Genomic DNA, 57,671 nt, shown 5'->3' with positions numbered 1-57,671 from the left:
CGTCTTGTCGTCGTTATCACCAATTACGAACGCGGGGACAATCCAGGAAGTACGATCATCACGGTGTGAGAGGAGTTCTATGACACCCTCAGACGGTGCCCCCAGAGCTACTATGACAACATCCGCGTATGATCACTCTTCGAGAGTGCGAGGGGGTGGACAACGTGACCGGCGATGACACCACCAAAACATTCTAAAACCTTGACTGAGCGACTATTAATCTACACAAGATGGTAAGCAAGCGAGAAACTCTTCTGGGGATATTCTATTATCTCGCCGGTTTAGCTGTTACTCTTGCCAGCCCGGAATTGGAAGCTCCTCAGCGGTTCGTAGTATTCAGTCTGTTTGCATTGATTGTCTTTATTATTGAGTCAGGAAGGCGGGTTCTGAAGAGGAGAAAAGAAGATGCAATCTCACGGGAACCACAAGTTGAAGTATTGCTCGATGGATTGATAGAAAAATACCGAGAGCGATCAGATTGCCACCTTCGCGCAAACGTCATGGTGCCGTTCGAGAATCGTCCAATTCAATCACAGTTTCTTAAACGACGATCCTACACGACGCTTGAATTCAAAGATCATACTGGTGGATATTCTGAACATGAACTAGAATTATCATACGAGTCTGGCCAGGGTTCATGCGGCCTCGCTTGGAAACGGTGCCGACCAGTAATATATGGAGAAGGTCAGAGAGAAGCGGCAGAGAAAGCGATGACTGATACCCAATTAAAGAAGGCTGGTCACGTAGAATCAGTCCTGAGCGTCCCAATCTACGAAAACGAGAGACGACCAGAGAACCTTGTCTGTGTGGTGAATGTCGACAGTGAAGATTGCCTGTCCGAAACTTGTTTTACAGAGGACGGTATAATGTCGTATACAGAGCGTCACGCGGATGTCATAGCGGCTACAGTGGAGGAGGACTATCATGCCTGAACAAAAAGCCCGATCCGACGACAAGGGGTACGATACGCTTGAATATGCGAACGAGCAGGGTGGTCAGGTTGGTTCGCTGACGTCCGATGAGCTGTACGAGGTTCTGGATACGGTTCAGTCCAGAGAGATGGCTGAACAAATCCAGCGGAGCTACAGTAAACGACAAGAGTAGCTGCTTTTTGTAGATCGTTTGTAGCCGTTTCCTATAGTCTGGTATTTCCAGACACCGAGGACGACGCTAGCCAGCTGTAGTCCTTGGCGGACTCGCTCAAAATCCAAGCTGCTTCGGAGAAGGAACTAAAAGACATCAACGCGTACCTCCTTGCCGACCATAACCTGTCGATCAAGGAACCAGCTGACATCGACGGGGATACGTAGTTGTTCGACGTAGGAGCGAATCTCTACGATGTACTCGGTGAAGCGATCCTCTTGGAGTCCCCCAGCTGCATGCGCTTGTCTACTTTGTTCGGCAGGTTTTGGACATCGACGAAGATGCCCTCGAGTGGAGGCTGAACGTGGACACCAATCGCGGTCGACTGTTTTCGGTCAAGAGTCTTCTAGGGAAAGACAATGGGCATCAGACTGTGTCGTTGAGGCCAAGGACGATTGGTGCGATAAGTTGCTGGTACGATACTACTGTGAAATTAAGACTAACAGCGCGTCATTCGAGTAGTCACAGGTCAAAGCGGTGGAGTGCTAGAAAGAAATGAACGTACCCTGAGTATTCAGAACATCATCGCGAATCTCCCCAACCAGTACTCGCACCGGATTTGCGAGATTGAACCGCCGGCCTAAGCAAGGCGATTTCGATTACTCTTCCTGTCGTGCATTTGCGTCCGCACCGAAGCTCTGGCGGGGCTGGTATCCGTACTCTTGGAGCAGCCCGTGGAGTGCCTGTCCGACCTCGTGACGCACATCGGTCTCCCGGATCGCCGCCGCACGCTCGGTTTCATCGGTAGCGAGTCCAGCGCGTTCCTCCGCGTCGCTCTCCATTTGTACCTCGTTACCCTCTTCGATCTGTAACTGTGCGAACGCGTCTATCGCATCTGCGAAGTCCTCGTATCCGCGGAATTCCTCGACTGCATCTTCGGCCGCTTCTTCGGCCTCGGCTATGTGCTCCGCAACGTCGTAATCACGTGACATAGGAACGACGAGGAACAGCAAGCACATTAATTTGGTTGGTGTACCGTCGTCTGGTCACTTTATCAGCGTCGTTTGAATGCACGTACGTGTTTACCCCGAAGTCTCGACGGCCGGCACAGCGTGAGCCCGTGAGATCATCTCATTGGTGCTGACGACTCGGCAAAGCTCTTCNGTACGTGTTTACCCCGAAGTCTCGACGGCCGGCACAGCGTGAGCCCGTGAGATCATCTCATTGGTGCTGACGACTCGGCAAAGCTCTTCGTAGGGATTGCGTCCCTGCTGGCGCCACGTCGCCAGCAGGGACAAGATCGTCTCGTGAACGAACATACCTCGATCGTTACGGAGTGTTCCGATGATTTTCCGGAGAACGACTGGTTCACGAAGTGCGTTCTCAGCTGCATTGTTCGTCGGAGCGACCGCTGGCTCACCGACGAAGGNTTCCGATGATTTTCCGGAGAACGACTGGTTCACGAAGTGCGTTCTCAGCTGCATTGTTCGTCGGAGCGACCGCTGGCTCACCGACGAAGGTGAGCCAGTGGTCGATTCCGCCTTCGATCTTCCCGAGAAGTGTTGCCACTGATTCGTCGTCAACTGACCGCTCAACAAGCGATCTAAGCCCGTTCTGGCATGAACGGTGCATCTGTGCTCTCTCACGAGTACTCGGGTCGGTCTCCAGCCACGCCTGGAGACCGACGTACATCTGCTTGAGAGAGCGGTACACGGGCTCTGCGACATCGTAGTCAGCAGCGACATCTTCGGCTTCACGAAGAATGTGAGCCCAGCACCGCTGGAGGTTGCTGCTGAAGGCTGGATACGCCGCCCACCCGTCGCAGACGACCGTTCCCGCGAAGTCCTCGCCGAGGACTTCCGCGGGAACATCGTGCCCACGACTCTCTCTGACTGCGTAGAGCGTGTGCTTGTCCGTCCGGAACGTCCAAATCCACGCCTGTTCGCCGTCGCGTTTGACGCCGGTTTCGTCAACATGGACGACGTCAGCGTCTTGGATCTGCTGACGAATCTGTTCGTATTCATAGCGACCGGCGCGCGCAGCGCGCTCGGTCGCGTGCCACGCGGACGCGCCCGAGAGTTCCAGTCCATGGAGTTGTTCGAAGCGGTCGGCGATCTTTCGGTAAGGAAGGCGGTGATCGTATCGGGAGAGGGCTGCCTGTGCGATGACATTCACCCCGAACTGCCCCTCATCGGGGCAGTCGGGGTGTGAAGCGACTGCCTGCGTGCCACAGGAGTCGCAGTCATAGTGATGGCGGTTATACTGGGTAGTCTCTGGCGGCTGTGGGTCAGGGAGTTCTTCGACGAGTCGGGGGCTCACGCCCTCCGACTCGTCAAACTCGTCGCCACACTCTGGACAGCAGTCGCAGGTGACCTCGATTTCCCGGTCTGGATCAGGAGCAACTCGCCACTCAGGATCGTGTCCAGGTTTCCGGCCAGGAGTTCCACCGTCCGTCCGAGGCTCCTCGTCGTCGTCCTCGCCAGACGAGGACGACGACTTTCCACTGTTGGATTGGTCTTTACTCGGTGGTGTATGCGGTCCTTCGTACCACCGGAGCTTGGCTCTGAGGCGTTGATTCTCCTTGCGGAGTTCTTCGACTTCTTCCTTCAGATTAGCAAACTGTTTGAGAAGCTCTTCTTTGGAAGACTCCGACGTCATGAACAGGCGAGACGGGATGGTCTCCAGTTCGGAGACCATCCCTCAAAGATGCATTCGTTCGCCCGTTGCATCGATCTACTGCACCAGTTGTGCGACTCCTATGAGTGCCTGCCGAAATCACTCTGGGGCTAAACACGTACNCATTCGTTCGCCCGTTGCATCGATCTACTGCACCAGTTGTGCGACTCCTATGAGTGCCTGCCGAAATCACTCTGGGGCTAAACACGTACGAATGCACTATTGGTTACAGCTGTAGGGAAGACCTGATCACAACATCATTCCATCCACTATCAACGAATCGGTGTAGGGCAGTATGGCTCTCTCTAGGCAGGAAGGGCGGTCAGAGCTGGGATATTCACCTCATAGCTATCGGGGACACACTACTCCACAGTATTTCCACTAAGGAAATACTAAGTGATGTGTTGTACTGTGGAGTGAGAAGAATAACGACGAGGACTATAACCGGCGAAGGAATCTCCATCGTGCGCGAAGTCTCCGAGGAACGGCACTCAAAGTCATTGAGGTCGCGATGAGTGACGAAACAAATGACGACGCTCTCACCGTCATCGTGACCCTGAATGGCGAGGACATGGAGTTCGGTCGAGAGGTGTCCGAAACGGCCAGCGTTGAGGCGATGGACGTCGCCGTTCATGGCGGTTCACGCACGATTGCCGGGAAGGAAGACGAAAGCGCCGGTGCAAGACCAACTTCCCACCGTCCCCAACTACCGTCTACCTTCGTTGGAGACCTTCCCCAGGTCTCCGCGTTTTTGTACAACTTTCTAAATTGGTGATGTAATTCAAGAGTTGTGCTGACACCATAGCGCGAGTCAGCTATCTTTGAGTCATCATCGTCGAGCGAGTTAGTGAGAAGACAGAGATTATCCATATCTGTCCCTGCAGATCATCATCAGATACACAGTACAACACAAAACACATTATACACGGTATAGAAAGTACTAAGGTGTAGTGTGTTGTTGTGTGGGGGATAGAGGATGACGACGACACTCGAAATCACCGGTGAGGGACTCTCGGTAGAATGGCAGATATCTGAGAGTACATGCGTGAAAATTATGGAGACTGCCCTGGAGAATACAGTAAATGGCGATAGACCCGATGTGACGGTGAACCTTTGCGGAGAGGGGATGGAATTCACCCGCGACCTCACCGAATCAGCGGCCGTCAAGATACTGGACATCGCCGTTCACGATGGTTCTCAAACCACGACAGATTCGATGTCTAAGGAAGGACTGCCGGAGGACTTCTTCAAGAGACTCTCGAAGAAACAACGAATCATGATCGAGATTCTGCTCGAAACAGATGGGGAATGGATACGCGGAACTGACATCCGACAAAAGATGCGAGAGGAACACGGACTTGACGTAGGACATGGCGGTCGCGCAACCGCTGGCGTCATCGCCGGACTGACTCGGAAGTACACCGAGGAGTTACGGCGTGACGTCATCCCCGGTAGATGGGCAGACGAAACTCAACAACACGCGGAGTTCCGTATCGGCGAGAAGTATGAAGACGAGATTCGGGCGGGGTTCGAAGAATGACCCAGGATACCTTGCCAGCGGACTTCTACGAGCACTTGTCGCCGAAAAAGAATGCCATGTTCAAGGTACTACTCGATGGTAAAGGCGAATGGATTCGGGGTGTCGATATTCGACAGCGGATGAGGGATGATCACGGACTCTCAGTTCCCGACCCCCCCGGTGCAATAGCGATTCATCTAAGCCACTACACGCAGTGGTACTCCGAAGAATTCAGACGCGATCTAATCCCCGGTCGGTGGGAAGATAACAGTCGAGTTCACGCCGAGTTCCGGCTTGGAGAGAAGTATGAGGACGAACTTCGGGACTGGTTCGACAAATAAGCGAATCTACTGAACGGTTAGTTCACCAGCTTTAGTGAGAAACAAACGAACTCGTCGTGCTAAATTCATCCTCTATAGTCTGCTAAGATTACAGACGGCACATTCGATCCAGTCGCTACAACCTCTGAGGTGGGTGATTTTCCATAAACCAGCTGAAAATTGTCCTGCCTTATCCTTCAGCCTTAACTAAACACGACTAGCCAGCACCGTTCAAGACACTTAACGGGGAGCCGTATCTAGAAACACATCCTGTTGATGAACTCGGGAAGGGCGGCGAAGACCATCCGGACAAGGTAGTTACAATATGTCCGACATGTCACAAGCGTATCCCCTACGGAGAGGGCGACGACGAAGTGAACGAGATGCTTCAAGATTGGCTCAACAGCGGACTGGCAGATGTCGAGACTAAAGCTATCGGTGGGTCGCTCTTCGACTCCACAATCTCAGACAATGCCTGTCCACAGGATCCGCGGTAGTGTTGAACCGCCTTGACTTGGCACCCTCAATTCGGGCAGTAGAGCATACTGTAAACTATGGGTTATAGTCTGTTAAGCGGGCCCGTCCAGATTACTCAACGCGAAGGAACGACAAGATACACTCTTGTGGCAGCAATCCACCATGGTAGTATCTACGTGACCCGTACCCTTGCTTGCTAAAGTGCTGTCGAGGATCGGATAACAGCCGGAGATTGGTATCAAGGTAGTTTGCACCGGGGGTATTCGCCTCGACAAGTATCCCCTCACCCTTTCCTTGAACGGAATCGCCGGCAACGTGTCGATACTTCCCCTCTACTTCGCCGTCATCGGAGTCAAGTGCTTCCATCGTTGGTTTCTGGGGGAAGAGGACAAAGCCGTGATCGGTGACGACGTACACTCGGTCCCAGTTATGTTTCTCCAGCTTCCGCTCGATGAGATCATGGAGATCGTTGATATAACCGCGGAAATGGGCTTCAATTTCACTGATCTCTACCTCTCCTACGTCGTCGAGCTCCTTGTCGTAGTAGGCGATTTGACTATGTCCCCATCCAGAGGTTAGGTCGTCTGGAACATCCCATCCTCGTTCTTCCAGAGCTTGTACCCGATGTGGCTTGATACCCAATGACTGGCCACCTCGGTCCACGCTGAGCGTTTCGCCCTCCATGCCGATGCGGAACCGGAACGCATCCCCCGGTGTGAGCGCAGCCATCCCGAACTTGNCACCTCGGTCCACGCTGAGCGTTTCGCCCTCCATGCCGATGCGGAACCGGAACGCATCCCCCGGTGTGAGCGCAGCCATCCCGAACTTGGTCTTGGAGGGAAGCACCGAAAGCCGTGTCTCACGCCGAACCTCGTGGTCAGGTTCTAATCGATCGGCAAGCTGCTGCGCGAGATCAAACCTGAGTGCGTCTATGAGAAGGATAGCGACGTTATCGGCTTCGTTGAACTCATCCTGCCGTTCGCTCCACCACCGATAGGCCGGGTCCAGATCCGCCAAAGGCTGTTCGACCTGCATTGTGTTCCGGACCTGGTCGCCTAGCGTCTCGAGGTAGTCACGGTAGCGTTCGTGAGTGAGTTCTTGGCGTTGGTTCGCAAGCCAGTCCACTGCGGGGTGCGACCGGGGGAGATTGGTCTCTGGGTTGCTAGTGAGCTCAAGTTGCAAGACTTGATCGTCGATGCGCCAGCTTCCCTCTTCGATATCCGCGTATCCCTCGAATGGACCGATATCGGCTAGGCCTTGCTCCCACTCAGTAAGGTACTGCTGGAGTTGGGAGAGGTGAGCGGCTTGTTCCCAGAGTGAAAACCAGGCACACTCCTCAGAGTACAGTTGCACCGTTTCCTGTCGGCGCTCTGCCTCCTCGATGCAGCGCTGGAGATCACCTTCTTCAAACCATTCGACCCACGCCTCCCACAGCGCTGCATCCAGTGCGCTATCCACCGGACACTCTGGGTACTCCCAGGGGGACTCGAGGGGGTCGATGACATCAGACCAGTACGACTCACCTAGATAGATCCCCGCTACTTCAGGGGATCCGCGGGTGCGTAGCAAGCCCCGGAGAGGATTGAACGTACCTGGACCGTCCTCAGAGAGATTCATCTCCGAGGGGAATCGATCGGCATCAACCCCGGTCGCCNCCAGCCAGCGTGCAACCGCCCACCGCCGAACAGTATTTGTGATGTCCTCTGGTTCGTCATCCTCATCGACCGGGATGCCGTTCTTTTGGAGTTGTCCGATGACCTTCGAGATCGTCTTCCCATCACGATCAATGTCTGGCCATCCGCGACGAAGTAGGTGATCGAGCAGTTGCCCTTCTCCCTTCGTGATGATTTCCTCACGGAGATCGTCCAATCGAGGGACTCCCAACCCAGAGAACCGATCCAGAATGATCTCTGCTGCCTGTTCCCGTTGAGCAGGTTCGTGCCGTTCCGCGTCGAATATCTCCCATGGATCAACATCGTAGAGGTCGGCAGTCAGTGCCTCGATACTGCTAATCACCTCTCCCCCAGTCTCTTTGATATCGCGGAACCAGTCTCGATCGTCCTTGCCTTCGCCAATGTACCAAACCTGCGGCGTTTTCCCTTGATGTTCCTCCTCGACCGCTCCTTGTCGGAGGTTGAGCGGGAAACGATCAGCAGCCCGGAACTCTACACCCGCCTCCTCCGCAGCCTCAGCGATTACTTCCTTGAGGTAGCCGCCATCATCCCACCAGATGACCCGCACGGGTCCAGAATATCTTTCGGGGAACGCGCTATCGATTCGTTCGGCAGCAAGTTCGGTCAATGTAGTCGTTGGTTGTTGTTTCATCGGTCATCCTCCGTATCGATGACGACAATAGTCCCTTCTTCGTGGGATGTAACGGATTGCCAGAGCTGATCGAGTTGATCCTCGCTATCGATCTCGTCAGGGTCATCGCTGTCGAGTAACGACCTACCCTGAGTCAGTAACCGCTCTGCACGGTCCTTGTCGGGGATGGCTGTCCCCTTCAGCGCTCGTCCCAGTTGTTGGGTTGCAAATGAGTTTGGGTAGGAACTCTCAAGATCGGAATGAACCGTGCGAATCTGTTTGTAGAGAGATTTTCCCTCGACCTCTGTCTCAAGTAATATCTGAGCATCATATAGGGTCTCAGCCTCTTGGTGGACATCAGCGTCAGCCAGCTCGGCTTCGGGGAGTGGATCTTCGTGCTCCTCGGCCTTTTCCATAAGGGTGCGGAGCGCGCCGAACGTAACCTTCTCGAACTGGTCAGCAACGTTGTCGATAGCTGCCTCAGTATTGGGGTTGGAAAGCACCTCCGTTATCTCGGATCGAAGGGAATTGAGGTCGTCCGTGGTCGCTTCAGTCTCATCAAGCAGTCGGTAAAGACGTTGAAGTCGGTCGNCCTCCGTTATCTCGGATCGAAGGGAATTGAGGTCGTCCGTGGTCGCTTCAGTCTCATCAAGCAGTCGGTAAAGACGTTGAAGTCGGTCGACGCGAAGGTTTGCGGCGGCCTCTATCTGCGACTCGATTAGATCAGCATCGGGGACCTTGTTCCCGGTCGCGTACGTGCGCATCTGCTTGACCTCCGTTGCGGTCGGGTACAGCTCATTCACCGTATCGAAGGTCTCTTTGTACTGTTCCCAGAGCGCGTCACCGTCCTCTCCAGTGAACAATGGTTCGACTTTCGCGTAGAGTTCAGCCTGGTCGACTATCGTAGGGTTGCTCAATAGGTTCGCATCGAGTTCCCTACCAGCCAAGGCGGGCTCGAGCGCTGTCTCTAGATTATCGAGGGTGACTCCCGTTCCGAAAACCATGTTCGTCCGGGTGACCACTTTGCGAAGCTTCGATCCATTTTCCGAGGCCCATGAGGCGATCTCAGGACAGAGTACGGCCGCATCATCGGTCTCCGACTCTTCGCCAAGGAGTTCCGCATACACATCTTCTAGTCCCTCCGCAGGTGGTTGAGGATCGAATCCGATGACCGAATCAGCAAGGTAGCCTCTCCTCGTGATGTGGCTCGCGATCGTTGATTCATCTGAAAGTCGCTCACCATCTGAACGAATCTCGATTCTTCCATCTGCGACCAGTACAAACAACAGGGCGTGGAGAGCATTCTCCGGGGAGCCGAGGAATTCCCCTCGTCGCCCTCCGATTGTCTCAAGAATACGTTCGCCGCTAACTCGGTCCTCATCCTCGAAGATTTGGAGGAACTCCGTTACCCACCCGTTATCGATGGTCCGCGGGACTGTGTTGACACCCAATTCCTCGGCATCAGCATCAGTGAGTGGCCACGGTCCGTCTCCCTCGAAGAATTCGACGAGGTCCTCAAGGTCCCCTTGCTGAATCTGGGTCTCGATGCTCTTCCGGTTCGAGAATTTATTGTCAACTTGGCCAGCAACGGCGTCATCGAACGACTCGAGGTAGGTCCCATAACTCTCTGTCCGGTTCGGAAGATACACGTGCGCATTCTCGAGTCGATCTGCTATCTCGTCTTGGATCGCTTCAACCTCGGTTTGGCGCTCAAGTCTGAGTTCGGGCCGAGGATCGGCCATCGATCGCATCACTTCTCTCATCCCAATGAATTGCTTGATCTGTCGGCGGATTCCCTCCGGGAGATCGACCACTACCAAGACATCTTCCACACCTTGCGGTCCCCCGTGTATTTTTTGCCACTCCTCTCGGTCGCTGGCGATAGCGTCCCCTCCTCCTGCGAGGAGGCGCACTACAATCGCGTCATACCGTTCAGTCGGCGAACTCGAGAGGGAGGTGTCGATAGTATATCGGACGGTATAGGGAACATCGCTGTACTCTTCGAAGTCCCGAGTGTCCGTTATATCATCGTTGGTCAGTCGGTCACTACCGGCCTCCTGGATATACTGACGGACATTTGTACGAAATTGTGGATGTGGTCCCTCAGCTGCCTCCTCCTGGACCTGTTGCCAGAAGTGGATGTCTTCCTCAGAGAGAATCGTGTATTCTGTGGGTGATGTCTCGACATCTTCACGGATCAGGTTCCGCTTGGCCAAGGCCTTAAGTTGACTTTCGACGGTCGTAGCTAGGGGTTTGAGCTCGATATCTACCTCATCGGCGAGCAAACGAGCGAGTGTTGCTGCCGTCCGCGGTACTTCATCGACCTGGCTGAGGAGGAAGAGGGCCTTCGTCGTTCGAACGGCTAGTTCATCATCAAGCGTTTCAACGCGCTCAGCGGTGTCTGCAACACGTTGGACGAGGTCGTGGGCCCATTCCGGAATGAGTGCAGTATCTGCTTGCAAGACATCGTAGAGGACGTCCCAAGACACGATCTTCCCAGGCTGGCGATCTGCCCACCCATGAGTGTCGAATAGTGACCGGACCCGAATGAGCAGGGCACGCCCTTGGATGTATTCGCGCTCGGACTCCCGATCCCCCTCGATAAGTCCCTGCATTGCGGCTCGGAGGAACCAAAGATCTCTATCGCGGAACGGATACGTTTCGATAGGGTCGCCATGATCAATGATATCGGCGTCGTCCTTGAGTGGTGGTTCGAGGGAAGGGGCTCCCTCAAGGAGGGTCGACTCGATGTAATCACTACCGGCTGTCGATTTCTGGAGCCACCGTTTTCTGACGATCGTCTCCGTGTCGGCTCCCTCCAACTCAACTTCGTTCGCATACCACTCATCTTCGTCTACATCACCGACGAAATCCTGCTGCATGTCCCGCATTGGCCACTGTCCCGTTGCGAGGATAGGGGAGCCCAGACCCTCAAAAAGCGCTTCGATAGTATCCACCACCTCGTCGTAGCGACGTGGCTGGTCACCGACGTAAATCGCGATCTCGTCTAAACCGATGAGGAACTCGTAGACTTCACCGCCGCTATTGAGGTGGTCGCGAGTACGGGAGAGTCGGTCCACGAGTTCATCAGGGGAGAATGTCTCCGTCTCTACCGCCGCTTTCGCTCGTTCGATTTCCGCTGCTACATTTGATGACGATTCGAATCCAGCCGCCGCAGCCCCGTCTAACTCGGGAATCACCGCTCTGAGCCACGCACGCAATGATGCCGGTCGATCAATGGCTTCGTCAAATGTCAGCCCCTCGTATTCTGTCTGTTGAACTTGATTCCATAGGTCGTGAACAATGTCAAGCCGCCAGCTGAACTCGAGGAGCCAAGGACGGTCAGTGGGGTAGTTTCGTCGACGACCGAGTTCCTCATACAGGAGAAGTGGAAGGTTTGCTCTTTGCCGATCCCGGTCAAGGAGATTCATCAGCAGGGGCTGCAGATGGTCAATATACGATTCATTGAGTGCCTCACGGAACGCTCTAAACCCGGTTGTTTCATTAGCGAGCTTATACGCAGCATCTTCGAGTCCTTCGATCTCACCGGTTGCGACACCGATGAGCTTCAGCAGGTGTGACTTACCGGACCCGAACGTTGCATGCACGTACCGGAAGCGTTTCTGACCACCGCGATCCGTGACGATCTCTGTGGTTTCCTCGAGGACGTTTTTGGCACTTGGAGTCTCGTAGAACTCCTCGATGTCGCGCTCAATCTGATCGACCTGGTCGACTTTCTGTATCGGTTCCAGCGGTCGAGTGGGATGCCTGTCTTCTGGGAAGAGATCAACAATGGTGTCGAACTCAGACATCGGTCAACACCCCCTCAACGATTTTGTCATCGATACGATGCGCTGGGTAATAGTGACGTGCATCTTCCATAAAGAAGCAAAGTCGACCCCCCTCGACAGATCCTGGGAAGGGAACACCTACAGTAGCATTTACGTTCCGGCGGTCGAGCTCGTCGAGGAGCTCCGACGCCCTAGTGAAGGGATAGAGCCCGCCGAGTCCGAGCAGGACCAGCACAGATGTCTGGTCATTCGCAACGCCACCATCTCCGAGATGTGTCTTGATAAGTTCTGAAACCAACTCTGACGCCAGGTTCCGCTGGAGTGTCCGCTCAACCGAATCGGAAGACACGCTCTCTAACGGGCCGAGATCAGTGCTCGTCCGGAAGGCAGTCGTTTCCGGGAGCAATCCATCGAGACGAACGCTTGTTACAGTGACTGGAGTGCCTCGTGGATCAGTTACGTCTTCCCACTCGGCAAGGATCCCGACATCGCCTGGCGTGGTCCATTCTTCGAGTCTGGTGACCACCTGTTTCTCGATAGGTGGGTCGACGGACACCATTACGAATGGGTTCCGAATCCCACGTCGTTCTCCTCGTGCAAAGTCGATCAATTCCTGCGTGAATCGTGCCAATGGATTCCCTTGCTGTGCACTCATCGAAGGATCCCCCCGCCGTCAACCTCATCGATGTCAAGTGTCTCGTCGGTCGTATCGAGCTGCTCAAGTTGTGCCTTGAGAGCCTCAGCGTCCCCATGAAGCACGCCGATACCCGTAACATCTGTCGGTCCAGTATCGTCGACTACTTCATTGAGTATTTTCCATGTTTCCCAATGTGTCTCGACTGTCGTTTCTGTTGGTTCCGACCAGTCGATATTCTCGAGTCGACCTAGGGTTTCTATTAATCTCCCCTCATCGCCAGCACCGGGTTCTTGATCAGTGAGAGAGTCAACTGCAGTCCCGATATGGGCCAGTGTCGAACGAAAACTTCTGAGCGGATCCAAGTACTGGAGCCGGAAGTTATCATGAACCCGCCGGTCGGGGAGTTCCATCGGCTCTATTAGCCACGGGNGAAAACTTCTGAGCGGATCCAAGTACTGGAGCCGGAAGTTATCATGAACCCGCCGGTCGGGGAGTTCCATCGGCTCTATTAGCCACGGGTGATCTTCGAGGGCCGACTGGAGCTTTGCCAATTCGGTCTCCTCCTGCTGAGTGCTCCATGCAGACGATAACGACTCGATGGCCTCCCCGCGGGCATCAAGATCGCGATAGAGGGAGCGCCACCCATCCTGGGTCCACCACTCTGTGTTAGTGTTTTCGTCGAGTTGTTGGGTCAATTGTTCGATATCCTCAGTGAAGCTATTATTGACCCACTCGATTTCGCTCGAACCGAGTCGCACAAGCCCCTCAAGCTGCAGGAGATGAGCCAATCGCTCATTCCACTGCTCTTCCGCCGTATCGAGCCAGTCCTCATCCTGAACAGCTCCGTTGACGATCTCTTTGAGTTTATCAGTATCGTCAGTGGTCGCATCAGACTGCCGATCTTTAGTACTGTTAGCGATGTCTGTCGCCTCCTCCGCAAGATTGACAACTAGCGTCGAGAGAGCATCCGTCTCGAAAGTGGTCTCGTCCTTGACTCTCGCCTCCTCTGCCAGTGAATCGGTCCTGTTCTCGATCTCCTCGAGAAGCTCGTTCAATACAATGTAACCACGATTCTCGCTCGCGGTTGGCGGTATCAAGTCGTGATCGACGAAGACCTCTTTCGGTCGCCGCCCTGGCGACACCGGCCGAAGTGCGATATCTGGATGGTTCCGAGGCGTGAGCAAGTCATTCAGGGCTGCTGGCTCTCCTTCAACGGTGACCACACGGAACACTCCGGCACGACACAGACCCCAGAGAACAGCTAACATCGCCGGAGAGGGCGAACGTTCGCCGCCCTCTTCGATAGCAAAGAGCGATTCCTTTTCGATAGCTCGATCGAGGATAGTTGCCAGGTCAATATCACTGTCAGCTTCCTGAATCTCACTGGCGACGAGCTTTCGAACCTGGAATGAGATATCGCTGAAGGTCGCGATGTCTGCAGTTTGGGGTGGGACGCCGATGGTCTTTGCCCACTCGGGGAGATCTGCATCGTTATCGAGACGCTCGAGTTCGTTCAAGTGGCTGTCATCTACGCGGAACAACTCTGGATGGAAGTAGTCGGGATACGCCTCGTCGATGCAGTCTTCGAGTGCTGCCTCGAAGCCATCAAAGCTCGATGCCTCAACGCGATACGTGGCCGAGTCAAGGGTAGCGACGAATTTATTGACGATCCGGTCTGCCGCATCATCGAGGTCGCGGGCGATGGATTCCGGTGGAGTCGTCGCACGCGTCGCTTTCCGGAGCGCCCACCAGTCTACTAATTGCGACCGGAGGTCATCCAAGTCGTTGTCATCAAGCAGCCAGTATAGCGTATTCGGGTCGATACTGTCGTCGTCGATTTCGGGTAGCAGTCCCCGAACGAAGACATCGATAGAAAACACGGCATTCTCCATCTCTCCTGTGGAGAGAGACTTGTCGTCGATGACGTACTGATACCCCACGGGATATGTCGCTACATCATCCTCCTCAACTTCACCATACGCGTACGTCTCCGGCAATTCCAGTTTGGCGATGATATCGTCCCACAGGTCTTCATCAAGTGCATCGACAATGGCTCCCCAGTCTGGGCCAGTCTCATACTCCCGTGCTTCCGCTAACATCCGTTGTTCGTCAGGTTCACTGATCCGGAGTTTACCTCCATCAGTTGCGGTATCCGGTCGGATGTATCGTTCCAGCTCCCCATCCAGCGCCTCGCGAACCTTCGTGGTTACTTGTGAGCGTAAGGACCCATCAAGATCACCCATTACCGCGACGGAGAGATTAGCATCAGTCTGTGGAACTAGATCCGGAACGTACGACAGCAATAGGACGGCCTTCGCGACCTCCAAATCAAACTCGGTGGTGGCCGGATCATCCTCGATGGAATCGATGACCTCGATCTTTTCCGGGATGATATCTTGGAGTTCATACTGAATGAGCTCGTAGAAATCGACGAGACTAACGATAGGCCGTTCATGGGCCTTCCGCGCCATTTCCTCGCGCAGTCCTGCGACGAGTGCCAAAATTGCGCGGGCAGTACCGGAGAAGATAGATTTACTCCTATCGGCCAGCTCGGTCCGAAGGTTCGAGAGAATCTCCAAGAAAAGCGCTGGCTGGTAGGGAAGGAGCGGATAGTATTTGACGAATTCTTCCTCGTCGATATCGTCCAGTGGTGGAGCTGTGTTCTGATTACCGCCGGTGTACTTGAGTATACCTGGGTGGACCAGGGCATTAAGCGCCTCCTCTTGGACCCAATCTACGCCCATAGCCGACTTCGCGAGGAGTCGTTGTTGGACGATCTCCCCGACATGTCGACTCGGGAGAGGATACTCATCGAAGCGATCTGTGAGCCACCCCATCTCATTAACTTTGGTGGCGGTCTCGGGCTGCGCCTCCTCGATCTTCGACTGTGCGGTGACAACCATGAGGATGTCACCTCCTACTTTTTCAATGCTCTCGGCGAGAGCGTTCAGCTCACCGATTCTCTGGGTGTTGTCACCCATGAACAGCGTGACCTCGTCCATCAGGAGGACGAGTTTTACCGGACGGTCGTGTTCTGCTTCGAGATACTGTCGATACGACTCGAGTGTCTCAACAGCCAACTGCTGGCCGATATTTCGTGACTGGATATCCTCAAGGTTCTCGGTCATTCCGGTAGCCCGCTCGGTCATCCCTTTTAGGACAAGATCCGAGAGGATGCTATACCGCTGGACATCAGCCCAGTCGTACTCCGGGTTCGGAACCCCCGCCTCTCGAAGAATCTCTTCGACATGCCGATCCCGGTTTTCCCAGACTGACTGCGTGTCGAACAGGCCGCCCTCCCGCTGGAATTCCTCCTCGAAGAACGCGACGTCCAGCCGGTCGGAGAAACCCCGGCGTTGATAGATGGTCTGTAGGATGATCTCACTGAAGCTCTGCTCGCGAACGCCTTGGTAGCGGAGGAGGTTGATCGGAACGGGGACGACGAGGGATTCCTCGTGGAGTGAGTGCCACGCATCTTCCAGACCATCGGGGGCATCAGGTCGTTCATCGAATCGGTCCCACACAGAGTCCATATCGGTGTTAGCGAGGGTCGACGAGTCGAGGAGGAGGTCCAGTGCGGTGAGCAGGTGGCTCTTGCCACTGCCGTAGTAGCCGTAGAGCCAGTGGTTCAACTCCTCCGACGCGGGATCCGGATCGTGGATTCTGGCGAGCAAATCTTCAAGGAAGTCGACCGAAGCATCGGTAAGATGATAGGTGTCGAGGTACTGTCGGTACCGTTGTTCCTGGACTCCAGCTGCGTCTTCGAAGTCGACCTCTCGATCGATGCGGATGGACTCCTCAAATCCGGGGTCGGCCTCTTCAAAAAGGTCTACTTCGTCGATCATTTTGAGTCCCCCACCAGAATCCTGCGTGAATTATTAGCGGGAGTATGGAGATTGATTGACGCTAAACGGGCTGATCTCGTGAGTTGATCAAGGCGGTTCTCGTTCATTCAGATATTCATGAGTGTATTTATGTTAGTTGTAGGAATGCCGGCACGAGTGCAGTCGATGAGAGGTCCTTTCCTTCAAAAGGCCCCGTCCAGGGAGGTCAAGTCCTGCGGTTCGACCAATAGACATAGAAAAATCCTGCGCGGGGGTCTACTTATATGTTGGCATGGGTGTATATTGATGTAGCGGTACCGGAGTCGGTGGGTTGTACAGGGGAAGTTTGATAGGGGCCGGCTTATAGGTGGTAAATATCCATAATGTCTGCGGACACTTCTAGTGGACGGAAGGCTCAGCTCGGCAAGTCCGAACGTGATCAATTAGAGGACGTCGTCGTTGACCTGCGCGAAACGGTCGAAGAAGAGATTGAGTACGAACTCGAACACCACTACGGACTAACCGAACGTAAGGGNGAGGACGTCGTCGTTGACCTGCGCGAAACGGTCGAAGAAGAGATTGAGTACGAACTCGAACACCACTACGGACTAACCGAACGTAAGGGTGGCGAGGACCTCTCGGACGAGGAACAGGATACGCGAGAGCGTCTCGTAGAGGCTATCGACCACGAGAATCCGGATGACAAGTCCTGGGCTTGGCGCTACCAACAGTACATCACAGGGGTCGGGTATACGATCGTCAATCGCTTAGCGGCCTTCAGGTGCATGGAGGTACGCGGCTTCTTAGACCTGCCCGTAACACAAATCGGAGACTCGGGTCTAACACCTGCGGCCGAGCAGCTGCTTGGCGAACGGTTTGACTTGGGCCGCGAGGAGGCACTGGTTGCTGCCTACCACGAGGAAAGCGAGGTGATGGCCGAAGAAATTGAAATCTTGTTCGATCCAGATTCACGTTACAGCGTCATCGACCCCGACCCCGATCTCTTCCGAAACCTGGCTGGCGAGCTGGACGAGATTTCTGATGATGTCTGGCGTGCCGACGACATTCTAGGTTGGGTCTACGAATACTACAACCGGCCGGTCGTAGAGCGGCTTGAAGATAAGAACACGCTCGAAGCCGAAGAGGTTGCACCGGCAAATCAGTTCTATACACCCCACTGGGTCGTACGACTGCTGACGGACAACAGCCTGGGACGGCTCTATTTGGAAAAGAAGGGAGAGGTGGATACGGTCGTCGAGGCACAATCAAATCTGACAACGGATGAGCGGAAGCAGCTTCCCACTGACTTCGACGAGGCAAACGATATCGCAGATTTCTGCACCTACTTGTTACCGGATCAGGAGTCTGGCGAACCAACGGACTTCGACCATCCAGAAGAACTCCGCGTCCTCGATCCAGCTTGTGGGAGTGGCCACTTCCTCCTGTACGCATTCGACGTACTGGAACGCATTTGGCGACGGGAATGTCCCAAAATAGACTCCGGTTCGATACCTCGGAAGATCCTAGAGCACAACCTGTACGGCGTCGACCTTGATCTACGTGCCTGTCAGTTGGCGACCTTCAACCTCTACCTCAAGGCCCGTGACCGGGCAGAGAGTGAGGGCAATACCAACTTCGAACTTCCGCGAATGGGAATCGTCACTGCGGACGCAAAGGTCGCCAATACGGACGATCTCGGCGAGATATTCGAGGAGCTTTCTGGCGAACATGATGAACTCGAGGAAGCACTACAGACAATCCTCGATTCCTTTGAGAACATCGAGGCACTTGGTACCCTGCTGGACGCAAAGGGTACCCTTGAAGACGTATTCGACACTGGAGAGCAGCAGACGCTCCTCGAAGCAATCAATGGGACGGGCGATCTACATTCGGTCCTCGAGAACCTCCGACAGAGTGTCGACGATCGATTTGACGATGACTCGTTCGATGCACAGGAGCTTAGAAGCTTCCTACGGCTTCTGGNGTCCTCGAGAACCTCCGACAGAGTGTCGACGATCGATTTGACGATGACTCGTTCGATGCACAGGAGCTTAGAAGCTTCCTACGGCTTCTGGTGATATTAACCCAGGAGTACGACGTCGCTCTGATGAATCCTCCATATGGGAGAGGAGCACGAATGCCGAAGCCTGTGAGAGATTATGTTGGTGAAAAGTGGAATTACACTACAGAGTACTATATTAATTTCTTTGAGGTTTGCGAACAGCTATCCAAACAAGATGGGCGCATAGGAATGCTCGTTAAGCGCGAATTTATGTTTAAAGATACTCTGTCTGATTTCAGAAGCGATTTTATTGGTGAGAAAGGAAAATTCGACTTTCTTGCAGAGTTTGGGGAAGGAGTACTAGACAAAGCAAAGGTGCGGAATGCAGCCACCGTCGTACGTACCAACACAAGAACAGATGTGGAAGCCGAAGGAACATTTATACGATTACACGATGTCTCAAAAGAGGATAAGAAAGAGAAGCTGCTTCATAGTGTTTATTCTAATACTATAGATGAAGATATAAAACGAGTATACACTAAAGAATTGGCGGAATTCAACAAAATCCCTGGAAGCCATATGTCGTACTGGATGTCGGAGGAGCTCAGGGACATTTTTGATTCTGACTGTGTGTTTGACGCCAGTGACATAGAGGATAATAAGAAATCCTTTGGAAAAGTGAAAGTAGGGCTCCAAACAGGTGACAACGATCGATTTACCAGGCATTTCTGGGAAACCAATTCAGATTCGTGGATTCCTTTCGCAAAAGGGGGATCAGATGCATGGATACTCCCCAGAATCAATCTTGAGGTTTTGTGGGGGGAGAGTGGATTAGAAGTGAGGAGCTTTGAGGGCTCTTATGCTAGAAATATGCAATATTACTTCACTGAGGCCTTGACATATACATACATGAAAAGNGGATTAGAAGTGAGGAGCTTTGAGGGCTCTTATGCTAGAAATATGCAATATTACTTCACTGAGGCCTTGACATATACATACATGAAAAGTAGCGGAAGGAGGTTTGGATACCTGAATGAAAGGTCTATCTTTGGCCGGGCAGGTAACGTATTCTTGCCAAATTCGTCTACATGGTCCGTAATGTCATATGGCAATTCACATCTTGTCACGTATCTTATGGCCTGCCTTGACCCAGGACGACACTGGGAGTCAAGAAACGTCTCCAAACTACCGTGGTACCCTTCGCTTTCTAACAATCAGGTGTTGGAATCGCATGCTAGAAAGATTACGGGATCCCTCCTTTATCAGCGTATATCCGATTTCAATTCTCCATACTATATTGCACCCCATATGTTGCGATTGGTGAATGATGAAGATCCCCTCTCCCCGTACGTATCTCATCCCCATCGAGATTTACTTAATAAAACGGAGATACCGGACTTCGAAAATGAGTTAGATGTTTCAGACTCGATCTATGATGTAGCTGTCCGAGTGTCACAAATCGAGGAAGAAATCGAAACACGACTTGCCCAATATGCCCATGAAATTGATTCCGCCGTTTTCGATTTCTTCGACTTGAGTGAAGATTTACGTAGAGAGATTCTAACTGAGATTTCACTTAGGACTAATGAGAGTCCACAATTGAATCCGAGCTTTGAGGTAGAAGATATTCTGGAACCAAAGAACCTCGAAACAAAGGTTAAGGACTTAATCCTACATCTCGCACTGAAGGCAATCTTAACAACGGATGACGGTATTGCGCCGACAGAGGCACAACAGGAAAACTACGAATCAATCGAAGAACTGGTAATCGACCAGTTTGAGCGTATATGGGTAGACTATGCTGATGAGCGGCTGAGCGAGGGCGATAGCTACCTCGGGAATCAGCAGTCGGCAGATGTTCCGTACCCAAACCTCCAGAAATGGCTCAAAGAGGACCTGTTCGAGTATCATCTTGATCGATTCGAAAACTCTCCAATTCTGTGGCGCCTGACTAGCCAAAGGTTGACTTCCGATGGGGACGCAGAAGGGTTCGGGTGCTTCGTCGACTACCGCCAGTTCGGTCAGTCAACTTTCGATCGCATTCAGTCAAACTATCTGGAGGAACGGAAGAGTGTGCTGAGCGACCTCCGATCGTCGGCGAACCGACGTCGGAATGACGAATCACTGAGTAGTACTGAGCGAGCCGAGGCAAAAGAAGAGTATGACAGGTACGAGAACCAACGTCGGCAGGTAGACGCGTTCGAGGAGCAACTACTGGAGCTCACCCAGCCTCAAGAACGGGAGTGGAGCCAAGAAGGTCAGGAACTCGCAGCCGATCTCGCAAACGATATCGAACTCCTTCGAGAGCGACTGAATGACCGAATGAACGCCTTCGAAGAGTTAGCCGAGATGTCAAGCGAGGAGTGGCTCGCAGATACATTCACCGACACATTCACCGACTACGTATTGGAGGAGAAAGAGGAGTGGTTCACGGCTCTCGACTGTGGTATTGAGGCGGCAGAAGAGTACGCAAAGAGCGCCGATTCCTCGGTTGAACCGCATCTATACGACTATCTCAACTACTGTGAGGACAACATCGGAACGACCTCCTACTCCCGAAACGGATTCCTCTTCCTCCACTACTACTTCGGTGACGAGGAATTCCGAACCTTGGTCGAAGAGGGGCAGCCACGAGAAGGGATGGACAAACAGGAGACTCTCCTGGCCCGACTTGCTGCAGGTATCGACCGCGACGCAGAGATTGGCGAACGTATCAAAGAGCGCTGTAATAAGCTACAATCGAAGATAGAAATCACCTGGGACGAAGGCTGTTCCTCGGACTGGGAAGGACGGGCGCTCGATGAAGTCATGACAGGCGGGTACAACCCTGTCAAGAAGCACGGTGTAGCCGTCAATATCCGACCTCTTGCAGTGCAACAAATCGTGCCCGACATCGTTGAGGACGACGTGCTCCTGTAGTGACTATGGACGTCGATCTCCAGTCAGGCCAGCAGATCCATATTGACGGACAGCCAGCGGAGATCATCCGCACCTACAGCGTCGGTGATATCGAATCCCTCCGAGCCTACATAGAGGACGTCGGCGTAAAGACGGTCTCGCTGGCAGATGTGACCGTCGAGACGGCCACCGATCAGTCCGACACGCTAGCTGAAGAGGGCGACGAACTTCACCCCCGTCACGAGGCAGTCGCAGCCGAGTGGTTCGACCTTCGGATGGATGCACTGAATCTCACCCTCGCCCACGAGCAGGGGCAGCTCCTCTCCATCTCGAACTCGCTGGTCCGGCTGGAGCCATATCAGCTCGACTGCGTCAACGAAGTGATGCAGTCTCTCCGACAACGATACCTCATCGCCGACGACGTCGGGTTGGGGAAGACTATCGAAGCCGGCCTTATCCTCAAGGAACTCCAAGCTCGCAATCGCGCCGGCAGCGTGCTGTTCGTCGTTCCCGCCCATCTGCAGAAGAAGTGGATTCGGGATATGAACCGCTTCTTCGACGTCGACCTCACTGTTGCAGACCGCGCCTGGGTCGAAGGTGAACGCCGCCGGCTCGGAGAGGCTACCAACATCTGGGTACAGGACGACCTGCAGCTCGTCACGAGTATGGCGTTCCTACGTCAGGACGAGTTCCAGCCCGCACTCGAGGAGGCATTCTGGGACGTCGTCATCGTTGACGAAGCACACAAAGCTGCCGACCGTGGCGATGACGCCTCAAAGACAGCACAGATGGCCGAGCGCGTCGTCCACAACTCCGAATCGCTGCTCCTGCTGAGTGCGACCCCCCACGACGGTAAGGGCGAGGGCTTTGGTTCGCTCATCTCCTACATTGACCCCTTCCTCGTCGCTGAAGACCAAGATCTCTCTCGCGAGACCGTGAACCGTGTGATGGTCCGTCGAGGAAAAACGACTATCTACGACGACGACGGCGAGCGCATCTTCCCCGACCGGGACGTTCAGACAGTTCCCGTCTCCATGTCGCCGGCAGAGAAAGAACTCTACGATGGAGTAACCGAGTACGTCCGAGAAGTCTACAACCGTTCGGAGGAGCTCAATGAGCCGGCGGTTGGCTTCGCAATGGCGCTCATGCAGAAGCGCCTTGTTTCCAGCGTTGGAGCCATCCGTGAAACTCTCCGCCGTCGCCTGCGCGCTCTGCTTGAGCAGGGCGGTGCCGATGGCGACCTGAGTCAGGATACACAGACCTACCTAGATGGCGAGGATCTCGAGGAAGATGACCGCCAAACCGCCGAGCAGGAACTGGAACACCTCACAGTCACCGAGGGGGACGCCGCGCTCCAGGCGGAGATTGACACGCTCCAAGATCTCGTCGCCAAGGCCGAATCACTCCCGGTGGATACCAAGGCCCGGAAGGTAAAGCGCTACATCCAGCAGTTGTTCGATGAGCACCCCGAGGAGAAGCTATTGCTGTTCACGGAGTACCGGGACACGCTTGACTACCTGCTCGAACAGTTCGAGGATCAACCCTGGTCCGACGAGATACTCGTCATCCACGGCGACGTCGATAAGGACGACCGCCAGGCGATCGAGGACGCGTTCAACCACGGCGAACCCCGACTGTTGCTCGCGACCGATGCGGCCAGCGAGGGCATCGACCTCCAGCATAGCTGCCACATCATGGTGAACTACGAGCTGCCGTGGAACCCGAATCGGCTCGAACAGCGCATCGGTCGCATCCATCGGTACGGACAGGAACGAGAGGTGAAGGTCTGGAACTTCCAGTTCGACGATACCCGGGAGCGGGAGATCTTCGAGCTGCTCGAAGAGAAGATCGAGAACATCCGATCGAAGGTCGGGTCAACCGCCGATGTGTTAGGGATGCTCGATGACGTCGACCTGGACGGTCTTATTATGCGGTCGGTTCGAAACGATGAACCGGCTGACGCGACCGCACAAGAGCTTGAAAAGCTACTCGATGAGCGAGAGCAGACCCTCATGGAGTGGTACGAGCGGAGCCTCATCGATCCGAGTACGTTCGATGAGGAAAGTCGCGAGCGCATCCACGAGGTGATGGACGAGTCCGAGGACGTCTTTGGGTCTGAAGCGGCCATCCGGAGTTTCGTCGAACGCAGTCTCGACATCTTCGGGGGGAATCTGGACCGAGCCGGCAACCAACTGTATAGAATCGAAGCACCCAACGAACTCCTCGATACGACGACTACAGAGGCACAATCGGAGACTCGAGGTCCCGTCACGTTCTCCCGCGAGTTTGCCATGAATAACGAGGGGATCGAGCACCTATCCCCGGACGACCCACTCATCCAACGACTCCGCGAGCGTATATTGGAGGACGACAGGGGACGTGTTGGGCTGAAACTGCTGCCATTCATCGATGAGCCAGGGATCACCTTCGTCTACCGTGTGGCTTTCGAGGACGGGACCGGCGAGACCATCCGCGAGGAGTTGATCCCAGTGTACGTCGATTCGAAATACAGTAATCCGAAACGACCGCTTGGTGAGCGTGTCGTCGATACCGACACCGTACAGGCCAAGCCAAACGCCCAGACTGTACAGAACCTCCTGTCTGCCCGAGATCAGCTCGAGAACGAGGCAGAAGGATATATTTCGAATGTGATTCGGACCGTTCAGGATGAGATAGAGGAGTCCAGGCGGACCCGCGTCAAGCAGGAACGGTCGGATCTCGAGACGTATGCAGCCGCCGAACGAGAACGCATCGAGACGTTCATCGACCAATACGAGGAACGGGCCGAAGCCGGTCAGGATATGGACATCTCGATCCGGAATCAGCGCCAGCGACTCGAACGTCTTGAGGCCCGTATCGACGAACGAAAGCGTGAGCTCGCCCGTCGGGGACAAGNCATCTCGATCCGGAATCAGCGCCAGCGACTCGAACGTCTTGAGGCCCGTATCGACGAACGAAAGCGTGAGCTCGCCCGTCGGGGACAAGTGATTTCGCTCGCCCCTGAACTAGAAGGGTGGTGTCTGACCCTGAGTGTGTGATCAATATCCGATCAGAGTACGCTGTCAGAACCGTATACTACAGCTCCTCTATCACTCGATTTAGCAAACAGAGAGCACCTAGACTCCACTCTACAACGGTTTTGTCGACCCAAATCCTCGAGAAGTCATTCCGTCTGGCCGGCTAATGCTGTATAGAAATTATCGACGGGTTCGTACCCCCGCCTGCCGTGTGCTTGGTGTGAGGTCCAACGAGTCGACTTCGTAAGTCGCTGGGTTTGTGGTTCCCAGAAGGGCTCCGGCTGGAACAGATACCGCCATCCGAGCGGATCAATGAGCCACTCATCACCCTCCTCATGCCACGACCAATACGCGGCGACCTCTAGTGGAACATCTCCAATATTAGGTACCTCACCAGTCGTTCCTTGTCGAGAGTCGATCACCCCGATCGACCGAAGAACGCCACGGAAGTTGCTGGCCCACCGATCTTTAGTCGACTCGGCCCAATCGAGCGGCTCCCCCCCCATATGTTGGAACTCCTCAAGCATCTCAATAACCTGACTATCTGAAAAGTCAAGATGGCTCGCTCCACGGTTGCCCCCTTGGACGAGGTACTCGTGTAACACATATCGGAATACCGCATCCTCTGCGACAAGGTAGCAATAGATGACCTGATACTGATCCCGTTGATTCCGGCATCGATCAAGAATATCTGGGAGACACCGTAGCGGTGGGAGTCCTCCACCAGCTTCCTGAAGTCGGGGCATGATCGCGTTAAATGACCGACGGGACCCTTCGATGGTTACCCGTTCGGCACGGCGCTCATCTAGCCATCGCTCGCTGGCGGTGCTCCAATCCCCGCTATCATTGTATAGCTCAGCAATTTCCCTGGTTTGGTCGAGGTCGAGGCTGGCTGCGACGAGTCCGATATGCGTCTCCTCTGTTGAAAATTGCCCATTCAATGATTGGACAGTGTCTCCTCGCTCTCGACCGTTTACCATACTAAATATGCGCCTCGTTTCCTACTTAAGTTCTCGTCATCAAATACCGGGAAGTCGAACAACTCTGATCAAACGATATTTGTCACCACGAAGTCGTAGTTTTCCACAAATGATTCAATTGGGGAAATCCTCTAGACCAGTCTGACCGTCATCATATTTTCGCATCACCTCACCTTCAGACATAAATCGGACTTCGGAGGTATCGAGATATTGTTCGTTCTTCTCGAAAGTGATCCAGTAACGGTCATTTTCTTCGGCGATCTTCCCGGTGATGTTAGAGCCACCGAAGATGTCAAGGATGATGGGTTGATCAAGATGACCACGGTCCCACGAGTTGTACGGAGGATCTGGAGTAAGGAATTTGATGAAGAACTCAGGAATTTCCTTGGGGAATCGCGCAGGGTGTTTTTTCAATTCATATTGTTTACACATCTTGTGGTAGTGCCCTTTACTCCCAGTATTTGTCGCAGAGATCAGATTATCTGGGATCGCTCCCTCGTTATCAGTCGCAAAGGCTGATTCACTGATATTGTGGCCTGAAGGGCGTTTCCCGGCATTATATTCTCCCGTCCGAATCAGATCCTTCTGACTTTCGCTGTATTCAGTGAGTACACGACTGTTGTCGGCTTCGGGGGTCGGATTCGCGTCTGGGCCTTTGGCACTCTCGTCATTAATCTCCTTGGCCAACCACCAGATGTGAGTGACCGCGTCGCTAGACCGGATGCGGCGGCGCGTTACCCATTCTGCAGGTGATGGTAGCTTAGCGGGGTTGTGCCAATAGAAGTCCTGAGCTAACTCAAATTCGTGGTCGTTGACGAGCTTGCTCAGCAATTCGAACTGATACGTCGATCTAGAGGGCGCTCCTTTGTGAAACGCGCCCCCGATTTCGATCACAAAACTTCCATGAGGCGTTAACGCAGGTCGGACCTTGTCAGCAAATTCGGTGAACCACTCGATATAGTCACTTTCCCAATCTGAACCGTACTCCTTCTGTTGGGCGAGATCAAATGGGGGAGAGGTAATGACGAGATCGATAGCATTTGGCGGGAGCTCCTCCAGAAGATCTCGACTATCACCCAGGTACGCTGCTCCGTTGGAGCTAGTATATGCCGGTGGGGACTTGAGTAAGTTAGCGACCGCCGGCTTGCTATCCGTCATCTAACGTTTCTTAAAATCAGATCAGCGGTTGTAAATCAACCGATTCGCGTAGTTGACCGAGTTAATCACCACCTCGATCCCTAGTGGGCTTCCTCATCATTGAGCGACCAAATCTGTGTGTTTCCCACTCGTTGGCAGGTGACGACACCACCTTGTTTGAGCTCGTGAAGACGCTCGTGAGCGGTCGTCCGGTGACCCCCGAGCTCGTCCGCGACTTCAGATGTTCCCAATCGCGTATTTCGAAGTAGTTCGACGATATTCTCAGTTGAATAGACCTCTTCATATTGGCCCGAATCAGAATTTCGACGACGAGGCACTAACCGAGAGCTGGGCAATCAGCCTGATAAATCTACTCCGCGATGAGGGCAAGGTTGAAGTATCCATCCTACGCAACGTAGGATGGACTACGGTCCGGATTTCAACGAACTATGCCCATTCAGAATCTGCTCTCTGACGACCCCGATGCAAGACCACCAGCAGTAGTGAGCGATCTCGAGACAGATCCGTTTTATATAGAGGGGAACGGCGCAGCAATCAAAGGAGACAGTAAAGAGTTACTCGCAGAGCTTCCGGACGAATCTGTTGACTTGGTCGTGACCTCACCACCGTTTGCCCTTACCCGGAAAAAGGAATACGGGAACAAAGATTCCGAAGACTTCGCCGACTGGTTCCTCAAATTTGCAGAGCGTGTCTACGATGTTCTCAAGCCTTCCGGAAGTTTCGTGATTGACATCGGCGGGAGCTGGCAGAAAGGCGAGCCCATACGCTCCTTGTATCACTTTGAACTCTTACTGAAACTCGCAGGTGAGGATGGACAATTTAATCTCGCACAGGAATTCTACTGGTACAACCCCGCAAAGCTCCCGACACCAGCCCAATGGGTGACTATTGAACGGATACGTGTGAAAGACGCCGTGAACCATGTATGGTGGCTCAGTAAGAGCTCACGTCCCCAAGCGGATAATCGAAGGGTACTCAAAGAATACAGTGATTCCCAAAAGAAGCTGATGGAGGTCGGCTATAAGGACAAAAAACGACCATCGGGCCATGAGATAAGCGATACATTTGACGATCCGGAAGAAGCAGATGGGGCTATCAGACCGAACTTATGGAACGAACTCTCCAGCAGTGATTACGTCCCGGACGCTGTCGAGTTACTCCACGCCGCGGACGTTCCACAGCAGCTAATCGATGTCGCAATAGAAAACGATGTACTGGACGAACTCGTCGAATCTGTACTTGGTGAGTACGTTTCTGATAACGTCTTGGAGGTTGCGAACACAGCATCAAAGACTCACTATCTTAAGGCTTGCAAGGCCTTGAACCTCGATCCACATCCTGCACGGTTCCCTCAGCAGCTTCCAGAGTTCTTCATCAAATTCCTCACCGAGCCCGGCGATTTGGTAATTGATATATTCGCAGGAAGTAACACTACTGGTCGGGTAGCAGAAAATCTCGATCGGAAGTGGCTGGCTTTTGAAACGCAGGAGGCATATTTGGCAACCTCACAATTGCGGTTCAAAGACTGGGAGCTGATTGAGGATCTAGCTAATTGCAACGAAGATCTCAGCGTTGCTGAAGTAGAGCCCGCCGACGACTAATCCTAGTCATGAGGAATCGCTGACTGAAGGTATCTAGTTAAAACACGTAGTCGGCTTTTCGACTACGTTGGTTAACGAGCCAGGGAAGCGTCAAAAGTGGCTCAGTATGATTACTCAGCTTTGCACGCTAGCCTCGGCTGTTGAGTGAACGAAGAGATGGTCGATCTCGGTCATGAGGTCATCAACACCGCGGTCATCGTTGTTTCGAACCCACGAGAGAAGGTTGTAGANTGAGTGAACGAAGAGATGGTCGATCTCGGTCATGAGGTCATCAACACCGCGGTCATCGTTGTTTCGAACCCACGAGAGAAGGTTGTAGACGGCTTCCTTCAGGGAGGGTTCGAGGTTCGCTCGAAGCGATGACGCCTTCGAGCGAACCGTTCCCAAGGCGCTCGAATCGGGATCAAGACGAACGAGACTGTAGGCAGCCATCAGGAGGTGCCAGTGGCGACTGGCACCTCCGTCAGTCTGCAGCTCGCAGTCTCCCAAGCCGAGATCCTGCTTCGAGTCCTCGAAGAACGTCTCGATGCGCCAGCGCATCCCGTAGGAGCGAATGATGTGAGCGGTCGGTGCGTCGATCTTGTTCGTAGCGAGGTACTTGATCGGGTTCTCTTTGTCTTCGTCGGTCTCTTTCTCTGCGATGACCAGCTTCACGTCTCCCAACTGGGAGACGGGAAGCTTCTTCGTCCAGATGTGATAGGTTTCGTCGTCAATATCGCGCTTAACCGTGTCGATGCGCTCTTCCAGCGCATCGACGCGGAGCTCTTCGCCGGCGTAAGTCACCTGTCGATTGCTCCGGAGCGGGCCGATCCAGTCCTTGCCGTAGGATTCGATGTGTTCAGGAAGGCCAGAATCGTGAGCGAACCACGAGTCGAAGAGGTAGGTGTCCGCAGGCACACCTACCTCTTCTTCGAGTTCGGTGACGATCTCGCGGGCGAGGTCGTACTTGGTGTCGTGGTCTTGGTCATCCNAGGTGTCCGCAGGCACACCTACCTCTTCTTCGAGTTCGGTGACGATCTCGCGGGCGAGGTCGTACTTGGTGTCGTGGTCTTGGTCATCCTCGTCTTGCTTTTCGTAGAGGCGGAAGGTGAGCGGGTAGGCGGTTTTGTCGTCAGCGTAGAAGGCATAGATGAGATCTTGGCCCCAGACGGTGTCACCTTTGGCGTGATCGTAGAAGTGGCCGACGCCGGGGACTTCGTCCCCGGCTTTCTCGGTGATGGTGTCGTCGAGGATGATGTAGCCATCCGTTGACCAGCGTGTTTCGCCGTGTTTCTGGAGCTCTTCGAGGCGTTCGTGGTTGAATTGCTGTTCATCCCAGTCGTACTCGGTGAGGAACTTGTTGAGAGCGCGTTTGCTATTAGCTGGAAGGACTTCGCGTGCGATGCCCGCCACGGTCTTGTTGCTGGCCGCAACAAGACCTGTGGCGTAGGTTTTGGCGTGATGACGTTGGGCTGGAGACAGCGACTCGAACTCGTCGAACACTCGCGTACACGACAAGAAATCCGTAATCGGCATCATTCGTCCTTGCCACCGCCTACGTCATGCTCCTACTTCAACGTGCAAAGCTGAGTANCGCGTACACGACAAGAAATCCGTAATCGGCATCATTCGTCCTTGCCACCGCCTACGTCATGCTCCTACTTCAACGTGCAAAGCTGAGTATGATTAGTTGGTACTGGATACATCTAAACTCGCTAGCTAGTTGTTGCGACTCCCGAACATTAATGTTCCAATCGGGTAACGATCGGAGTATGTCTCGTCGTCTACTACTTACGGGCCCTGAGTTTTCCCAATTGGAATCACATGCGTTCGATATTCTCAGGGACCAAGTAGGAACCCAGCCAGAGAGCCTTCTTTATATTGCTCAGCCGAATCACCCTAAAGACGTAACCAAAGACCGATGGAAAAACCACGGGCCATCAGCGGGGCTTCGTATTGACACCTTCGAGAGCCTCGCTTCCAAGTGGTACAAAGAAGACCAGTACAAAGGCCGAGTAACCCACATCAATCAACCACTCCTGGACCGACTGGTTGAACTCGGGCTTGAAGGGGTCACCTCTTTAACGAATCCTCTTCACACTAGCGATCAATTCCCGCGAGCAGGGCTTAGACAGGAAGCTAAGACGCTTTACACCGAACTCGAACAAGCAGGACTGCTTTCACCGGAGGCAATGCAAAGCCGTCTCAAACAAGAGGGAGTTGGTGACCGCGCAGAGTATGTCGCTGAACTAGCCGAAGAGATTGAATCAGCTCGACAAGAAATCTTGGCCGATGAATTACCAGAGACATATCGCACTGAGCGGATGTATTACGCAACGACGGCAGAGACAGCTCTCGTAGATGTTTTCCCCTCCGTGGATGCAGTCATTCTCAGCGGCTTTACCCGATATGATCGACTAGAAATAAATTTTCTTGAACGACTCGCTGACCCCTGGCCGACAATTGCTCTCCACCCCAAGCAGATAGATGAGAACTCGGCATTGGGTGTTGATACAGGCGGCAAACAAGCGTTAGAGACGTATTTCGATCTGGACTTCGTCCGAGAGGATCTCAGCGACTCTGACTCAACCCCTGTCAAAGCGCGACAACGCATTACTCGAAGCCTCTATCGCCATCCCCAGCAGTCGCCGTCTACCAGTGACGTCAATACGGCTGGGTTGGGTCTGACGCTATCCGAGCCAGAAACCGTCCCTAATGAGATCCGAACCACCGCTCGAGATATCCGAAGTCGGATCTCGACAGGAACGCCGGCCGACGATATCGGCGTCGTCCTCACGAGCCCAGTTCAGTATACCGATCAAGTGCGGGAGGTCTTCGAAACATACGAATTACCGTTCAGCCTACAAACTGAGATCCCTCTCTCCAAGACAGCACTGGGAGATGTGATCCAGACAATCTGCCAACTTGCACGGAAACCCCGTACTACCGATACACTCCTTGACCTTCTCACGAATCCGTTGGTCACCATTACTCATACAGAGGAGAGGCTTGATCACCACGAACTCGCTCGGGTTGCGGCTAGAGCAGAGACAAATCGGCTTGAGTCCACCTTGGAACACGTTGACAACAGTATCGCAACAACGGTCACCTCTCTGACTCAGGATGTAGCTGCTCTGTCAGAGGAGTCACTTGATAAACTCCCCAGCCAACTTGACGCCCTCTTTGAGCGTCTCGGCGTTTCGGCCGCACTGGAAAGTGAACAAGAACTCTCGTCTGCGTTTCGAAAACGTGAACTGCGCGCTCGCGACCGTCTCGACCGGATTCTCGAGACACTCTCCCTCACAACACCGTTGGCAGACCCNNNNCCCGAGGAAAGCGTCGTTGTCTGTAATCTCGCCGAGGCACCCCTCCGAGAGTTCGAACACGTGTACGTTCTCGGCTTAACGTCGACCCATTTCCCTTCAAAGACAGAGCAAACCGCATTTGCACGGCCCATTTACGAGGCACATCGCGACTTCGAGCAGACAGATGTCTCGGCAGAAGCACGGTATCACCTGAGCATTCTCCTCGGGAGTGTAGCATCAATTCATCTCTCCATCCCCCAGAAGAGTGTTAGTGGTGAACCTCACGTTGAAGCGGATATCCTGACTGAACTTCGGCGGCTTGTTGATCTCTCGGAGGTAACTATTGAGCCGGCGAACAGCGAGCCAGGATGCCAAGAAGACGTGCAGCGGGTAATCGGCAAAGTGCTTCCCGAGAAATCCGAAGCACGGGTCCACGACCTACTCACTGAAGCAGTCGAAGCCGGTTCGGTTAGCACCGCCCAGCAGGCTCGTATTCAGGCAGGTATTGCTTGCGCCGCGGCACGAGCAGGTCCCGAACTGACGCCCTACGATGGCCAGCTCACAGAGGAAACCGTCTCCAAGATTCATACCAAACTCAACCGCGAGCCGTACAGTCCGAGTCGATTGGAGACATATGCTGTTTGTGGATTCAAGTACTACATGCGCCGTGTTCTCGGCATCGAAGCACCGAATCGCTTAACGCGAGAACCCGACGCAAGCGACCGCGGCTCGTACATCCACGGCGTACTCGAACACTACTATCTGTCGTTACAGACAGGGGACAGCGATTCAGTTCACCCAGGTGACGACTTCGAAACACGGCAACAACAGCTCCTCGACACCGCACTCGAGCGGCTTGACAAAGCGTTCGACGCTCGCGCCCAGACAGCGTTCCAAGAAGAATGGCTGATATCCGTGCTCGCTGGACTCGGAACTCCGGACACCAATCCATACTATGAACCACATGAGACGCAGGCCGGTCGTCCTATTTCGCGGGGGCTATTCTATAGGTTCCTCGACCACGAGGCGGAGGAACCCGCAAAGACGACCGCTCGACCGACGTGGTTCGAAGGCCGGATCGGCAATCCCTACGACGCAGGCACGCCACTCAGCGACGACCCCGCAGAGATCGAGACATCACACGGCCCAGTTCCCATACACGGACTCATCGACCGCGTCGAGACGGTCCCCGGAACAGACCCAACACAGGTTGTCGTCCGGGATTACAAAACTGGCAGCTCCATCCCCAGTGAAACTGATGCCCTGAACGGGCTGAAGTTCCAACTACAACTGTACGCGCTGATGGCCGAAGAAGCACTCGACGATGTCGAAGTGGTCGGTGGCGCATACTATCAGGTCTCACCCCCGAGTTCAGTCAATTCTCGCAGCGGGCTCCTCACCTCACAGGAGATGGCAGTCTACCATGGGAGCGACGACGTCGACACACCGCTGCTCCGCCACTCCTACCCGTACTTCGAGACACACCAGGCGTTCCGACGATTCATTGAGGAAACGAGCCCACAACGCCTCGGCGATCTGGCAGCGGGCATCGCAGAGGGTCGCTTCCATCCGACAGTCCTCGATCCATCGGACGCCGGATGTCGCTACTGTGACTACGCACATGTCTGTGACGTCCGCTCGCACCAACGGAAGAACGTTATCGAGGCGATCGACGACATGGGTGCGTCAGCGTACGTCCCGCTAAAAGCGAGGGGTCACGACTTGGAAGATGTCGTGGAGGTTGAGTAACGATGGTCTCCTACGAGGACCTGACCGATGAGCAGCAGCGTGCTGTCGATGCCCTCGGCCGAAATGTGACGCTCACAGCGGGTGCCGGAACGGGCAAGACCACGACGCTGACCGCCCGGTACCTGGAGATGATCGAACAGTCGCTCAGGGAACGAACCGATGACGGTACTGGTGATTCCCAGCTGCTTCCGGAGCACATCCTCACGACGACGTTCACGGAGCGGGCAGCGAACGAGCTCGGGGAGAGCGTCCGAACAGAAATCACGGAGCGCATTGAGTCACTCGACATCGAGGAGTTCGATGCCTGGCGTACGGTTGCGGATGAACTCGAGCAAGGGTACATCCACACGCTCCACGGGTTCTGTGCTCGGCTCCTGCGCGAACACGCGCTGACGATCGACGCAGTGGATCCTGGCTTCGAGACGCTGGACGAAAACGAGACGATCGCACTGATCCACGATACGGTTGGTGTCGTCCTCGAAGACTACGAGAATCACGAGGCGACGCAAACGCTGGCCCGGCGGTTTTCGCGGAGTCAACTCCATGACGTCCTGACTGATCTGTTGGGCGAGCGACCGGAGAGTCTTGAGTGGGCTGACCGGTGGGCGGACGCCACAGAGGAGGAATACATCTCGTTCGTTGAGTCGGCCTTGCATCCGATCGATCCGGATGTAGCCGCCAACCGACTTTCCCCCCCCGACTTCGTCGCGGCCGTTGCTACCCTGCGCGAGTTCGTTGAGAATCCCCCAGATATTGAGACAGGGGGGCAGACCTGGCAGCGTGCGGAGGGGGTCGTGGATCGACTTGACGCTGGATTCGACGATGGAGTCCCATCTCGAGCCAAGCAGTCGACAATTGCGGAGCTCAGTATGCACCTCACCAAGGGCAATGGGGAACGCTATGCGGGCTATACGGGAGCCAACACGCGGTGGGGAGACCATCCCCAAAAGGTGGAGTTCGACAGCGCGTTCGATACACTGGTCGAGACGCTTCAACCCGAAAAGTACGCCGTCAACGTGGATCTGGAGATCGAATCGAACAGCTTCCCGTTCGTCCAGGCGCTCGCAGAGCTGACCCAGATCGCGGCCGCCGAGTACGAAGCCCGGAAGGATCGGCAGAACGCTGTCGACTTTACTGACCAGATTTCCTTCACCGTTGACTTCCTCCAAGCACCGGAGAACGACGACATTCGCGAAGAGTTACGGGAGCAGTTCGAGTACGTGATGGTCGACGAGTTCCAGGATACTGACCCACGCCAGTGGGACCTTATCAAGCTCCTGACGACCAGCGACGGGGAAACATTCGATGCCCAAAACGTGTTCGTCGTCGGCGACGTCAAACAGAGCATCTATCGGTTCCGGAACGCCGACGTCACGCAGTTCCGCGAAACGGCCACCACTCTCGAGCAGGAGTCCCAAGACGTTCGAAACACGGATACAGAAAGCGAGGACGATGACCAACTCTCGACGAACTTCCGAACGCTCCCCACGGTGCTGGAGTCGATCAACGAACTCTTCGAGGCCATCTTCGACGAAGACGGTGAGCCCTACGAGGCGGCTCCCCAATCCCTGACAGCCGCTCGCGACGATCCAGTAGATCTCGGTACCGTGGAGTACCTCACAGTACCAACTGATGCCGACCTCCGAGAGCACCACTGCGATCACTACGCTGACTTCGCGACAGCCGAGCCGGAACACGACACAGAGCTGGAGGCTATGGCCCTCGCTGCCCGTCTCTCCCAGATACTGGCTGAACCCCTCCAGGTCTACCCCGAAGACGACGAGACGGATGAGGATGGCAGCGAGAGTGAACCAGCTATCGAAAGCGTACTGAGTGCGCGACAGGAGACAGATGGGGGTTACGAACAACCGAAGCCACGCGATATCGAACCCGACGATATTGCCATCCTCATCCGCAGTCGTACCCACCTCAAAAAGTACGAACGGGCGTTAGAAGATGCGGACGTCCCCTATTCGGTCGCCTCCGGGATCGGTTTCTACGAAACGACGGAGATCACCGCGCTGTTGAACCTCTTCCGAACGCTCGCCGATCCAGGTGACGAACGCGCACTCTACGCAGCGCTTCGGTCGCCGCTATTCGGACTCACTGACGACACGCTCGCACAATTGAAACTCCATGACAACTCCTTGTGGGACGCGCTCGCGACGAGTGAGCACCAGGAACTCCGAGACGCTTACGAGTATCTCAAGGAGTGGCGCCACGTGGCGGGGCTTGGCGATGAGGAGCCCGCTGGATTCGACGGGTCGTGGGCTGCGTATCTGACACGGATCCTCGAAGATACAGGCTACTTGGTGGGTGTCAGCGCCGACGAGCGCCCACAGCAAGCGATGGCGAACGTGGAGAAGTTCCGCGAGCAGCTTCACGGATGGAGCGACGATGGCATTCGGAGTCTTACGACACTCGTGAGTCGAATCGAACGCCGGATTGAGCTAGACGGCCGAGAGAGCGAAGCTGACACGACCGGCGAGGGGGTCCAGATTCTAACGGTCCACGATGCAAAGGGTATGGAATTCCCGTTCGTCGTCGTCCCGGGGATCGGTCGCGAGTTCAAGGATGATGCAGCCCTGGGCGGAGGGAAGGTCGAGTTCGAACAGATTGATGGCCAGCACGTAGTCGGGATGAAGGCACCAAGTCCGGACGACCCGTTCGAGATGGTGGATACGATCGCCCGTGACACGATTCGTGAGCGCCGTCGCGACGAAGAACGCGCCGAAGAGAAACGCGTGCTCTACGTGGCCTGCACCCGGGCGCGAGACCATCTGCTCCTGAGCGGCCTCCACGAGTCAGCTGGAGAGACCGAGGAACAAACGATGACGGATCTCGTAGAGCCAGATCCCGAGTCGGCGTCAAGCTGGCGCGACTGGGTACAGCCAGAACTCCTCACTGAGGACGTCTGTACTGCCCTCGATACCGGCACCCACGTCCGGCGCACTTACGGTGACGGCGCGTACACCGTGTCGCTCCCAACACCGCCAGCCGAACAGGTACGACCTGATCCCGATGTCGACCCCGTCGTTGAACTCTCGCCGCATCCGCCCAAACCGGACGTCAGCTTTCGGTTCTCCGCGACGGACCTTACATCACTCTACGGGGAATATGGTGAACTCCAATTCGACGAAGACACAGGGACCATCTACGTCGAAGAGAGGGACGATAGCGAGATAAGTCCGGAGAGTCGCCACGGTGAAGAGGAACCAACAACGGGAGAGGGTGAAGCAGACGACCGTTCAGCGGAGGAAGCAAGTGTCGAAACGGACGGCGTCGACGCGAGGGTATTCGGCGAAATGGTGCATCGGCTCTGCGAGCTACGCCCACCTGACCCCCACTGGCAGCATCTCATGGAGCAGACGCTCGTCGACGAGGGCACCACGGCGACACTCACACCAGAGCTGCAGAACCGCGTGAGTACCCATGCCCAGCGCGGCATGGACTACGTTGATGAGCAAACTACTGACGTCGACGTTGAGCACCAGTACGACGAGCTGTACGTTACTGCGGAATTCGAGTATGGAGAAATCTCGGGGTTCATCGACCACTTGATTGTCACGCCTGACGCGTACCATATTATCGACTACAAGACAGGTGATGTCACCCCTGAGGAACTGGAAGCTGACGCTGAGTACTACGAGAATCAGATGAAGGCGTATGCCGTCGCCCTGCATCAACAGGAAACTGGTCGTGCCGTCCGGGTTTCACTCTTCTTCACCTCCCTCGAGGACGCATGGGAGGTCGAATGGTCACCGGATAATGTACAGACGATCAAGGATATGATTGAAACAGAGATAGTGTACCGTTCTGAAGAGCTGCCACCCTACTGACCGGATAATACGGCTCTGGTGAATCGCCGAACTGCTCTCGGTCGTCGCTCGCGCCGGACTCTCCGAGGTCGGCATAGTGGTCGACGTCTTGGAGCCACTCATCGATACTCTCTCGTTGGTGTGGGTCCGTCTGTTCATCAGTACTCGCTTGAATGTAGGTCGCGTGATCTATCCTCAGTTACACCATCTTTCACTCAGCTTGTACATTTAAAGAACGATACTCGCTTGCAGCCTGTAAGCGGACAAGTGCCTGCTTACGGGGTCCGGCGCTACTCGACGCCTTGAAGATCTGGGACAATCGTGAGCGAGAGTGTGTGGCCGCACGGCTCGAGGATCAGCACCTCACAAAGCGTCCTTGGGTGCTAGGGCCGAAGTGCAGCATCACCGAAAACAGACTTCTTCCGGGGTTTATCAACCTGTTCTAGTAAGCAAGTGTAGACGCGATCCGCCCCAAATCAACCCGACCGCGCGTAGCCCCTCGTCCGACAGGGAGTGACCCCCCTCGCCGTACACTGTAGCGACCACGTCGTTCAATTGGTTGAGGGCCTCGTCGCGCATTTCACTGACTGCAGATACTTCGATGTCGAGATCACGCGCTTCCCAACGTTGTCCTCTTCGATGAGAAGAATGCTGTGAGTGCTGTTCCTGAAAGTATATCCCTCATTCCGTTAATGATCGCCTTTGTTCGACTCCTCAGGATTTGGCAGATGTGGTGAGCCGTTTGACCGCCCAGCTTGGTACCAGACNCTTTGTTCGACTCCTCAGGATTTGGCAGATGTGGTGAGCCGTTTGACCGCCCAGCTTGGTACCAGACTCGATCAAGAACACTCCGTAAGAGTTCTAATTCGAACTTAGAAGGCCGAATCTCCTGAAGTTTCATCAGCGAGGTCGTAAACCTGGCTGGGAAATTTCCTGACTCGAAGTGGAGGTACTCGCTTGTACTAATCACGTACTGATCTACATTGAGCAACGCAACTGAAATGAAAACTGGCGGTCTGACCCTGAGATCCTCAAAGCTGTGCAGAGCCCCTTTTACTGTTGCACCAATCGCCCGGTCAATCTCCGGATCGATGAATCCCCCAGCCCCGGCCGGATCTTCGCGGAAGTACTCGGTCGAAACAGCCTCTATCCAGCCCTTCTCATTGAGGTACACGTAATCGGGATGCTCTTGCCGAAACCGAAGATTGAACGCCACGACGCCATCCCCAATCGGTTTCCCGCTGACGACTGCTCGCTTAGAATGTCCGAAAAATGGCAGTGAAGGTAAATCACTAGGATGTGTATTGCTGCCTCTACTGAACACATTGTTTGGAATAAGGTGGACCACCAGAGCGGGTCCATCGGGGAGGCCATTTGGGAGATTGTTGCGAGCTTCAATTCGGTCTAACCGACTGTCTCGGAGGTCAAGTATTTCGTCCTGATGATCAGCAAGTTGGACGCCGGGATCGACGTTAAGGTGTTCGCGTGCTAGCTCTTGGTGCTCAGTCATGAGCATGTTTCGGAGTTGTTCACGCGCCCAGATTCTGGTCTTCCAGCCGTAGGGGTCTTGAATTTCAGTTTCGAGCCGCCTACGAAGCGATCCTGATGGGTTAGCGGTGGTGACAAACACCAAGAAGTCGTATGACCGCTCGTGGTCGGTGAGCTTGTCGGCGTCGGACGTTATTTTCTGGCGGAGTCGGTCGCTTCGCGTCCGGCTGACGTGGAGCGCGCCGATACGGTCGCCATCATGGAGGAGCGCATCAAGGCCTCCGTCTGCACCACTGGTTCCCGTCGGATCCACATCATCGTAGTCACGCTCGCATAGGAGATCAGCAGCGAGCTTTTCGAGATCCTGTGGGTATGCGTTTGCGAGTGCGGTTTCGAGTTCAGTCTGTGGCACTACTGAGAACCTGACTCTAAAACCGTATAAATGCCACTAGCAGACTTCTCTACTCATGAGACAGATTACAAACAGCCGTGAGTTAGAGCTTGAGCCTAGATTTAATATCGTCTACCAGTGTCAGATCCATCGGTTCTTTAATGCGGAGTTCGTGCTCGATACTATAAAACATGGTCTGGAGTTCGCTGCGATATGGTGACGGTGGATTACCATGTGCCCTCAGTTCTTGTTCCATATACGCTAGCAACGCCTCACCGTATTTCTGGGCTTCTGAGTTCTGAGATGCTGCCAGCTTGAAAAACGTCTTAAACAAAGATTCGGTCCGTTCCCGCTTGAACCGACTCGGTATCTCATCCGTGGTGAGGATTTCTCTATGGCACTGTATGAAACACCGAGTACTGGATTTTAGAATATCTCCATTCTCTACTGCCGCATCCGGGTTCTGGATATTCATCGTAATGCTGTCGGAGTTCCTGTTCGATAATCTCATCCAGTTTTCGAGGGTCGAGAACATCTCGTACAGCAAGTACGAGTAGTCATTAGCGAATTCCTCGTTCGGGTTGCTGTGGTCTGTTATCTCGAAATTACTACATATCTGATTGGTAAAGTGAGTGTAGTAATAGAGCCACATATGGGTCTGCATGCCTTGGTAAATCGACTCTGAGACCATGATGTCGAAAAACCGGATAGCGACGAAGACAGGGTCTCGGAACCCCTCATCAGAATCATGACCCACAGAGAACGATTTCCGCCGATGATTGTATTCATCCCTATCTTTCCGTCCCTGCTCTTCCAGAATGTGTAGAGTGGTATCACCAATCGCTTGGTAAGCACGTAGCTGATGAGCAACGTCACACTCATTGAGCAGAGCGTATAGGAGCTGATTTTCCTCGGGGATTTCATAACGGTCTGTATCGATCCGGTGCTTGTTATTCCGAATCTCTCGATAGAGAATACTCGATTTGTGTTTGATAACCGCCCGAAGGAAGAGATCAACTGCGTCAATCCTGGCGAATTCATCAAGGTTGACGTCAGTGATGAGCTGTACTCCCAGTTGCGGGTTGTTTAGTGCGTAGTGTTCCGAAAATCCGGTATCTAACAGTACGGTTTCTGTATACTGTGCTACTTGCTCCTCGGCGGTGGTGGGTTTCTTGATGAGGGTATCGTAGTTGTCCTCTATAATCGAAGTTAGCGTGTTGTACTGAGTACCGTTCATCAATTGCTGCATCTGTTCTCGGAGAAACCCAGAATTCCGAATCGTAGGTGAATCTCGAAAGAACACGGCCAAGAACAGACTGACGATGAGAATAGCGAACACTAGCTGTACGACCTCGACAGAGAACATGAGAGTCGAAGCTTCCAAAGCTCCAATTCCGGGTACGGTTGCTTGTTCAACGACGTAGTCAAAATAAAGAGAAATTACGTAAAGCAGCAAAATCCCAATAGAAAGGCCAGCTACCGCAGTTCGGCGCTTCGCGCCAATACTGTATCCGAGTCGTAATTGCCTGTGTTTCGGTAGAATCGAGTAGACCGCCGCGATGGTAGCCAGAATCGTAAAAATGAGAATTTCGCTCATGTTCTGCTGTGTCTATTCGCATCATAGAAGGAATTAAGGATATCTATCGCTGGGCTTCCTTGGAGCAGGCTCCGGATTCAACTCATATCTTAAGTATGTACACTGTGATGGCTGGGCTATGAACACCGAAAACAACACTGATACGTTACTGCTCACCGCCGAGGGGCCAGTTGAGAAACCGTTCGCCTACAAGGAGGGAGAAATCACGCACCGTGATGTTGAGGCCAGTGAGTTCACCGTGAGATCGCACATCCAAGCTCGTCAAGAGATCAGTATCACGCTTACACCAACCCCCGATTTAGAGAACCACATTGAGAGCGAATTTGAAGATGACCACAGCGGCCTTGTTTCGTGGATTTTCGCGTCGTATCTCGACAATGCAGACGAAGAGTGGTACCCAATTCGCTATGAAGAATGGAATGTCGAAATAACGACTGCAAAGCCCGGAGAACACCCAGATAACCTCTTTCGAATCTGTGCCGAAGAGCGCGCAGACCGCGATGGATCAACGACGGCAGCCGTCCTCCGGGGGTGGGCGAGCAACGAGTACTTCGAGACAGGGACGGTCAGCGACGCTCTACGCGTAGTGGAAGCTAACGAGGAATAAGAGTACTCGCTATTAACTCCGTCTTTCTCTAATCACTCACATTCAGTTGAATGATTGGAGCGCAGCCGGTCCGATTAAATGCTGACGTCCATTTCGAGATTCGTTATATCAATCTCCCGGCCACGGTTGTCCTTCCAACTTCCATTTTGGAGCAAGTTGACGATCACTCCTGCGAGATAGGCTAACCCGTTGGCATCATCAGAGAGAGACAGATCAGTTGCACTGGCGGCACTCCACTGTTCAAGAGCCGCATCCAATTCGTCTAGCGAGCATATCGGAGGGCTTCCATACAGAGAGAGATCAACCTCAGGGTACTGATCGAGGAACGTTGTAATGTCCCGTGAATCAAGTGCGTCTCGGATTTCCTCGATTGAGGGGGGGTGTCCAGCATCCATCGCTTTGCCGACTTGCCAATACAGGTGCGAAACATCTCCAAACCGAACTGATACCATAGATCGAAATCATCCGTCGTGATAATAAATCCCTTCCTCAGGTATTTGTGGTATCCGAATGGAGGATACGTATGGAATCTAAACGGACGGCGCAGTATATTGACGCACATGGGCCAGACGAAGAGGCAATTAAGCGTGCTTTTCAATGGTTGTTAACGCACAGTGATGAGAGCGACGACAATCAACATGCCATCATCGCAGTCAATACGAAATCAGCCTTGGACGGTACGATCTCGAAGGTTATCGGTGAGGACGTAGTAAAGCAGTTCAAGGAAACGAAGCACGTCAAACTTGATGAAGGAGAACTCCACTTAGTCACGAAGAGAATCGATGCAAGTAGTCGAGGTAGCGGTCCCGCTCTCGCACTCTATCCCGATAAGGACCTCCTCAATAAAATCGATGAAATGAGGGGGATCACCGACGTGTTGGTTATCCCTTGGAATCGAGACGAAGTTCAATTCTGGATTGACCAATGGGGAGCTACAGAGCTTGGGAGTACGTCGAGTGGTACTCAACCCCGTATTACTGATCCTGTCGTCAAGGAAGCCCTTGAGAGTCTTCACATGATGGTCAACGTATCTTCGGGCCTTACTCAATCATCTGATCGTTCAAAAGCGATTGAGATGTTCAGAATCATTCATCAGAACGGCCACCAGTTCGATCCAACTACGATTCGTGCATGGTTAGTAAGTCAAAAAGGCTGGCAGCCGGGCAATGCTGATGAGGTACAGGGAGTCGCTGAGGACGTGCTAGCCGGAAAGCAACTGCAGTTTGATAGTGGGAACTGGGCGGACGACATCTTGCGTCAGTGGCGAGACGCCGCAGACGCTGAAGATGAATAGGTGCCAAGCACTCTAAATAGGATGCTATTGTGTTCATCGTCTTTCTGTAGAGTGGGATGAAACTTGACTTGAATATCAAGAGCAGTTAGGTTCTCTGTCTAATTGAGCCATCCCAATGAGTCAGGTCTGCACTCGGATTGAGATAGATTGGCATCCTGGCTACTCGAGTTGTTAATGTTCACGCTCGGAGGGACCCTATTCGGTGCCTTCTAAAAATGGAGGTTCTGCTCATAGGTGTCCTCTCATTTGAGAATTGTGTGCTTATTAGAATGATTATGTAGACATATGTCTGGTTGATGGTTTGAGTAGATACAGACCCACTCAACGTCTCGCTTGCTCCGATTTGCCGAGGGTGCATTTCAGTTAGCGCGATGTGCTGTGGCTCAAGACTCCCCGAACTTCTCGAAACGCCCCTACTCGATTCATCAGCATGTTGTTCTGCTATATCTCAAGCTCAGAAAATATGATGTATCGAACGCTCCTCGACAAACTCATTGAAATGCCCCGTATTCGGAACATGATCAATCTCACTAAACTTCCTGCCTCGTCAACGCTGTGCAAAGCGTTCGATAGACTCGATATGGCGGCTTGGTGGGNTATTCGGAACATGATCAATCTCACTAAACTTCCTGCCTCGTCAACGCTGTGCAAAGCGTTCGATAGACTCGATATGGCGGCTTGGTGGGTGCTTCTCAATCTATCTGTTTCGCTGCTCCCAACTAACGGTGTTGCGGGGATCGACAGTTCGGGATTCGTCCGAAATCATGCCTCAAAGCACTACACGAAACGGGCGGAGTTAACGATCCAGCAGCTGAAAGTCACGCTCTTAGTCGATATGAGAGCAAGCGCGATCCTCGATCTCCACATCACAACGACCCGAAAACACGATACCCAAACTGCACCATTGCTTATCAACCGCAACGCAGCTGAACTCGAGGTTTTGCTCGGAGACAAGGGATACGACGATCAGCAGACTCGCACAATAGCACGCGAGAACGAGATTCGTCTACTCATCAAACATCATGAGTTCGGCTCACTTCAGAAAGCGTGGAACGCTTGGTTGGATACCGACCTCTACGGCCAACGGAGTTAGAGCGAAACAGTGAATATCGACTCAAGCGGAAATATGGTGCATTCGTCGATCACGCCGCTAGTGGACGTAATTTCGTGAGTTCGCTCTTGCAAGTCTCGTTCACAATCTCGACCAGGCCCTCTAATGATCAGTATAGGGAAAGCAGACAACGGCGCAGAAACCGGTCTCTCCGATATCTGTCAAGAGATGCCTGCTAAATATAGAGGTCGTATCCAGTAGTATAGTAGAATCTGGAAGTCTTTGCAGTACAAACGATCGTACTCAGCGGTTATCTGTCGAACTTCACCATCTCATCGGCAGCCGTGTACAGAAATTTCTGAGGATTACTATAGCTCTTAGGCAATATCAAAAAACAGTGGAATGAATAGAGAATATCCTACTCCGACAGCTAGGAAGAATGATGCCACCGCAGCAGAACGATAGATTTGTGATAAATGTCTTCGATTCATTTCTATAATAGCTTCGTTCCCTTTAATACCCCCGGAATGATATTCAATTATGTCATCTTGGGAGTGGTCCCCACCACTCATATCTAGAACCTTGTCCGCATCAAGTCCAGTTCGAAGGCTAATTCGATCTCCAAAAACATCTGAGTATTCCTTGCCAATTAGCTCGCTTACAGCAGTCTTTTCTCGGCTAAATATAGGACGCCAAGTGATGAACTGGTAAATGGATGATTCAGCAGCTTCCGGCGATAGAACTGCCATAGCCGGAGAGAAAACTCTCAGTACAATGAGCATCATAAACAAAGATATGAAACCTATAGTCAACATTATCGGCGAACTAATTTCATTTATAGCCTCGCTGAGTGATGGAACAGAAAGAAATCCTGAAGACGCAGCAATAGATAATAGCGTCAAAATCAAACCTGCTGTGGTCAATCCAACACGAATTATTCGAGTGGCCTGAGCCTGCTGCTCCTGAATAATCTGAATCTGGTCCTCAAGAACCCGTTGAGTTTCCTGTAGTAAGGGATCAGATTCTATGGACATATTATAGAATCCCGATCCCCCACATATTAAATTTTATATATAGTGTCTATTCTGGGATTTGTGAATATTTAACCTATCTCACAGATGATCCGTTTCTCTTCCTACCGGCAGGCTTGAGGAGCATCTGTTTTAAAGAACTTTGGATGATTCTCAAGTGTGACAGCAGTACGTTAGTAACGAAGTCGGTTTTACCTTCTCCGTATTTCGTCGATCGATTGAGCGAGATCTTTCGTTTTGAGGTCACTATAGGCCTCGTGAGTCGTTTCGATCGATTTGTGCCGTAGTACCTGTTGGGCCTTTTCGGACTCGCCAAGCGCGTACAACTCAGCGCCGAGTCCGCGACGTGCTCCGTGCGGTTTGAGATACTCGTGTCTGTCCTCAAGTTCGATGTTCGCCTCGTCAGTAAGGCGTTTCATCACCCGCCGTGCCCCCTCTTTGGAAATTGACGGCGGTGCAATCTCGTATTTACGAAGCAGGTCGTCGAGGACGTCTGTCTTCGACGCGTCGCCTCTCTCCTCAAGCGCCTTTGATAGTTGATCTTCACCGAGCTCAACCTGAAGAACACCGCGTTTCGACTGAAAATGGCCGGTTGGGAACACCGGCCATTCGTCAGTCGGCGGGGCGACGTATTTCCGGTGGCGCTCAAGCACATCGCGAGCAGCCTTCGGTAGTGGGACCTCTTCACGATTGCGAGACTTCCCAAAGACGGACAAAACATGTTTCTCGAGGTTGACGTCGCCCCAGGTAACACCGTTGCGTTTCTCGTCCTTCGAGTCGTCGAACAACTCTGCACCTCGCGCACCAGTCTCAGCGAGCAGCACCACGATCGTCCGATCCCTCGAGGCCGTCAACGGGTCCGTTCGGATCGTACCATCATTCGCCATATCGACGCGTTTGGTCGCATAATTCACGATCACCTGGCGCTGTTCCGGCGTCCAGAATTGACTCGAGGAATCGCTCGTATCCTCAGGCAGATACTCAGTCGCCTTATTTGTCTTCGCTGGGTTCGCGTCAAGCAGTTCCTCCCGAACACAGAATGAGAGGAACGAACGCACGTATGCGAAGTACGTGTTCGCTGTCGACGCTGCAATCTTACCGTCGACCTGATCTTCGCGGAGCGTATACCCGAACTCCCGAAGGTCGCCTGCCTCGAGCTCACGGATCTCATCAATTTCCTCACGCTGGCAGAACGAAGTGAATCGCTCGAGTGCCGGCCGCATAGTCGCCTTCGAGCCGTCGGATTTGATCGAGCGCTCGAGATAACGAGAAACCACTTCTCGAATAGCAGAACCCTGCTGATCAGTCGGGGTAGACATTCGTACGTGGGGTACAGTGTCGGCCCTTGTAAATTCCCATGGTTAAATCGCCCTTTAACCAAGGCCCTCGAGAAATTGGAATTCTGCCGTCTCAGACCATCTCGAGTATACTAAGAGCCAATACGAGAATTTGTGAACTATATTCCGATATATAAATTACCTCTCCCCGGGAGATACCACAAGTTCGGGATGTGGATTTCTACAAACCACCAGTCTATTGATAAGCTTCTCACTATCGTCCTCGGAGAGGTTGAGAGAAACCGTTTGTGAGGAAGTTCTTATTCTTCGTCTTCAGATGCGACAGCGTTCATAGCATCCATTCCTTGCTGAATTGGATGCTCATCATAGAGCTCCTCGCTTCGAAGATAGCCATCGGCGAGGATATTGTCGTCCATATCACTCTTGTAGATCACTTTCCAGCCGTGACCTGCTTCGTAGGTCACGGCTGTGACCCAGTCGTCGCCAATGAACAGTGCAGTGTCCATTATCTCTCCGTGTTCTGGATCGAATTTTATGTCCTGAGGCATTATTGACTGGATACGGTCATGTCGTTCGAGTGCGTCTCTCTCAGTATTCCTGAGAGGGCGGTCTGGTAGTGATCCGGCAAGAGAGCCTTCTTCAACCATACTTAGAGTAAGGCCGAGCGCGCAAAAATAATTGTTCGGTGTGAGCTCCAGTGTGGGTGCTAATAGGGCGCCCCTTCATCGGTTTCATCACACCGGAGCAACCCAATGAACCCTGACATCACGCCCGCCGTTGACGACGATGCCCCCGCCTTGGCGGGGGCGATCGTCCTCCACGCCGAGAAAGTCTGTGAAACAGCTGATCATCTCTGGCGTGTTCTCGGAGACGTCTCGATTCCCATCGATGGACTGACTGACGCCCGTCAACAGCACAAGGTCACGTTCGGAACTGAGTCGATGGCACGGATCTACATCTACCGAACGATCTACGACCTCGCTCAGAGCGAGGTCGCAGATCGCCTTGAGAACCGTCCAGCACTGCTGAAGCACCTGGGCTTGAGGAAGGTACCGACTCAGCAGAACCTCTCATATGCTTGGAGCCAATTCAGCGACCAAACGAAGACCACGCTCGAAGCCGCTGCGAAGGGAATAGCGCTTGAAGCCCGCGATCATGACGTTATCTCTGACGCGCTGGTTCCGATCGACCTGGACGAAGACGAAGAAGAAGCTGACGACGATGAAACCGATTCGGCAGTATCTCGCGCACATGTGCGCGAGCACGGCAGCAAAGTCGTCGAACTCGCTCGCCGACACGGCTTCGCCGAGTTCGACTCTGACAGGGCTGAAAACAGGGTTTACGAGGACGAACAGATCCTTGATCTGTTCGCCAACGCGTGTCTCACACAAGGCAGTGCTCACTCGGAAGGAGAAGCTGGCTGGTTTCTCGAGGAGAACGAGGTTTGTGACGACTCAACGTTTCTCCGAGTCATCAAGCAGTTTGCGACGCCGACCGACGAGGAAGTAACTGGCTCCGTTCAGGAGTTACAGATCGAAGATATCGTCGCATTCACCGAACTGTACCGGGAGGCTGTAATGACGTCGTTCGATGCAGCGACCGAAAACATCCTCCAGACGATTCGTCACGAGGATCCGTTCGACGACCGCCACGTCGTGGCGGCCGTCGATTTCACACACGTTCCCTATCACGTCTGGCCGTGGATCGACAAGGACGAAAAAATCCCGAAAGCAGAGTATCCTCCCATGGTGAGCGGGTACAAAGATGACGGCGAGATCAAGTACGGATACACGTTCGCGACGATCACGATCGTCGGGAACGAAGTCCCCATCATCCTTGGTATTGAGCCGGTCAAGGAACGCTCTGGATGGGAACCGGAAGATGCCCCGGCTGATTCGAAGGCAGACATAGTTGACGTACTGCTGGACAGAGCCCAGCAGTACGTCGATCTCGACGAAGTGCTCCTGGACCGGGGATTCTACAGCAACGAGGTGTACGCGACGATCCACGACCGCGGGCTTGTGTACATGACGCCAGTGCCGAAGTACGAAGAAGACTACGAGTCGATCGGGAAAATCAAGAGCAAAGAAGGAGTTGACGCCGCTGTCAAGCACGATGTTCCGTTCGCCATTGATGGCGAACTCCACCATACAGCGGAGTTTCTGTACGTGCCAGCGACTGACGAGGAGGCTGAAGGAAGCTATGCCGTGTTCGTGACCAACCGTGATCACGTCGCTCTCGACGAGATCAAGCACGTTGCCAACAGCTACAGCCGGCGCTGGGACATTGAGAACCAGTACAAGTCGGTGAAGGCGTTTCTGCCCAAGACGTCCTCGAAGGACTACCGTGTTCGGTTGTTTAGCTTCACCTTCGCAGCACTGTTGTATAATCTCTGGAGACTCACCGATTATTTGGTGAAGGTCGGAACAGACCGCGAGATCAGGTCGCCGCCGGTCGTGACCGCCAGGACGTTCGTCCGGGCGGTCGGTCAATCACTTCGACAAGGCGGCTGAGTTGAGAGCGCTCATCGTCGCTCGCCTGCGGCAAGCCGCAGGACTCGCATTCTGGGCCCAAAACCGCGTGTTGCGCGGCTTTCAGCACATCTTGCTCCCCGAATCACAGATTGCCGCATAGATTAGACAGAATTCGCCTCGGATTTCATCTGATTCTACCGCGATTCGTTTGTAGACGCGTTACATCCCAGAAGCGTGGTAGAAGATGCTAACCAGGATTTAGCAGGGCTAAGGCGTTCGATCGCGAAGAAGATGGTAATCGATGTGCCCGCTATCAAAAGTCAGTCGAGTAATCCAAATCCCTCATCGCGCATTAGTTCAGCAACATCTTCTGGGTTCTCAAATGCGTACTTGAGGGCGAACTCTCTCGCATCTGTTTTTGGAACTTCGTCTGTTTCGAGAGCGCTAGCAAGGGCACTCCGAAATTCGGACTCTTGATTGCTTACTTCCGACCTCAGATGGCCCTCGAGCCGATTGTCTCGTTCGTCTCCAACGTTAGACCGACGGACAAAGTATGGGTACCCTTGTGGGTCCTGCTGAGAATCAGTGACAGATGTGGATTGACTGCTAGTCGTTTCTGAGGTGCTCTGTACCTGCTGGGACTGGGGCGTCACTTGTTCAGCGCTGCTCTCGCCATTGGCCTGCGATTTGGACTCTGATTCAGTTTCGGCATCATCACTTGTTTGGCTGAAATCCAAATTCCCAGATCCTTCCTTCATTAGACCGTCACCTCTGTTTCAACGTCGTCATGAAGATCGAAGATTCTTTTCTCGTGCCCCTCGATATCAAGTACTAATTCAGAATCAATTTCAGCGTCGAACGTCTCGCTTGCGATAAATGCGGCCAGTTCATAGATGTCCCGAGCTGTCTCAAGTTCGCGGTCGCGAATTCGTCGCTGACCGGGCTCGCTTACCATCTCTCCATCTTTTTCGAAGGTTTTCCAGCGCTCTTCGATAACCTTGTATGCAGAACCACGCGCTTCCCACATCGTATCCATCAAACTCTCGCGGTCCGGAATCGCAACGGGAGTCGCATAGTTATCTGTGTTTTTGAACCGCTTAGAGTACTGTTGATGAGCGTTGGTCTGCCCGACACCAGAGGGAACGACACACGAAAGCCCAACCTCAATTCCCAGTTGCGTCTCCATGTTCGTGACGAGTTCCTCGAGCCCGTCGAGACTCAGATTGCCTTTTCCAGCTGGTTTGACTGGTGCAACCAGTGTCCGCATAGCATAGATCGCATTGTACAGAAGATCTTCCGCTCGAGCGTTTGGATCGATGAGAACGGCATCGTACTGCTCATGTAGTTGCTGCTCGTTCCATAACAGATCATACAGCAACTCGTACCGTGGAAACTCCTCTTTGGTCATGTTCTTCATCCCTGTCTCATAGGCGATTTTCTGCTCAAGATTAGACGTGAAGTCACCAAGCATATCGTGACTTGGAATTACATCGACCCCTTCATCTGAAGTTTCAATGAGGTCTTCAAATGCCCCATCAGGCATTTCCAGGACGTGCTTTACGAGATTGTCTGCATCCGGATCACTTCGGTGTTCGCCAACGTCAAACAGGGTTGTGAGATTTCCCTCTTGTGGATCGAGGTCAATGGCGCAGACGTCCAGTCCCATTCGCTCTAAACTGACTGCGAGGTTAGCTGTCGTCGTTGTTTTGAACGTTCCGCCTGACTCTGAATAGACGACTGCTGTTATCATCAGTACCAGGTACAGTCACTCATTACTTAAATCTGTGTCAGACATTTGGGGCAGATTATAGAGACAGATACTACTAACAAATGTACATAATACATGCCTGTCCCAATAGTACGTGACATACGTCTGTTGCTTATGTCTGTTACAGAAGTCTGTTATCTTATTCCGTACTTTCTATCTGCTACAGTTATCTGTAACAGACATCTGTTACAGGCTCTAGAAGCGAATATCCATATTAGGGATCAGATCACCGGATCCAAGTAGCGCATGCAAATTAACCAACACGGATGAGATCTCGTAGCGTGTTGGTTAACCTGTGCCGCTCTTACGCAAAGCTACGGAAACGACCGGGGGTGAAGCAATCGATGAGTGCGAAGAGCGACGCGCCGATGTTGTTCAATGACCAGACGCAGCCAAAGGTGTGAGCGGCCTGTTCCAAGCCGTGCTTGGACAGGCCGCGAAACTTCCGCAGCCACGGATGCAAGAGTGACCAGAGACACTCAACCTGGTTAATATGGACGCCGTCCGGCGAAATGTACTGCTCTTTGTGGATGACCGTCCGGTGATCGTATTCCATCCACCGATATGCCTGCAGTCCATCGGTCCAGACCTCTCCCAGCGGCTGGGAGAGGTCTTCAGCCTCCGTAATCAGCGGCTCAAGATCACCCTCGTAGCGGATTCCTTTCTTTGCACGAATGACAGTGAGCTCGTCGCGGCAGGCCGCGACGAGCGTCAATTGGTCGCCGTGACGTCCTTGCCATCGTGTTCGCCCACTCCGAGACGACCCGCCGCGAGCCCGTCCGGGCCGCGGCGGGTCTTGACCTTTGTATCCCGAGCACACTTTTCCACTCTCGTCGACCTGTAACGGGCCGCTGTATGGCTGTTTGAGTCGGTTCCAGACAACCGGGAAGCCGCGCTCGAGCGCGGCTTCCAGGTCACGGATAGCGGTGTGAATCGTGTTGTACGCGCGATCAAGCACAATCGCGATTTGATTGATGCTGAGTAGCGTATCAGCGTAGAGAATGAACGCGAGAAGGACCTCCCCGCAGGTGAGGTCCTTCTCACTGAAGGGTGTGCCGTAGGTGTAGGCGGGTTTGAACTGGCAGCTCCGGCACCAGACACGATCAACGTTCTCCCACGTTCTGATCGACCGATTTCCGCATTGAGGACACGGTGTATGCTCCCAGAGATGTTTGAGACGCCGCTCGACGAGGGCGTCGAGCGGCTCGGTCCGAAGCTCTAAGATACCGTCATCGATTAAGTTCCGAAGCATCCCGCCGAAGGCTGGCTGGGTGTGAGACATATCCGCCATACGTCGGCGGGATGCACTGACTTTTCCGTAGCTTTGCGTAAGAGCGACCTGTGCGAATCGTCTCGAAGTTGTCCAGGTTAATTACCAAACCGAACATCTCACTCAGCAGAAGCACCCACAACGTCAGCAAGGTCGTAGAGCACAACATCATCTCGAGTCGTGGCCTGCTGGCGAAGATCATCAGTATATCCAGATCGGCTAAACAGAACATACTGTACCGTCGCATCCGCTGGCTCGCCTGACCAACGAACGTGTCCGGCAGTTCGCTCTAGGTCTGCAAGAACACCCTCACTGACAGGAGATGACGTGAACTTACACTCACCAGCGACTAGTCCGTCGTCAGTCAATCCGAGGACGTCCAATTCGTGCTCTTTGAACCACCATTGACCGACAGTATGGAATCGGCGGTCGATCAGATTAGGGAGGGCTCGCTGGCAAAGTCGTTCAAAAAGTGGGCTAACATAATCCGATAGCTCAGGAGCAACGAGCTCGTCGTATGCGTCGTCGTCTAATAACCGAAGCCGATCCTGATTCCCATAGACGAACCGAAACCAGAATCTGAACAGTGGCGCAGAGAGCCGATATCGACCTCGCTTTGACGATGTCGGTGATTCAGTTACCGGGATGTGACGTTCAACAAGCCGAAGCCGACGTAGTTTCTGAAGATACGTACTCAGTGACTGGGACTCGACGCCAGCCATTCCAGCGATTTCGTTGGGGGTTCGGCGGCCATGCGCCAAGGCTCGGAGAATACTGAAGTAGGTATTCGGTTGTCGAAGCTCTGTTCGAAGGAGAAATTCCGGCTCAGAGTACAGGAGACCACGTTCTGAGAGAATAGACTGCTGGACATTTGCTGCAAGTGCCTCAGTGGGGTCAATGGTCTGAAGATAGTATGGCGTTCCACCGTAGATCGCCCACGCTATAACAACGGCTTCATCGTCGTACTGTGGGTAGAACTCCTTTGTGTTCCCGACAGAGAGAGGTTTCAGGTCAATAGTTGCTGTTCGACGGCCATACAATGGACTGTTGCCAGCAAGCACTTCATCCTCCATTACGCTAATTGAGGAACCGACAAGTACGAGCGTTATTCCTGTCTCCTGAAGTTGCGTGTCCCAGACTCGCTGAATCCGTGAAGGAAGTGAATCATCTTCCTCGAGGAGAAACGGAAACTCGTCGATAACGACGACTGCATTCTGATCACCTAATGCACCGAGTAGTGCTTCCCAGTCTCGGCGAATATTTTCGAGGGAAGGAAATTGGTCTGTAACTACGTCAACAAACTGCTCGAGTTGATTTTGTGCAGTCGACTCGATCGCCTGGTAGTAGACTGCATCATCCCGGTCAGCAATCGACTGACGGACGAGCTCGCTCTTACCGAGTCGACGTCGCCCGTATAGGACAACGAATTCAGCGCGGTCCAAATTGTATCGGCTCGTCAGTTCCTCAAGTTCCTGTTCTCGATCAACGAACGAGTCCATAGTATGGATTCATTCGTGTAGAGTATATAGTATCCTGGTTTTGGAAAGCAGAATTTTGGAAATCGTGATTTCGGAAATCATGATTTCTATAATCTGATCATGCCGCAATAGATCCTTCCCCGAAGACAGAGACACCTCTATCGATTTGTTCTACCCGGAAGACCATACGGCTGTAGGATGAGATAGGATAGAAATGATTTTCAGATACTATTTAGACCACACCCACACCGCTATCGATTTGTTCTACGCTGGATAAGGAGATGGGGATGTGAGAAAACAATAAATTTCATAGAGAGGAGAGAGGTCTGACGCCTCGTGCTGTATCCATTTATGTACCTATACTCATCATCTTTCCAGAGCAAGCGTTGAGATAGAACAAATCGATAGAGGGGTCTGCCTGAATCTGGAGAGACATTAGAGAAGTAGTAAACGACAACAACTCCAGTTGCGATACGCGGTTCGATAGCTATTAAACCACAAAAGGAAGGCAAATCAGCAGACTTCGTCCTACTAAAACAAATCGATAGGGGTGTGTTCTTCTAGCTAGTCTAGTAACTAGAACTAGAAGTAAGTAGCAGAGATTGATGATACTATAGAATCATTGGCAGAGAGACGATAGAAGGAGGTCGACACCCCTACCCACTCTTAGAAGAAAACAAATCGATAGCGGTGTGAGGGTGTCTTGTTATCTCTACGAACAATACAACAAAGCACCATACAACAAATCGTCAGAGGTTCACTGAGCAATAACTGGATCATCCTAGTTTCCAGCCTTTAAGCCCTATAGCTATAGAAAAGAAATCGACAGGGGAATATTTTAGTACTGGGATTGAGTGTCATTGAATATGCCCACAGATCCCGGTCCCAAAGAAACATCCGAGTCTACGGGTTCTATCAAAGATTTAATCCTCGAGCAAGAAGAATCTGCAACGCTCATCAAGAACCGATCTCTTCTCGAACCAAACGAGATCGTTGACGAAGAGCGTATCGTCGGCCGTGATTCCCAACTCACCGACATCACTCAGCATCTCCGTGTCGCTATAAGGAACGAGCGTCCGCCAAATCTCCTTCTCTATGGCCCATCCGGGACCGGAAAATCGCTTATTATCAATGCAGTCTGTTCGAACATCGTCGAACTCTGCGAAAGCCGTGATATTAGATTTGGTGTAATTCAGATGAATTGCCAGAACATTGGCACTCTTGGATCTGCTGTCTACGAATTAGCCCGAAAAGTTGCAAACGATGCTGAAGCAACTGTTGAGGTCCCAGAGCATGGAATTCCGAACAAGAAAAAGTGGCGTGAACTCTATCGTTTGATCAATGAACACTATGATACTGTTGTCTTCATACTTGATGAGCTCGATATGCTTGTCGGTCGTCGAGACAAGGATGAACCTGCTTTTTCTCGCCTTCTCTACCAGCTTTCTCGCGCCAATAGCACAAACGAAATCTCAGCTCAGGTGTCTGTGACTGCCATCACTAACGACACAAAAATGATGGAAAACGTAGGTAGCCGAGCACTGAGCTCCTTCACGCCTGAGGACGTCCACTTTAGTGATTATGATGCCAATCAGCTTCGGGCAATCCTTCGTGCCCGGGAGGACGCCTTTCATGAAGGCGCGCTCAGTGACGACGTAATCCCTCTAGCAGCAGCCTTCGCCGCACAGACCAACGGAGACGCACGGAAAGCAATCGACCTCGTGCGAACAGCCGGATCCATCGCGGAAAAAGCGAGCGCAGACCAGGTTCGTGAGGAACATATTCGGAAGGCTCAGGACAAGGTCGAAAAGAATCGCGTTTTAGAAGTGACTCGTGGAATCAGTACTCAGAAAAAGTTGTGTCTCTTTGCGACGGCTGCAGTTGCTCGCGAAACTGGAACTGGAGCTGCTAAGAGTCCGCATGGGTATCGAGTATATCAGTATCTTACGGGCACTCTCAGTTCTGACCAGTATCACCAAGAGACGTATGTGAACAAAATGAAAGAACTCACAACATATTCTCTAGTTGAGACAGAGCGGAAGAGTCAGGGGCCCCATTCTGGAAGTTATCTCGAGTTCACGTTTGGTGAAAATCCAAACACAATTATCGAAACACTGCGAGAAGACTCACGTCTTGATGACGTACATGACGAGGAGCTTCGTGCAGTGGTAAACACCCAGCTATAGCAATAACTCCCCTCGGAACAAATCGATAGAGGTGGGTGTGTGTGGGAGTCCTATCCTCTCGAACCTGGGAACAAATCGATAGGGGTGACTCCAATGATTGGGTGCTTCTCACACAACAAATCGATAGAGGTGTGTCTGAAGCTGCTAATTTATCTACTTGAATTCAAATTTCAGTTATCATCTTATGTCTGTCCTCGAGGGCTTGTGCGTCTTCGTCAAGTAGCGCAACAGTAAGATACGGTGCATACGATTCAAAGTATTCCACAACGGTTGCGATGCGTTCGGAATCAATTGCCTCGAGCGAATCCAGCAGCATGAACGGAACCGTCTCGTAGACGTCGTGAACCAGATATCCTGCAAGCGCAAAGACAAGTCCAGTAACTTCACGCTCGCTTTCGCTGAGGTGGTTGATCGAATCTTCGTAGGCTGTTCTCCCCTCAGTACTACGGACAATCTTGAGATCGAACGACGATTTCGTTACCTTGCGTCGGCCTTCGCGAACGTCACGTGTTGTCTGATCGATCCAGATCCGCTCGAGATTACTATACTCGAGAATCTCCAACAGGCTCTCCATGTGCTCGTTGAATTCCTCGACCGCACTGTCTTCGATTTGATCGATACGGGTTCGAAGATCGGCTAACTCTTCGGTTGTCTTTTCACGACGATCCTGAAGCCCCTCGCGGTCATCGAGCCGTTCTTCGATTGACGCGATTTTGTCTTCGACATCATCGCGTTCGCTTTCCTTTCGTTCGATCTCGAACTCGAGCTGGTTGACTTCGCGGTGTTGCTCGAGAATGTCTTCGGAGTCATCGGTCTCGAGGTCATCGATCTCAGTCTCGAGTTCAGTAATCTCTTCTGTGAAGGCCTCTCGATCATCTGTGAGATCTTCGACGCGGTCACGCCGGCGTTCGATTTCCTCATCGATCGACTCGAGACGGCGATTGGCTCGCTGATACTCGGAGCGATTCTCCTCGATTTCGTTAAGCGTCGCTCGTTTCTCCTCGAGGTCGTCGTTGATTTCCGACCGCTCGTTGAGCCGGTCCTCGTATACAGACTGGAGCTGCTCGATCGTAGTTTCGATTTGGTCGGTGGCGACCGAAGAACCACAGGTCCAACACGTGACGGTCCCCGAATCGGCATCGGAGAGTAGCTGATCGGTGACAGGACCGTCGTTGTTGTCCGCCTCGCCGCCAAGGAACTCTCCGGGATCCTCCAGCAGCTGTTCGTTGAATTGGATCGTCCGCTGAAGCTGCGAAATTTCTTCGTTGAGTTCGTTTTTCTCCGTCTGGAGCGTCTCGATTTCAGCTTCGAGACGACCGAGATTCGCTTCTCCACCTGCCTGCAGCTCCTCGAGGTCGGCTTCGACATCCTCGTGCTCGTTTTCTAGTGCCTCGATACTCTCGCGTTCGGTCTCGATTCGGTTGCGAACTCGTTCGAGTTCCGAACGCGTGTCCCGAAGCTCATTGAGTTTCTCATCGAGTTCGGATTGTTCCTCACGCCGGGTTTCGACGTCGGTATTCGCGGCCTCGAGTTCTTCCTCGGCAGTTTCGAGTTCGTCGTGAAGTTCTTCGATTTCGTCAATCAGCCGGGTTCGCTTAGCTTCGAGGTCGGGAAGTTGATTCTCGAGATTATCGAGTTCGTCGAGTTCATTGTCGATCTGGTTTTTCCGCTGCTCGAGTTGTTGGATTTCAGCTTTGATCGCATCGGTATCGACCGGCCGCATGATCAGATCACGCAGGTCATCGCCGCGAGCAACAGCTTGGCGAGCTTCGTTTGACTCGAGTAGGAATGCAAACAGATCCGCGATCTCCGGATCATCGAGATACGGGTCGCCTTCAGTAACGCTTGTGCCGTTCCGTCGGTGGAGCGTCTGCTGGTAGGTTTCTTCACCGAACTCGAGAACAGCTTGTCCCTCTTTGCTGTCTGCTTTGAGGCTTGCTTGATCGCTGCCGAGTGCCGCCATGATCCCTTGGAGTAGGGACGTTCGATTTGTTGCGTTGCGACCGGAGAGAACGGTCACTCCCTGTTCGAACGCCACCTCTGTTTCGTCGATGCCGCCAATATTACTGACAGAGAGGGTTGCTTGCTTGGGCGGTGATTGCTCTTGAGTATGCTGGCTTGTTCCCATAGGGGGAGACAATTGATTCGAAGGTAGGTATTTAACGGTTAGCCAGCCATATGATCTATAATGTTGTCCTCCTGATGTTTAAAGGGCGTATTTTGGAGTGGATCTGAATCTACTCTGAATGGAAATCGTGCATCCTTGAGAGTATGGCGAGTCGCTCTTATGTAGAGCTGTGGAATGCCCCCATAGCAAGGCAGTCGATGACGCTGAGGAGGGATGCGCCGGCGAGATTCAATGAGCGGATGAGTCCAAATGTGTGAGCGGCCTGTTCCAAGCCGTGCTTGGACAGGCCGCGAAATTTCCGTAGCCATGGTTTGACAAGCGAAAAGAGGCATTCAACCTGGTTGATATGGACGCCGTCGGGCGAGACATACGTCTCGTCGTGCACGACGATCTGGTGAGTGTACTCCATCTGTCGATACGCTTGGAGGCCGTCAGTCCAGACCTCTCCCAGAGGCTGGGAGAGGTCTGTAGC

General features: G+C 53.2%; 30 protein-coding genes and 3 pseudogenes. 16 read left to right on the top strand and 17 right to left on the bottom strand.

Translation table 11 applies throughout. The annotated features are described in order from the left end of the window. Window positions 1-230 precede the first annotated feature (230 nt). Window positions 231-932 carry a hypothetical protein gene (locus C492_RS23525; protein WP_152424831.1) on the top strand — a complete coding sequence of 234 codons (702 nt, stop codon included), beginning with the start codon at window positions 231-233 and terminating at the stop codon, window positions 930-932. After that, a complete protein-coding gene (locus tag C492_RS07795; RefSeq protein ID WP_049892838.1) occupies window positions 925-1,104 on the top strand; it encodes a hypothetical protein in 180 nt (59 codons plus the stop codon). Before C492_RS23525 ends, C492_RS07795 begins: the two co-directional genes overlap by 8 nt. 638 nt (window positions 1,105-1,742) lie before the next feature. Here C492_RS07795 and C492_RS07790 read toward each other — a convergent pair. Next, entirely contained in the window at window positions 1,743-2,075 is a 333-nt protein-coding gene (locus C492_RS07790; protein WP_152424830.1) for a hypothetical protein, read from the bottom strand. Window positions 2,076-2,255: 180 nt separating this feature from the next. Then, window positions 2,256-3,780: pseudogene (gene tnpC, locus C492_RS07785) on the bottom strand (IS66 family transposase). A gap of 490 nt (window positions 3,781-4,270) precedes the next feature. On the opposite strand from tnpC, the gene C492_RS07780 reads away from it, so the two are divergent. The 3 genes from C492_RS07780 to C492_RS07770 all read left to right on the top strand — a co-directional run bounded on the left by C492_RS07780 (window position 4,271) and on the right by C492_RS07770 (window position 5,619). Further along, complete coding sequence (locus C492_RS07780) at window positions 4,271-4,534, top strand: hypothetical protein (protein WP_008422090.1); 264 nt, start codon at window positions 4,271-4,273, stop codon at window positions 4,532-4,534. A gap of 201 nt (window positions 4,535-4,735) precedes the next feature. Further along, window positions 4,736-5,299: a hypothetical protein gene (locus C492_RS07775; protein ID WP_008422088.1), complete on the top strand. Its 564-nt coding sequence runs from the start codon at window positions 4,736-4,738 to the stop codon at window positions 5,297-5,299. After that, a complete protein-coding gene (locus C492_RS07770; RefSeq protein WP_008422087.1) occupies window positions 5,296-5,619 on the top strand; it encodes a hypothetical protein in 324 nt (107 codons plus the stop codon). The genes C492_RS07775 and C492_RS07770 overlap by 4 nt, the downstream gene beginning before the upstream one ends. Window positions 5,620-6,186: 567 nt before the next feature. Here the strand turns inward: C492_RS07770 and pglZ are convergent. Both pglZ and C492_RS22385 read right to left on the bottom strand, forming a co-directional pair. Continuing rightward, window positions 6,187-8,400 carry a BREX-5 system phosphatase PglZ gene (gene pglZ / locus C492_RS07765; RefSeq protein ID WP_008422085.1) on the bottom strand — a complete coding sequence of 738 codons (2,214 nt, stop codon included), beginning with the start codon at window positions 8,398-8,400 and terminating at the stop codon, window positions 6,187-6,189. A gap of 3,783 nt (window positions 8,401-12,183) precedes the next feature. Beyond that, window positions 12,184-12,729 carry a BREX protein BrxB domain-containing protein gene (locus tag C492_RS22385; RefSeq protein ID WP_239643405.1) on the bottom strand — a complete coding sequence of 182 codons (546 nt, stop codon included), beginning with the start codon at window positions 12,727-12,729 and terminating at the stop codon, window positions 12,184-12,186. A gap of 4,285 nt (window positions 12,730-17,014) precedes the next feature. On the opposite strand from C492_RS22385, the gene C492_RS07745 reads away from it, so the two are divergent. The 3 genes from C492_RS07745 (at window position 17,015) to C492_RS07735 (ending at window position 24,569) form a co-directional block, all read left to right on the top strand. After that, a complete protein-coding gene (locus C492_RS07745; protein ID WP_049892837.1) occupies window positions 17,015-18,709 on the top strand; it encodes an N-6 DNA methylase in 1,695 nt (564 codons plus the stop codon). Window positions 18,710-18,738: 29 nt separating this feature from the next. After that, window positions 18,739-21,552: an Eco57I restriction-modification methylase domain-containing protein gene (locus C492_RS25810; protein WP_449289500.1), complete on the top strand. Its 2,814-nt coding sequence runs from the start codon at window positions 18,739-18,741 to the stop codon at window positions 21,550-21,552. A gap of 5 nt (window positions 21,553-21,557) precedes the next feature. Continuing rightward, window positions 21,558-24,569 (top strand): helicase-related protein, encoded by a 3,012-nt coding sequence (locus C492_RS07735; RefSeq protein WP_049892842.1) that lies wholly within the window; start codon window positions 21,558-21,560, stop codon window positions 24,567-24,569. 1,073 nt (window positions 24,570-25,642) lie between these two features. Here C492_RS07735 and C492_RS07725 read toward each other — a convergent pair. Beyond that, window positions 25,643-26,686 (bottom strand): DNA-methyltransferase, encoded by a 1,044-nt coding sequence (locus tag C492_RS07725; RefSeq protein ID WP_008422077.1) that lies wholly within the window; start codon window positions 26,684-26,686, stop codon window positions 25,643-25,645. A 428-nt stretch (window positions 26,687-27,114) separates the two neighbouring features. On the opposite strand from C492_RS07725, the gene C492_RS07720 reads away from it, so the two are divergent. Further along, window positions 27,115-28,287 (top strand): DNA-methyltransferase, encoded by a 1,173-nt coding sequence (locus C492_RS07720; protein ID WP_008422075.1) that lies wholly within the window; start codon window positions 27,115-27,117, stop codon window positions 28,285-28,287. A 231-nt stretch (window positions 28,288-28,518) separates the two neighbouring features. Here the strand turns inward: C492_RS07720 and C492_RS07715 are convergent. Continuing rightward, a pseudogene (locus C492_RS07715) lies at window positions 28,519-29,805 on the bottom strand (transposase); the annotation flags it as partial. 113 nt (window positions 29,806-29,918) lie between these two features. On the opposite strand from C492_RS07715, the gene C492_RS07710 reads away from it, so the two are divergent. After that, the gene (locus C492_RS07710; protein WP_083898772.1) at window positions 29,919-33,320 is read left to right on the top strand and encodes a PD-(D/E)XK nuclease family protein; all 3,402 of its coding nucleotides are present in this window, start codon (window positions 29,919-29,921) and stop codon (window positions 33,318-33,320) included. A 2-nt stretch (window positions 33,321-33,322) separates the two neighbouring features. Beyond that, a complete protein-coding gene (locus C492_RS07705) occupies window positions 33,323-37,159 on the top strand; it encodes a UvrD-helicase domain-containing protein (protein WP_008422071.1) in 3,837 nt (1,278 codons plus the stop codon). 411 nt (window positions 37,160-37,570) lie between these two features. On the opposite strand, the gene C492_RS26040 is transcribed toward C492_RS07705, so the two are convergent. Then, on the bottom strand, window positions 37,571-37,741 hold the full coding sequence (locus C492_RS26040; protein ID WP_449289499.1) for a hypothetical protein: 171 nt from the start codon (window positions 37,739-37,741) through the stop codon (window positions 37,571-37,573). A gap of 1,379 nt (window positions 37,742-39,120) precedes the next feature. After that, window positions 39,121-40,614 (bottom strand): hypothetical protein, encoded by a 1,494-nt coding sequence (locus C492_RS07695; protein WP_152424827.1) that lies wholly within the window; start codon window positions 40,612-40,614, stop codon window positions 39,121-39,123. Window positions 40,615-40,732: 118 nt separating this feature from the next. Between C492_RS07695 and C492_RS07690 the strand changes: the two genes are divergently transcribed. Further along, window positions 40,733-41,221 carry a hypothetical protein gene (locus C492_RS07690; RefSeq protein ID WP_008422069.1) on the top strand — a complete coding sequence of 163 codons (489 nt, stop codon included), beginning with the start codon at window positions 40,733-40,735 and terminating at the stop codon, window positions 41,219-41,221. Between the two features lie 74 nt (window positions 41,222-41,295). On the opposite strand, the gene C492_RS07685 is transcribed toward C492_RS07690, so the two are convergent. Then, complete coding sequence (locus C492_RS07685) at window positions 41,296-41,673, bottom strand: hypothetical protein (protein ID WP_008422067.1); 378 nt, start codon at window positions 41,671-41,673, stop codon at window positions 41,296-41,298. A gap of 71 nt (window positions 41,674-41,744) precedes the next feature. On the opposite strand from C492_RS07685, the gene C492_RS07680 reads away from it, so the two are divergent. Together C492_RS07680 and C492_RS07675 are read left to right on the top strand one after the other, a co-directional pair. Continuing rightward, window positions 41,745-42,515, top strand: a complete 771-nt coding sequence (locus tag C492_RS07680) for a DUF1889 family protein (protein WP_008422065.1) — start codon at window positions 41,745-41,747, stop codon at window positions 42,513-42,515. A gap of 309 nt (window positions 42,516-42,824) precedes the next feature. Then, a pseudogene (locus C492_RS07675) lies at window positions 42,825-43,732 on the top strand (IS5 family transposase). A 211-nt stretch (window positions 43,733-43,943) separates the two neighbouring features. On the opposite strand, the gene C492_RS23505 reads toward C492_RS07675, so the two are convergent. The 3 genes from C492_RS23505 to C492_RS07665 all read right to left on the bottom strand — a co-directional run bounded on the left by C492_RS23505 (window position 43,944) and on the right by C492_RS07665 (window position 46,542). Further along, window positions 43,944-44,600 (bottom strand): hypothetical protein, encoded by a 657-nt coding sequence (locus C492_RS23505; RefSeq protein ID WP_152424826.1) that lies wholly within the window; start codon window positions 44,598-44,600, stop codon window positions 43,944-43,946. Window positions 44,601-44,788: 188 nt separating this feature from the next. Next, window positions 44,789-45,820, bottom strand: coding sequence for a tyrosine-type recombinase/integrase (locus C492_RS07670; protein WP_239643404.1), 1,032 nt, complete (start codon window positions 45,818-45,820; stop codon window positions 44,789-44,791). Window positions 45,821-46,194: 374 nt separating this feature from the next. Then, entirely contained in the window at window positions 46,195-46,542 is a 348-nt protein-coding gene (locus C492_RS07665) for a hypothetical protein (RefSeq protein WP_239643403.1), read from the bottom strand. Between the two features lie 105 nt (window positions 46,543-46,647). Between C492_RS07665 and C492_RS07660 the strand changes: the two genes are divergently transcribed. Beyond that, the gene (locus C492_RS07660) at window positions 46,648-48,408 is read left to right on the top strand and encodes a transposase (RefSeq protein WP_008422057.1); all 1,761 of its coding nucleotides are present in this window, start codon (window positions 46,648-46,650) and stop codon (window positions 48,406-48,408) included. Window positions 48,409-49,126: 718 nt separating this feature from the next. Here the strand turns inward: C492_RS07660 and C492_RS07655 are convergent. From C492_RS07655 to C492_RS07645, 3 genes are all read right to left on the bottom strand, one after another. Then, entirely contained in the window at window positions 49,127-50,119 is a 993-nt protein-coding gene (locus tag C492_RS07655; RefSeq protein ID WP_049892829.1) for a ParA family protein, read from the bottom strand. 322 nt (window positions 50,120-50,441) lie between these two features. Further along, window positions 50,442-51,419 carry an IS1595-like element ISNje2 family transposase gene (locus C492_RS07650; RefSeq protein WP_049892840.1) on the bottom strand — a complete coding sequence of 326 codons (978 nt, stop codon included), beginning with the start codon at window positions 51,417-51,419 and terminating at the stop codon, window positions 50,442-50,444. Window positions 51,420-51,526: 107 nt separating this feature from the next. Then, window positions 51,527-52,906, bottom strand: coding sequence for an ATP-binding protein (locus C492_RS07645; protein ID WP_008422051.1), 1,380 nt, complete (start codon window positions 52,904-52,906; stop codon window positions 51,527-51,529). Between the two features lie 845 nt (window positions 52,907-53,751). Between C492_RS07645 and C492_RS07640 the strand changes: the two genes are divergently transcribed. Next, complete coding sequence (locus tag C492_RS07640; RefSeq protein WP_008422049.1) at window positions 53,752-55,071, top strand: orc1/cdc6 family replication initiation protein; 1,320 nt, start codon at window positions 53,752-53,754, stop codon at window positions 55,069-55,071. 163 nt (window positions 55,072-55,234) lie between these two features. Here the strand turns inward: C492_RS07640 and C492_RS07635 are convergent, their stop codons facing one another. Beyond that, window positions 55,235-57,199 (bottom strand): archaea-specific SMC-related protein, encoded by a 1,965-nt coding sequence (locus C492_RS07635; protein ID WP_008422048.1) that lies wholly within the window; start codon window positions 57,197-57,199, stop codon window positions 55,235-55,237. 157 nt (window positions 57,200-57,356) lie between these two features. Continuing rightward, window positions 57,357-57,671, bottom strand: a 315-nt coding sequence (locus C492_RS07630; protein ID WP_008422045.1) for a transposase, incomplete at its 5' end; no start/stop codon positions are given.

The organism is Natronococcus jeotgali DSM 18795 (assembly GCF_000337695.1).
GTDB lineage: Archaea > Halobacteriota > Halobacteria > Halobacteriales > Natrialbaceae > Natronococcus > Natronococcus jeotgali.
Note: the sequence above shows the minus strand (reverse complement) of the source record. Positions and strands in the feature narration are given on the sequence as shown.

Bases quoted from the DNA above. Each gene is read 5' to 3' on its own strand.
- C492_RS23525 (WP_152424831.1), top strand. From the start codon at position 231: ATGGTAAGCAAGCGAGAAACTCTTCTGGGGATATTCTATTATCTCGCC.
- C492_RS07795 (WP_049892838.1), top strand. From the start codon at position 925: ATGCCTGAACAAAAAGCCCGATCCGACGACAAGGGGTACGATACGCTT.
- C492_RS07790 (WP_152424830.1), bottom strand. From the start codon at position 2,075: ATGTCACGTGATTACGACGTTGCGGAGCACATAGCCGAGGCCGAAGAA.
- C492_RS07780 (WP_008422090.1), top strand. From the start codon at position 4,271: ATGAGTGACGAAACAAATGACGACGCTCTCACCGTCATCGTGACCCTG.
- C492_RS07775 (WP_008422088.1), top strand. From the start codon at position 4,736: ATGACGACGACACTCGAAATCACCGGTGAGGGACTCTCGGTAGAATGG.
- C492_RS07770 (WP_008422087.1), top strand. From the start codon at position 5,296: ATGACCCAGGATACCTTGCCAGCGGACTTCTACGAGCACTTGTCGCCG.
- C492_RS22385 (WP_239643405.1), bottom strand. From the start codon at position 12,729: ATGGTGTCCGTCGACCCACCTATCGAGAAACAGGTGGTCACCAGACTC.
- C492_RS07725 (WP_008422077.1), bottom strand. From the start codon at position 26,686: ATGACGGATAGCAAGCCGGCGGTCGCTAACTTACTCAAGTCCCCACCG.
- C492_RS07720 (WP_008422075.1), top strand. From the start codon at position 27,115: ATGCCCATTCAGAATCTGCTCTCTGACGACCCCGATGCAAGACCACCA.
- C492_RS07705 (WP_008422071.1), top strand. From the start codon at position 33,323: ATGGTCTCCTACGAGGACCTGACCGATGAGCAGCAGCGTGCTGTCGAT.
- C492_RS07695 (WP_152424827.1), bottom strand. From the start codon at position 40,614: ATGAGCGAAATTCTCATTTTTACGATTCTGGCTACCATCGCGGCGGTC.
- C492_RS07690 (WP_008422069.1), top strand. From the start codon at position 40,733: ATGAACACCGAAAACAACACTGATACGTTACTGCTCACCGCCGAGGGG.
- C492_RS07685 (WP_008422067.1), bottom strand. From the start codon at position 41,673: ATGGTATCAGTTCGGTTTGGAGATGTTTCGCACCTGTATTGGCAAGTC.
- C492_RS07680 (WP_008422065.1), top strand. From the start codon at position 41,745: ATGGAATCTAAACGGACGGCGCAGTATATTGACGCACATGGGCCAGAC.
- C492_RS23505 (WP_152424826.1), bottom strand. From the start codon at position 44,600: ATGTCCATAGAATCTGATCCCTTACTACAGGAAACTCAACGGGTTCTT.
- C492_RS07670 (WP_239643404.1), bottom strand. From the start codon at position 45,820: ATGCGGCCGGCACTCGAGCGATTCACTTCGTTCTGCCAGCGTGAGGAA.
- C492_RS07665 (WP_239643403.1), bottom strand. From the start codon at position 46,542: ATGGTTGAAGAAGGCTCTCTTGCCGGATCACTACCAGACCGCCCTCTC.
- C492_RS07660 (WP_008422057.1), top strand. From the start codon at position 46,648: ATGAACCCTGACATCACGCCCGCCGTTGACGACGATGCCCCCGCCTTG.
- C492_RS07655 (WP_049892829.1), bottom strand. From the start codon at position 50,119: ATGATAACAGCAGTCGTCTATTCAGAGTCAGGCGGAACGTTCAAAACA.
- C492_RS07650 (WP_049892840.1), bottom strand. From the start codon at position 51,419: ATGTCTCACACCCAGCCAGCCTTCGGCGGGATGCTTCGGAACTTAATC.
- C492_RS07645 (WP_008422051.1), bottom strand. From the start codon at position 52,906: ATGGACTCGTTCGTTGATCGAGAACAGGAACTTGAGGAACTGACGAGC.
- C492_RS07640 (WP_008422049.1), top strand. From the start codon at position 53,752: ATGCCCACAGATCCCGGTCCCAAAGAAACATCCGAGTCTACGGGTTCT.
- C492_RS07635 (WP_008422048.1), bottom strand. From the start codon at position 57,199: ATGGGAACAAGCCAGCATACTCAAGAGCAATCACCGCCCAAGCAAGCA.